The organism is Nonomuraea sp. NPDC003727, assembly GCF_053586935.1.
Genome location: NZ_JBSFNE010000001.1, coordinates 219954 through 274846 on the forward strand (window position 1 = coordinate 219954; position 54893 = coordinate 274846).

General features: G+C 71.2%; 56 protein-coding genes (2 of these 56 cut by a window edge). 24 read left to right on the forward strand and 32 right to left on the reverse strand.

Annotation, left to right across the window (positions count from 1 at the left end):
- On the reverse strand, positions 1 to 548 hold the 5' portion of the coding sequence (locus tag ACWDLG_RS01160) for a sulfite oxidase-like oxidoreductase (protein ID WP_449914623.1). It extends 52 nt beyond the left edge of the window; the window shows 548 of its 600 coding nt (coding positions 1–548); the start codon lies at positions 546 to 548; its stop codon lies beyond the left edge, outside the window.
- Between the two features lie 54 nt (positions 549 to 602).
- Positions 603 to 800: a hypothetical protein gene (locus tag ACWDLG_RS01165; protein WP_449914626.1), complete on the reverse strand. Its 198-nt coding sequence runs from the start codon at positions 798 to 800 to the stop codon at positions 603 to 605.
- Positions 801 to 839: 39 nt separating this feature from the next.
- On the opposite strand from ACWDLG_RS01165, the gene ACWDLG_RS01170 reads away from it, so the two are divergent.
- Complete coding sequence (locus ACWDLG_RS01170) at positions 840 to 1310, forward strand: N-acetyltransferase family protein (RefSeq protein WP_449914628.1); 471 nt, start codon at positions 840 to 842, stop codon at positions 1308 to 1310.
- A 15-nt stretch (positions 1311 to 1325) separates the two neighbouring features.
- Positions 1326 to 2264 (forward strand): ribose-phosphate diphosphokinase, encoded by a 939-nt coding sequence (locus ACWDLG_RS01175; RefSeq protein WP_354919757.1) that lies wholly within the window; start codon positions 1326 to 1328, stop codon positions 2262 to 2264.
- Positions 2265 to 2400: 136 nt separating this feature from the next.
- Here the strand turns inward: ACWDLG_RS01175 and ACWDLG_RS01180 are convergent, their stop codons facing one another.
- Complete coding sequence (locus ACWDLG_RS01180) at positions 2401 to 2943, reverse strand: TetR/AcrR family transcriptional regulator (RefSeq protein WP_449914630.1); 543 nt, start codon at positions 2941 to 2943, stop codon at positions 2401 to 2403.
- 70 nt (positions 2944 to 3013) lie between these two features.
- On the opposite strand from ACWDLG_RS01180, the gene ACWDLG_RS01185 reads away from it, so the two are divergent.
- The 3 genes from ACWDLG_RS01185 (at position 3014) to ACWDLG_RS01195 (ending at position 4772) form a co-directional block, all read left to right on the forward strand.
- On the forward strand, positions 3014 to 3643 hold the full coding sequence (locus ACWDLG_RS01185; protein ID WP_449914632.1) for an FMN-dependent NADH-azoreductase: 630 nt from the start codon (positions 3014 to 3016) through the stop codon (positions 3641 to 3643).
- The gene (locus ACWDLG_RS01190; RefSeq protein ID WP_449914633.1) at positions 3640 to 3954 is read left to right on the forward strand and encodes a DMT family transporter; all 315 of its coding nucleotides are present in this window, start codon (positions 3640 to 3642) and stop codon (positions 3952 to 3954) included. The genes ACWDLG_RS01185 and ACWDLG_RS01190 overlap by 4 nt, the downstream gene beginning before the upstream one ends.
- Before the next feature lie 182 nt (positions 3955 to 4136).
- Positions 4137 to 4772, forward strand: coding sequence for a maleylpyruvate isomerase N-terminal domain-containing protein (locus ACWDLG_RS01195; protein WP_354919745.1), 636 nt, complete (start codon positions 4137 to 4139; stop codon positions 4770 to 4772).
- A gap of 107 nt (positions 4773 to 4879) precedes the next feature.
- Here the strand turns inward: ACWDLG_RS01195 and ACWDLG_RS01200 are convergent, their stop codons facing one another.
- Both ACWDLG_RS01200 and ACWDLG_RS01205 read right to left on the reverse strand, forming a co-directional pair.
- Positions 4880 to 5455: a TetR/AcrR family transcriptional regulator gene (locus ACWDLG_RS01200; protein ID WP_449914636.1), complete on the reverse strand. Its 576-nt coding sequence runs from the start codon at positions 5453 to 5455 to the stop codon at positions 4880 to 4882.
- Between the two features lie 9 nt (positions 5456 to 5464).
- Positions 5465 to 6079 (reverse strand): TetR/AcrR family transcriptional regulator C-terminal domain-containing protein, encoded by a 615-nt coding sequence (locus ACWDLG_RS01205; protein WP_449914639.1) that lies wholly within the window; start codon positions 6077 to 6079, stop codon positions 5465 to 5467.
- Positions 6080 to 6140: 61 nt separating this feature from the next.
- Between ACWDLG_RS01205 and ACWDLG_RS01210 the strand changes: the two genes are divergently transcribed.
- Both ACWDLG_RS01210 and ACWDLG_RS01215 read left to right on the forward strand, forming a co-directional pair.
- A complete protein-coding gene (locus tag ACWDLG_RS01210) occupies positions 6141 to 7553 on the forward strand; it encodes an APC family permease (RefSeq protein WP_449914641.1) in 1413 nt (470 codons plus the stop codon).
- Positions 7546 to 9255 carry an amidohydrolase gene (locus ACWDLG_RS01215; RefSeq protein ID WP_449914643.1) on the forward strand — a complete coding sequence of 570 codons (1710 nt, stop codon included), beginning with the start codon at positions 7546 to 7548 and terminating at the stop codon, positions 9253 to 9255. The genes ACWDLG_RS01210 and ACWDLG_RS01215 overlap by 8 nt, the downstream gene beginning before the upstream one ends.
- Positions 9256 to 9401: 146 nt before the next feature.
- On the opposite strand, the gene ACWDLG_RS01220 is transcribed toward ACWDLG_RS01215, so the two are convergent.
- The 7 genes from ACWDLG_RS01220 to ACWDLG_RS01250 form a co-directional block, all read right to left on the reverse strand.
- On the reverse strand, positions 9402 to 10235 hold the full coding sequence (locus ACWDLG_RS01220; RefSeq protein WP_449914645.1) for a CPBP family intramembrane glutamic endopeptidase: 834 nt from the start codon (positions 10233 to 10235) through the stop codon (positions 9402 to 9404).
- 115 nt (positions 10236 to 10350) lie between these two features.
- On the reverse strand, positions 10351 to 11337 hold the full coding sequence (locus ACWDLG_RS01225; protein WP_449914647.1) for an ABC transporter ATP-binding protein: 987 nt from the start codon (positions 11335 to 11337) through the stop codon (positions 10351 to 10353).
- Entirely contained in the window at positions 11334 to 12488 is a 1155-nt protein-coding gene (locus tag ACWDLG_RS01230) for an ABC transporter ATP-binding protein (protein WP_449914649.1), read from the reverse strand. Before ACWDLG_RS01230 ends, ACWDLG_RS01225 begins: the two co-directional genes overlap by 4 nt.
- Positions 12485 to 13369, reverse strand: coding sequence for an ABC transporter permease (locus ACWDLG_RS01235; protein ID WP_449914652.1), 885 nt, complete (start codon positions 13367 to 13369; stop codon positions 12485 to 12487). The genes ACWDLG_RS01230 and ACWDLG_RS01235 overlap by 4 nt, the downstream gene beginning before the upstream one ends.
- The gene (locus ACWDLG_RS01240) at positions 13366 to 14421 is read right to left on the reverse strand and encodes an ABC transporter permease (protein WP_354919722.1); all 1056 of its coding nucleotides are present in this window, start codon (positions 14419 to 14421) and stop codon (positions 13366 to 13368) included. The genes ACWDLG_RS01235 and ACWDLG_RS01240 overlap by 4 nt, the downstream gene beginning before the upstream one ends.
- Positions 14421 to 16250: an ABC transporter substrate-binding protein gene (locus tag ACWDLG_RS01245; RefSeq protein WP_449914655.1), complete on the reverse strand. Its 1830-nt coding sequence runs from the start codon at positions 16248 to 16250 to the stop codon at positions 14421 to 14423. The genes ACWDLG_RS01240 and ACWDLG_RS01245 overlap by 1 nt, the downstream gene beginning before the upstream one ends.
- Before the next feature lie 122 nt (positions 16251 to 16372).
- Entirely contained in the window at positions 16373 to 18004 is a 1632-nt protein-coding gene (locus tag ACWDLG_RS01250; RefSeq protein ID WP_449914656.1) for an ABC-F family ATP-binding cassette domain-containing protein, read from the reverse strand.
- 21 nt (positions 18005 to 18025) lie between these two features.
- Here ACWDLG_RS01250 and ACWDLG_RS01255 point away from each other — a divergent pair, with 21 nt between their 5' ends.
- Positions 18026 to 18367 (forward strand): ribosomal maturation YjgA family protein, encoded by a 342-nt coding sequence (locus ACWDLG_RS01255; protein WP_354919713.1) that lies wholly within the window; start codon positions 18026 to 18028, stop codon positions 18365 to 18367.
- A 132-nt stretch (positions 18368 to 18499) separates the two neighbouring features.
- On the opposite strand, the gene ACWDLG_RS01260 is transcribed toward ACWDLG_RS01255, so the two are convergent.
- Positions 18500 to 18769 (reverse strand): heavy-metal-associated domain-containing protein, encoded by a 270-nt coding sequence (locus tag ACWDLG_RS01260; RefSeq protein WP_449914658.1) that lies wholly within the window; start codon positions 18767 to 18769, stop codon positions 18500 to 18502.
- Between the two features lie 97 nt (positions 18770 to 18866).
- Between ACWDLG_RS01260 and ACWDLG_RS01265 the strand changes: the two genes are divergently transcribed.
- Complete coding sequence (locus tag ACWDLG_RS01265; protein WP_449914660.1) at positions 18867 to 19400, forward strand: type 1 glutamine amidotransferase domain-containing protein; 534 nt, start codon at positions 18867 to 18869, stop codon at positions 19398 to 19400.
- Between the two features lie 116 nt (positions 19401 to 19516).
- Here ACWDLG_RS01265 and ACWDLG_RS01270 read toward each other — a convergent pair whose 3' ends face one another.
- Positions 19517 to 20719 carry an MFS transporter gene (locus tag ACWDLG_RS01270; RefSeq protein ID WP_449914662.1) on the reverse strand — a complete coding sequence of 401 codons (1203 nt, stop codon included), beginning with the start codon at positions 20717 to 20719 and terminating at the stop codon, positions 19517 to 19519.
- Positions 20720 to 21181: 462 nt separating this feature from the next.
- Positions 21182 to 21703, reverse strand: coding sequence for a TetR/AcrR family transcriptional regulator (locus ACWDLG_RS01275; RefSeq protein WP_449914664.1), 522 nt, complete (start codon positions 21701 to 21703; stop codon positions 21182 to 21184).
- Positions 21704 to 21786: 83 nt separating this feature from the next.
- Here ACWDLG_RS01275 and ACWDLG_RS01280 point away from each other — a divergent pair, with 83 nt between their 5' ends.
- Positions 21787 to 22665, forward strand: a complete 879-nt coding sequence (locus tag ACWDLG_RS01280) for a zinc-binding dehydrogenase (RefSeq protein ID WP_449914666.1) — start codon at positions 21787 to 21789, stop codon at positions 22663 to 22665.
- On the opposite strand, the gene ACWDLG_RS01285 is transcribed toward ACWDLG_RS01280, so the two are convergent.
- On the reverse strand, positions 22634 to 25066 hold the full coding sequence (locus ACWDLG_RS01285; protein WP_449914668.1) for a GcvT family protein: 2433 nt from the start codon (positions 25064 to 25066) through the stop codon (positions 22634 to 22636). The two genes, ACWDLG_RS01280 and ACWDLG_RS01285, sit on opposite strands and share 32 nt — an antisense overlap.
- A gap of 162 nt (positions 25067 to 25228) precedes the next feature.
- Here ACWDLG_RS01285 and ACWDLG_RS01290 point away from each other — a divergent pair, with 162 nt between their 5' ends.
- The 4 genes from ACWDLG_RS01290 (at position 25229) to ACWDLG_RS01305 (ending at position 28345) form a co-directional block, all read left to right on the forward strand.
- Entirely contained in the window at positions 25229 to 26113 is an 885-nt protein-coding gene (locus ACWDLG_RS01290) for a phosphotransferase (RefSeq protein WP_449914670.1), read from the forward strand.
- A 19-nt stretch (positions 26114 to 26132) separates the two neighbouring features.
- The gene (locus tag ACWDLG_RS01295; protein ID WP_449914673.1) at positions 26133 to 27671 is read left to right on the forward strand and encodes an amino acid permease; all 1539 of its coding nucleotides are present in this window, start codon (positions 26133 to 26135) and stop codon (positions 27669 to 27671) included.
- Positions 27672 to 27734: 63 nt separating this feature from the next.
- Positions 27735 to 27962 carry a FitA-like ribbon-helix-helix domain-containing protein gene (locus ACWDLG_RS01300; RefSeq protein ID WP_354919687.1) on the forward strand — a complete coding sequence of 76 codons (228 nt, stop codon included), beginning with the start codon at positions 27735 to 27737 and terminating at the stop codon, positions 27960 to 27962.
- Complete coding sequence (locus ACWDLG_RS01305) at positions 27959 to 28345, forward strand: type II toxin-antitoxin system VapC family toxin (protein ID WP_449914677.1); 387 nt, start codon at positions 27959 to 27961, stop codon at positions 28343 to 28345. Before ACWDLG_RS01300 ends, ACWDLG_RS01305 begins: the two co-directional genes overlap by 4 nt.
- Before the next feature lie 18 nt (positions 28346 to 28363).
- Here ACWDLG_RS01305 and lipB read toward each other — a convergent pair whose 3' ends face one another.
- The 3 genes from lipB to ACWDLG_RS01320 are packed head-to-tail and all read right to left on the reverse strand — an operon-like array spanning position 28364 to position 29770.
- Entirely contained in the window at positions 28364 to 28999 is a 636-nt protein-coding gene (lipB, locus tag ACWDLG_RS01310) for a lipoyl(octanoyl) transferase LipB (protein WP_449914678.1), read from the reverse strand.
- Positions 29000 to 29018: 19 nt separating this feature from the next.
- Positions 29019 to 29201, reverse strand: a complete 183-nt coding sequence (locus ACWDLG_RS01315; RefSeq protein WP_354919678.1) for a PspC domain-containing protein — start codon at positions 29199 to 29201, stop codon at positions 29019 to 29021.
- A gap of 59 nt (positions 29202 to 29260) precedes the next feature.
- On the reverse strand, positions 29261 to 29770 hold the full coding sequence (locus ACWDLG_RS01320) for an HAD domain-containing protein (RefSeq protein WP_449914681.1): 510 nt from the start codon (positions 29768 to 29770) through the stop codon (positions 29261 to 29263).
- Positions 29771 to 30125: 355 nt separating this feature from the next.
- Here ACWDLG_RS01320 and ACWDLG_RS01325 point away from each other — a divergent pair, with 355 nt between their 5' ends.
- Positions 30126 to 30950, forward strand: a complete 825-nt coding sequence (locus tag ACWDLG_RS01325) for an undecaprenyl-diphosphate phosphatase (RefSeq protein WP_449914684.1) — start codon at positions 30126 to 30128, stop codon at positions 30948 to 30950.
- Positions 30951 to 30996: 46 nt separating this feature from the next.
- Here the strand turns inward: ACWDLG_RS01325 and ACWDLG_RS01330 are convergent, their stop codons facing one another.
- Entirely contained in the window at positions 30997 to 31383 is a 387-nt protein-coding gene (locus ACWDLG_RS01330; RefSeq protein WP_449914686.1) for a hypothetical protein, read from the reverse strand.
- A gap of 46 nt (positions 31384 to 31429) precedes the next feature.
- Positions 31430 to 32563 carry an MFS transporter gene (locus ACWDLG_RS01335; RefSeq protein ID WP_449914688.1) on the reverse strand — a complete coding sequence of 378 codons (1134 nt, stop codon included), beginning with the start codon at positions 32561 to 32563 and terminating at the stop codon, positions 31430 to 31432.
- Between the two features lie 65 nt (positions 32564 to 32628).
- On the opposite strand from ACWDLG_RS01335, the gene ACWDLG_RS01340 reads away from it, so the two are divergent.
- The 6 genes from ACWDLG_RS01340 (at position 32629) to ACWDLG_RS01365 (ending at position 37033) form a co-directional block, all read left to right on the forward strand.
- Entirely contained in the window at positions 32629 to 32937 is a 309-nt protein-coding gene (locus ACWDLG_RS01340) for an ArsR/SmtB family transcription factor (RefSeq protein WP_354919663.1), read from the forward strand.
- Entirely contained in the window at positions 32937 to 35399 is a 2463-nt protein-coding gene (locus ACWDLG_RS01345) for an ATP-dependent RNA helicase (protein ID WP_449914691.1), read from the forward strand. Before ACWDLG_RS01340 ends, ACWDLG_RS01345 begins: the two co-directional genes overlap by 1 nt.
- 75 nt (positions 35400 to 35474) lie before the next feature.
- Positions 35475 to 35729, forward strand: coding sequence for a hypothetical protein (locus tag ACWDLG_RS01350; protein ID WP_449914694.1), 255 nt, complete (start codon positions 35475 to 35477; stop codon positions 35727 to 35729).
- A 48-nt stretch (positions 35730 to 35777) separates the two neighbouring features.
- Positions 35778 to 36047 (forward strand): hypothetical protein, encoded by a 270-nt coding sequence (locus ACWDLG_RS01355; RefSeq protein ID WP_449914696.1) that lies wholly within the window; start codon positions 35778 to 35780, stop codon positions 36045 to 36047.
- Between the two features lie 51 nt (positions 36048 to 36098).
- Positions 36099 to 36656 (forward strand): MarR family winged helix-turn-helix transcriptional regulator, encoded by a 558-nt coding sequence (locus tag ACWDLG_RS01360; RefSeq protein ID WP_449914699.1) that lies wholly within the window; start codon positions 36099 to 36101, stop codon positions 36654 to 36656.
- A complete protein-coding gene (locus ACWDLG_RS01365) occupies positions 36653 to 37033 on the forward strand; it encodes a hypothetical protein (protein WP_449914702.1) in 381 nt (126 codons plus the stop codon). The genes ACWDLG_RS01360 and ACWDLG_RS01365 overlap by 4 nt, the downstream gene beginning before the upstream one ends.
- Positions 37034 to 37142: 109 nt before the next feature.
- Here ACWDLG_RS01365 and ACWDLG_RS01370 read toward each other — a convergent pair whose 3' ends face one another.
- From ACWDLG_RS01370 to ACWDLG_RS01390, 5 genes are all read right to left on the reverse strand, one after another.
- Positions 37143 to 37991, reverse strand: coding sequence for an aldehyde dehydrogenase family protein (locus ACWDLG_RS01370; protein ID WP_449914704.1), 849 nt, complete (start codon positions 37989 to 37991; stop codon positions 37143 to 37145).
- Positions 37988 to 38164: a hypothetical protein gene (locus ACWDLG_RS01375; RefSeq protein ID WP_354919646.1), complete on the reverse strand. Its 177-nt coding sequence runs from the start codon at positions 38162 to 38164 to the stop codon at positions 37988 to 37990. The genes ACWDLG_RS01370 and ACWDLG_RS01375 overlap by 4 nt, the downstream gene beginning before the upstream one ends.
- A complete protein-coding gene (locus ACWDLG_RS01380) occupies positions 38154 to 39575 on the reverse strand; it encodes an aldehyde dehydrogenase family protein (RefSeq protein ID WP_354919643.1) in 1422 nt (473 codons plus the stop codon). Before ACWDLG_RS01380 ends, ACWDLG_RS01375 begins: the two co-directional genes overlap by 11 nt.
- A 5-nt stretch (positions 39576 to 39580) precedes the next feature.
- Positions 39581 to 40510, reverse strand: a complete 930-nt coding sequence (deoC, locus tag ACWDLG_RS01385; protein ID WP_449914708.1) for a deoxyribose-phosphate aldolase — start codon at positions 40508 to 40510, stop codon at positions 39581 to 39583.
- Between the two features lie 64 nt (positions 40511 to 40574).
- On the reverse strand, positions 40575 to 41627 hold the full coding sequence (locus tag ACWDLG_RS01390) for a hypothetical protein (protein ID WP_449914710.1): 1053 nt from the start codon (positions 41625 to 41627) through the stop codon (positions 40575 to 40577).
- Positions 41628 to 41780: 153 nt separating this feature from the next.
- On the opposite strand from ACWDLG_RS01390, the gene ACWDLG_RS01395 reads away from it, so the two are divergent.
- Both ACWDLG_RS01395 and ACWDLG_RS01400 read left to right on the forward strand, forming a co-directional pair.
- Positions 41781 to 41933, forward strand: a complete 153-nt coding sequence (locus tag ACWDLG_RS01395; protein ID WP_449914712.1) for a hypothetical protein — start codon at positions 41781 to 41783, stop codon at positions 41931 to 41933.
- Positions 41934 to 42023: 90 nt separating this feature from the next.
- Positions 42024 to 44888: an ATP-binding protein gene (locus ACWDLG_RS01400; protein WP_449914715.1), complete on the forward strand. Its 2865-nt coding sequence runs from the start codon at positions 42024 to 42026 to the stop codon at positions 44886 to 44888.
- Positions 44889 to 44931: 43 nt separating this feature from the next.
- Here the strand turns inward: ACWDLG_RS01400 and ACWDLG_RS01405 are convergent, their stop codons facing one another.
- Positions 44932 to 45498 carry a TMEM165/GDT1 family protein gene (locus ACWDLG_RS01405; RefSeq protein ID WP_449914717.1) on the reverse strand — a complete coding sequence of 189 codons (567 nt, stop codon included), beginning with the start codon at positions 45496 to 45498 and terminating at the stop codon, positions 44932 to 44934.
- A 187-nt stretch (positions 45499 to 45685) separates the two neighbouring features.
- On the opposite strand from ACWDLG_RS01405, the gene ACWDLG_RS01410 reads away from it, so the two are divergent.
- The gene (locus ACWDLG_RS01410; protein WP_354919626.1) at positions 45686 to 46057 is read left to right on the forward strand and encodes an ester cyclase; all 372 of its coding nucleotides are present in this window, start codon (positions 45686 to 45688) and stop codon (positions 46055 to 46057) included.
- Positions 46058 to 46077: 20 nt separating this feature from the next.
- Here ACWDLG_RS01410 and ACWDLG_RS01415 read toward each other — a convergent pair whose 3' ends face one another.
- The 5 genes from ACWDLG_RS01415 to ACWDLG_RS01435 form a co-directional block, all read right to left on the reverse strand.
- Positions 46078 to 47097, reverse strand: a complete 1020-nt coding sequence (locus ACWDLG_RS01415; protein ID WP_449914720.1) for a UDP-N-acetylmuramate dehydrogenase — start codon at positions 47095 to 47097, stop codon at positions 46078 to 46080.
- A gap of 11 nt (positions 47098 to 47108) precedes the next feature.
- Positions 47109 to 48212: a hypothetical protein gene (locus tag ACWDLG_RS01420; RefSeq protein ID WP_354919621.1), complete on the reverse strand. Its 1104-nt coding sequence runs from the start codon at positions 48210 to 48212 to the stop codon at positions 47109 to 47111.
- A 163-nt stretch (positions 48213 to 48375) separates the two neighbouring features.
- Positions 48376 to 54318 (reverse strand): hypothetical protein, encoded by a 5943-nt coding sequence (locus ACWDLG_RS01425; protein ID WP_449914722.1) that lies wholly within the window; start codon positions 54316 to 54318, stop codon positions 48376 to 48378.
- Between the two features lie 41 nt (positions 54319 to 54359).
- Complete coding sequence (locus tag ACWDLG_RS01430) at positions 54360 to 54677, reverse strand: trypco2 family protein (protein ID WP_449914724.1); 318 nt, start codon at positions 54675 to 54677, stop codon at positions 54360 to 54362.
- A gap of 185 nt (positions 54678 to 54862) precedes the next feature.
- Positions 54863 to 54893, reverse strand: partial view of an ATP-binding protein gene (locus tag ACWDLG_RS01435; protein ID WP_449914727.1) — the final stretch only. 2057 nt of this gene lie beyond the right edge of the window; 31 of the gene's 2088 nt are visible here — the last part of the coding sequence; its start codon lies off the right edge, out of view; its stop codon occupies positions 54863 to 54865.

Sequence of the window (54893 nt, forward strand, 5' to 3'; positions counted from 1 at the left end):
CCGGCCGTCTCCCAGAAGCCCGGCCAGTCCTCGTTCATGAGCCTGATGCCGCGCACCCACTTGGCCGACTTCCAGAAGTACAGGTGCGGGACGAGCAGCCGGGCGGGGCCGCCGTGCCGGGGCTCCAGGTCCTCGTCGTCGAAGCGGTGAACGATCCACGCCTTGCCGTCGAGCAGGTCCTCCAGCGGCAGGTTGGTGGTGTAGCCGCCGTAGGAGTAGATCAGCGCGTACTCCGCCACCGTCTCCACGTCCTCGAACAGCACGTCGAGGGAGACCCCCTGCCAGCCGGTGTCGAACTTCGACCACTTGGTGACGCAGTGGATGTCGACGGTGGGCCTCTCCTGGGGCAGCGCCATCAGCTCCTGCCATGTCCACCGGTGGGTCCGCTCGGCCTCGGTGTCGATCGCGAACTCCCACTGGTCGAGCGGGATCCGCGGTGTCGGACCGGCGGACAGCACCGGAAAGTCGTGCACCTGGTACTGGCCGGGCGGCAGCCGGCCGTGGTCGTCCCGGGGCCGGCCGCGGAAGCCGCGCGAAATGATACCCATAGCCCGATATCTACCCCTATGGGCGGTCAACGACATCGCATGAATGTGTGAGGTTCACGTGACGGCGTAGCCGGCGACCGAAGGCCAGCGGACCGTCATGACCACCGACTCCTCCTCCGCCACCCAGGAGTGGTCGACCCCGACGTCCTCGCTGTGCCGTACCTCGCCCTCGGGTTTGAAGTGCCCCAGCAGCCAGCCGCGGTCACCGAGGGCGTCGGCGGCGGCGTTGCCGACATGGATGCGCTCCGTCACGAGCGGCGACGCTAACACGGCTGCGGGTAGGCTGCGCGCGTGATACGCAGAGCCACCATTCAGGACGTCCCCGCCATCATCGACATGATTCGCGAACTGGCCGACTACGAGAAGTCGCTCCACGAAGTGCGCGTCACCCCCGAGCAGCTCGAAAGCGCTCTCTTCGCGCCCGACCCGGCGCTGCACGCGCACGTGGCCGAACAGGACGGCCGGCTGGTCGGCTACGCGCTGTGGTTCCTGAACTTCTCCACCTGGCGCGGCACCCACGGCATCTACCTGGAGGACCTGTACGTCCGGCCCGAGGCCAGAGGCGGCGGCCACGGCAAGGCGCTGATGGCCGAGCTGTCCAGGATCTGCGTGGAGCGCGGCTACCACCGCCTGGAGTGGTCGGTCCTCGACTGGAACGAGCCGTCGATCGCCTTCTACAAGTCGATGGGGGCGATCCCCATGGACGAGTGGACCGTGTACCGGCTGACCGACGAGCCGCTGAGGAGGACCGCCGGCAGCTGAGTAAGCTGGCCTGACGTGCGAGACATCACTGTTTTCAGCGGCAGCGCCCACCCCGAGCTGGCCGCGGAGATCTGCGCCCACCTCGGCGCCCCCCTGCACCCCGTCCGCCTCCACCGCTTCGCCAACGACTGTCTCGAGGTGCAGCTCCAGGCCAACTGCCGCGAGCGAGACGTCTTCATCATCCAGCCCCTCGTGCCGCCCGTGCAGGAGCACCTCGTCGAGCTGCTCCTCATGCTCGACGCCGCCCGCGGCGCGTCGGCGGCCCGTACCACCGTCGTGATGCCGCACTACGCCTACGCCCGTTCCGACAAGAAGGACGCGCCCCGCATCTCCATCGGCGGCCGCCTGGTCGCCGACCTGATGGTCACGGCGGGCGCCGACAGGGTGCTCGCCATGACCCTGCACTCGCCGCAGGTGCACGGCTTCTTCAGCGTGCCCGTCGACCACCTCCACGCGCTGCGCGAGCTGGCCGCGCACTTCCAGCAGTACGACCTGACCAACACCGTCGTCGTCTCCCCCGACCTCGGCAACGCCAAGGAGGCCGCCGCCTTCGCCCGGCTGCTGGGCGTCGAGGTGGCCATGGGCGCCAAGCAGCGTTTCAGCGACGACAAGGTGTCGATCAGCTCGGTGATCGGCGACGTGCGCGGCAAGGACGTCATCGTCCTCGACGACGAGATCGCCCGCGGCACCACCGTGGTCGAGCTGCTCGACCGGCTGCGCGAGCGCGAGGTCAACTCGGTCAGGATCGCCTGCACGCACGGCCTGTTCGCGGCGGGCGCCGTCGAGCGTCTCAGCGACCAGCCGGAGGTGCTGGAGATCGTGTGCACCAACACCGTGCCGGTCCCGGACGTGAAGCCGGAGGGCAAGCTCCGCGTGCTGTCGATCGCCCCCGCCCTCGCGGAGGCGATGCGCCGCATCCACGAGGGCGAATCCGTCTCCGCCCTGTTCGGGTGATCTTCCGGTACGGCAAGCCGGCTCAAGGCCACCGGGGTCACCGGTGGCCGCCCGTCCATCACGCGTACTCCAGCAGGACTTCGCCTCCCGCCGTCACGCCGTATCGCGCGCCCGTGGACTGTGCGCCCCTGCCGGCTCAGCCCAGTGTCCGGGCCAGCCTGGTGAGCCCCGCGACGATCCGCGCCGGAGTGAGGCCCCTGACCTCCCGCTGGTAGGCGTAGACGTCGGGGGCCAGCGGCGCGAGCAACGCGTCGACCAGCGCGTCCGCCTCCGGCAGGTCGCCCAGCAGTGACCGCACGTGGACGCGCCAGAACCCGTAGGCACCGGTCTCGAACCGGGAGCGTCCCACCTCCGCGCCCAGTACCAGGGGCGCGTGCTCCTCCAGCAGATCGACCATCGCGGCGTAGAACGCCGCCAGCCGTTCGGCGGCCGGAGCGCCGGGACCGAGCGGGGGGTCCCCGCGGATCAGCTTCTCCTGCAGGGCCCGCTCGTGTTCGTCGAGCAGCGCCGTCGCGATCGACGCCCGGTCCGGATAGCGCCGGTAGAGCGTGCCCCTTCCCACTCCTGCGGCCTTCGCGATGTCGTCCATCGTGACGTTCGCCGCGCCCTTGGTCCTGAACAGGCCGGCGGCTGCCTCCAGGATCCTCGCGCGGTTGCGGGCGGCGTCTGCTCGTTCCATGTGGACAGTCTGTCCGCTTATGCGGTACGGTCGCAACCGGACACGCTGTCCACTTATTGAGGAGCTCATCATGAACCTGTTGCACCTGGACGCGAGCGCCAGACGGGCCTCCTTCTCCCGCGAGCTGTCGAAGATCTACGCCGACACCTGGCGTACGGCCCACCCCGACGGCGGCTACGTCTACCGGGACCTGGCCGCCTCACCCGTCCCGCACATCGACGAGGCCTGGACCGAGCTGTGCGACTACGTGCTCGCCAACGAGATCACCGACATCGGGCGGTACCGCGAGGCCGTCCGGACGCCCGCGCAGCAGCGGGCATGGGACACCCTGGAACCGCTGCTGGACGAGGTCGTGGCGGCGGACGTGATCCTCATCGGCACGCCGATGTACAACTACTCGATCCCGTCGGCGTTGAAGGCGTGGCTGGACCAGATCACGTTCCCGAAGATGTCGCTCAAGGGACGGTCGTTCGTGGTGACCACCGCACGCGGCGGCGCGTACGGCCCCGGAACGCCCCGCGAGCCCGTCGACCACCAGGAGCGCTACCTGCGGCACTTCTTCGAGGGCCACTTCGCGGTCACCGACGTGCGGTTCATCAACGCCGAACTGGTCAACTCGCTGATCGACCCCCGGCTCGCGTCCCTGCGCGCCGCGCACGAGGAGTCGGTGGAAAAGGCACGGAAGGAGGCGGCCCGATGAACTGGGCCATCCTGGCACTGGCAGGGCTCGTCGAGGTCGCGTGGTCGCAGAGCATCAAGCCGACCCAGAACTTCACCCGTCCGGTGCCGACCGTGATCTCCCTGGTGCTGATGGCGGCGGCGGTGTGGCTGCTGTCGAAGGCGATGGACACGCTTCCGGTGGGCACGGCTTACGCGGTGTTCACCGGCATCGGCGCGGTGGGGGCGATCACGCTGGGGATCGTGCTGAACGACGACCCGGTGAGCGTGGGACGGCTGGCCGCCCTGGGCCTGATCGTCGGCGGCATCGTCCTCGCCCGCGTCACCAGCTGACCTCTTCCTGGTTCTCCCCGTGGCAGGTCCACGGCGCGAAGCCGCTCGACCCGCACCCTCGGACAGCCTGGAAGGTTCAGCACGTCCCGCGAAACCAGGGGCCGGCACAACCTCGCGAATCCGGCGGGCCCGGCGAAAACCCCCTCCGGGGATTTGTCGGGGCCCCTGAGTAGGATCGCGACGTGGCTGATATCAGGGAGCTGTATCTGACGGCTGCGGCCTCGGCGGTCGCGTTGCTGCGAGACCCGGTGGTCGCGGCGGCCTGGGGCAAGCCGAGCGCCCTCACCGAGTTCAGCGTGGCCGGCCTGGCAGGCCATCTCGCCCAGCAGATCTTCAGGGTCGAGGCGGCGCTCGGCGCTGACGTGGCCCATCCGGTCATCCCCCTCAAGGAGCACTACGCCCGCTCCGCGTGGGTCACGGCCGGCCTCGGGCACGAGTCCAACGTCAGCATCAGGCGCGGCGGCGAGGACGCGGCAGCCGAGGGGCCCGACGCGCTGGTCGCGCGTGCCCAGGCGAGCCTCGACCAGCTCTCGGCGGCCCTGCGTGACGAGTCAGGAGACCGGACACTCGGGCTGCCGTGGGCGCAGTGGTCCCTGACGCTCGACGACTTCCTGCTCACCAGGCTCATGGAGATCGTCGTCCACTCCGACGACCTGGCGGCGAGCGTCGGCGTCCCGACCCCCGAACTGCCCGAGGACGTCATCGATCCGGTGGTCGACCTGCTGGCACGGCTGGCCGTACACCGGCACGGCCCGACGGCCGTGATCCGCGCGCTGAGCAGGGCCGAGCGGGCACCGGCCACGATAAGCGCCTTCTGACCACGAGCCGCCGCCGGTCAGGGCCCGCCGCTCATCAACCGCCGGCCCAGGATCACGAGGCATCGCCGGCCGAAGCGGAAGCCAGGAAGACCCCGGACTCTCGCCGGTCAGGAGCCGTTGTTGATCAGGCTCATCGCCTCGGCCACGTCACGGGCGCTGGGGGCCGTGTCCGGGTCGACCAGCCACTGCATCAGCAGTCCCGACAGCATCGCCTGGTAGAAGGAGCCGAGCACGCGCGCCCGTTCAGGCTCGACCGCCGGGTCGATCCGGCTGAAGACCTCGGCCAGCCCGAGCCTCGCGGCGTGCAGTCCGGCCGAGAGGTGTTGGCGCATGTCGGGCAGGTGGTCGATCTGTCCGACGATCTCGAACTGGGTGACCCACAGCGGCCTGAGCTCCTCGAAGGAGTCGATGACGCGCCGCCACGCCGTCTCGAAGCGTTGCATCGGGGTGGCGTCGGGGTCGGTCTCGCCGGTCAGGGCGGCCTCCAGCGAGTCGCCCCACTCCTTCATCGACTCGAACAGCGCCTCGTTGAGCAGCGCCTCCTTCGACCCGAAGTGGTAGCCGATCGCGGCCAGGCTCACCCCGGCCGCGTTGGCGATGTCGCGTGCGGTGGTGCGGGTGTAGCCCTTCTCGATCAGACAGCGCTTCGCCCCGGCCAGCAGGTCCTCGCGATTCTTTCCCATTCGGCGAATTTAGCACAATCGTCTTAGACGTTCATCCAAACCATGGATGATCGCCTCGAGTCCCAGCTCGAACGCCGCCATGGCCCGGCCGGGATGGGCGTCCTTCAGTGCCACCGACAGCAGGGGCACCGGCTGCTCCGACGGATCGATCATGACATTCGGAGCGGCCAGGTCAAGCGCCGAGCCGATCGCGAACGACTCGATCGCGGTGAACACCGCCACCACCTGGTCGCTCGGCCAGCCCGCGCGCTCGAGGAGGGTGACCGCCTTCTCGTACATCTCCAGCGTCCGCGCCGACCTGATCGTGGTCGTGGACAGCAGCTTGGCGGTGTTGGGGTGGCGGGCGAAGGCGGCCAGATAGGACTTCGCCCAGACGGACAGCGCCTCCTGCCAGGGCTGGCCGTCCAGGGCGGAGACGTCCATCTCGGCCACGACGAGGTCGCGGATGCCCTCGACGATCTCCTCCCTGCCGGCCACGTGGTTGTAGAGCGAAGCCGCCTGCACGCCCAGCCGCCGGGCCAGCCGCGTGACGGTCAGCGCCTCGGAGCCTTCCTCGTCCACGAGCGCCAGCGCCTCGGCGACGATGCCGTCCCTGCTGAGGATCGGCCGCCTCGGTCTTCCCATTTCGCATCCCTTCGAGTACCGTCCCACCAACAAACTAACGCCTTTAGTTTCGGAGGTGGCCATGCCTCTGTCCCGTGACGCCATCGGCACCGCTGACCTGGTCTTCTTCGTCGTCGCGGCGGCCGCGCCGCTCACCGTCATGGCCGGCGTCGCCCCGCTCGCCATCGGCATCGGCGGCGTCGCCGCCCCGCTCGGCTACCTGCTGTCCGGTGTCGTCGTCGGCCTGTTCGCGGCCGGGTTCACGGCCATGAGCGGGCACGTGCGCAACGCGGGCGCCTTCTACGCCTACATCGGCAGAGGCCTCGGCAAGGCGACGGGCCTCGGCTCGGCGTACGTCGCCGTCATCTCCTACAACCTCATCGGCATCGGCCTGATGGCCGCCTTCGGCGTCTTCGCCGCCTCGACCATGGCCGACGTCTTCGGCATGAACGTGCCATGGCAGATCTGGACCCTGCTGTGCGTCGCCGCGGTCGGCGTGCTCGGCTACCTGAAGATCACGTTGAGCGCCAAGGTGCTGGGCGTCGCCCTCGCGCTGGAGGTGCTGATCCTGCTGGTGTTCGAGGCGGCGGTGCTGGTCGACGGCGGAGGGCTCTCGCTGCGGCCCTTCAACCCCGGCGAGCTGCTGAACGGCGGCGCGGGCGGCATGTTCGTGCTGTCCATCGGCGCCTTCATCGGTTTCGAGGCGACCGCGATCTACGCCGAGGAGGCCCGCGACCCGCAGCGGACCGTGCCCCGCGCGACCTACGCCGCCGTCGCCTTCCTCGCGCTCTTCTACACCTTCACCGTCTGGATGATCATCAACGCGTTCGGCGCGGACAAGGCCGTCGCCGTGGCCAACGGCGAGGGCGGCGCCGACATGGTCTTCACCGCCACGGCCTCCTTCGCGGGGAAGTGGGCGGCGGACGCGATGCACCTGCTGATCGTGACGAGCTGCTTCGCCGCCGCACTGGCCTTCCACAACGCCTCCACCCGCTACTTCTTCGCGCTCGGCCGGGAGGGCGTGCTGCCCAAGCCGCTGGCCAGGATCTCGGAGCACAACGGCTCGCCGTACGTGGCGGTGATCACGCAGGTCGTCCTCTCGGCGGTCGTCATCCTGGCGGGCATTCTCGCGGGCTCCGACCCCTACACCGTGATCTTCCTCTGGACGAACGGGACCGGCATCATCGGGGTGATGGTGCTGCAGGCGCTCGCCGCGCTCTCCGTCGTCGCGTTCTTCTGGAAGGACCGGCGTGGCTACGGCGCGGGCCGGGTGCTGGCCGCGCCGCTGTCGGCGTTCGTCCTGCTCGCGGTGATCATCGTGCTCGTGGTGACCAACTTCGAGCTCATCACCGGCGCGACCGGCACCGTGAACGCCCTGCTCATCCTGCCCGTCCCGCTCGTCTTCGCGCTGGGGGCGCTGCTCGCGCTGCGCATCCGCCGCCGCGATCCCGCCCGCTACGTCGTGCTCACCACGGAGGAAGCCACTCGTGCCTGACCTGCTCTTCACTAACGGCACCATCTGGACCGGTTCCGGCTACGTCGAGGAGCTGGCCGTGTCCGGCGGGCGGATCGCGGACCCGGCCCCGGACGGCGCGGCGGCGGATGTGACGGTGATCGACCTGGAGGGCGGCTTCCTCATGCCGTCCTTCGGCGACGGGCACGCCCATCCGCTGTTCGGCGGGCTGGAGGCGCAGGGGCCGCAGATCAAGGACAAGGCCACCGTGGAGGAGATCGTCGCCGAGGTCGCCCGCTACGCGGCCGAGAACCCCGCGCTGGAGTGGATCGTCGGCGGCAGCTACGACCCCTCCATCGTGAAGGGCGGCGAGTTCGACGCCCGCTGGCTGGACGCGGCGGTGCCCGACCGGCCCGTGGTGCTGCGCGCCTACGACTACCACACGGTGTGGTGCAACACCGCGGCGCTGGAGCGCGCGGGCATCGGCCCCTCGACGCCCGACCCGCGGCTCGGCTGGATCGTGCGCCGCCACGACGGCAGCCCGCTCGGGACGCTCAGGGAGTGGCACGCCTGCGACCTGGTGCTCGACCTCGTGCCCGCCAAGTCGCTCGACGAGCTGGTCGAGGGCCTGGCCGAGGCGAGCGGGGCGATGGCCGCCGCGGGGATCACCTGGGTGCAGGACGCGTGGGTCGAGCCGTACATGGTGGAGGCCTACCTGGAGGCCGCGCGGCGCGGACGGCTCGGCTTCCGCGCCAACCTGGGCTTCCGCGCCGACCCCGACACCTGGACCGCCCAGCGCGCGCGCTTCTCCGCGCTGCGCGCCGAGGTCGACGCTCGATCCGTGGCCGCGGGCGAGCAGCCCTCCCCCGTACGGCACGCCGGGTCGAGCCCCCCGCGGTCACCGCTGACCGCCCGTCCGGACACGCCACTCCAGCAGGACTCCGGTCCCCGCCGTCACGCCGCCCCGGCGAAACTCGTGACCGCGAACACCGTCAAGTTCTTCGCCGACGGCGTCATCGAGGGCGGCACCGCGGCGATGCTGGAGCCGTACGTCGACGCGCCGCACTCCTGCGGCATGCCCGTCTGGGAGCCGGCCGCGCTGGCCGAGGCGGTGGCCGCCTTCGACGCCGACGGCTTCCAGGTGCACATCCACGCGATCGGCGACAGCGGCGTCAGGGCCGCGCTCGACGCGATCGAGCGGGCCGTACGGGACAACCCCGCGTGGGACCGCCGCCCCGTCATCGCCCACACGCAGCTCGTCGCCCCCGACGACCTGCCGCGCTTCGCCGAGCTGGGCGTCATCGCCAACTTCGAGCCGCTGTGGGCCCAGCTCGACCCGCTGCAGACCGAGCTGACGGTGCCCAGGCTCGGCCCCGACCGGGCGGACCTGCAGTACCCGATGGAGACGTTGCGCGCCCTGGGCACGGCGCTGTCGTTCGGCAGCGACTGGCCGGTCAGCTCGCAGGAGCCCCTGCTCGGCGTCCAGATCGCGACGACACGGCAGACCGTGGACGGCACGCCGGCCTGGACGCCCGGCGAGCGGCTCTCCCTGGAGGACGCGCTGCACGCCTACACCGCGGGGGTGGCCTACCAGGCGTTCGCCGAGGCCGACCGCGGCACGCTGGAGCCGGGGAAGGCGGCCGACCTGGTGTGGCTGTCGGCCGACCCGCGCCGGGTGGACCCGCTGGAGCTGCGCCGCATCGAGGTCCGCGGCACCTGGCTGGAGGGCACGCCCACCTTCTGACCGCCCGCCGCGAGCCGGCGCGGGTTCCGGAAGCGCCAGGCCCCGAGGGATACGGCCGCCCGGCCGGCGCGGGTTCCGGGAGGGCCGGGGTCCCGAGGGATACGGCCGCCCGGCCGGCGCGGGTTCCGGGAGGGAGGGCTGGGGTCCTAGAGCAGCATGTCGACGTAGACGAGGTTGACGATGACGTGGATGAGGATGATCACCCAGATGTTGCGGTAGCGCGCCCACAGGTAGCCCTGCATCAGGCCGAACATCCCCTGCGCCGCCACGATGGAGGCGACCCCGACGCCGACGGCCGCCGGGTCGATGTGGCTGACGTGCATCGCGGCGAACAGCAGCGCGGTGGCGAGCACGGCGGGCGGCGTGCCGTACAGGGCCTCGAGTCTGGTCTGCAGCCACGCCCGGTAGAAGATCTCCTCCAGCACGCTCGCCGTCAGCAGGGTGATGAGCGAGCCGACGGCGAGCGTGACGGGGTCCGGCAGCTGCTGCGTCAGCGGCGGCGACAGCGGGCTGACCTCCGCCAGCAGGAACCACGCGGCGAACGCGGGCAGCGGCGCCAGCCAGGTCACGGGCGCCGGGATCGACCTCGCGACCGGCCCTCGGCCCCTGATCAGCCGGAAGCCGACCAGTGGCACCACCAGCAGAAGGAGGATCTTGGCGACGGGGTACAGCAGGCCGCGGCCGGCGAGCGCGACCGCGACGGGGAAGGCGAGCGCCGCCGCCAGCAGCAGCCAGGTCTCCTTCACCAGCCGGGGCCGCGGCAGTCCGGCCAGCGGCCGCGGTACGGCCGTGCGCGGCGCGACGAGCGCGGCCAGGACGATCGCGGCCAGGGGTGGCAGCAGCGCCGCCCACAGCGAGACGCCCGTGGCGCCGGGGTCGGCCGACTGGCGGATCACGGTGGTGCCGGTGAGGATCAGCGACGCGTAGGCCACGACGAACACCGCCAGGCCCGCCCCCGTCAGGAAGCCGGTTCTCGACATGGGTTTCATGATTGACCCGTTGCCGGCCCTTTTCCTCCTGCGGGGGAATCAGTCCGATGTCATCCTTTGTATTGACAGTCGGGCGCCATCGAGCGATCCCGGGCCCTCGTCGGGGTCACCCGAGGGCGACCTCGTCCGACACCGGCCTGTTGGCGAAGTGGCAGGCGGCCTGCGCCTCCGGTACGGCCGGCAGCACCCGCAGCGCTTCCGACCTGCACCTGCCGTCCACCCCCGCCGAGGCCGCCGCGCCCGACGCCAGCACCTGGCAGCGGGCGTGGAAGCGGCACCCGCCGGGGATGCGCGTGGGGTCCGGTGGCTCGCCCGTCAGCACCACCCGTTCGGGCGACTCGGGCAGCACCGACAGCAGCGCCTGCGTGTAGGGGTGCTTCGGCTCCTTCAGCACCTCCTCGACGGGGCCGGACTCGACGATCCTGCCGAGGTACATCACCGCGACGCGGTCGGCGATGTTCCACGCCAGGCCGAGGTCGTGGGTGACGACCAGCGCGGAGAGGCCGAGGTCGGCGCGCAGCTTGAGGAGCAGCGCGAGGATCTCGCCGCGGACGCTGGCGTCGAGCGAGGCGACCGGCTCGTCGGCGACCAGCAGGCGGGGGTTCAGCGCGAGCGCCCCGGCGATGACCACGCGCTGGCGCTGGCCGCCCGACAGCTCGTGCGGGTAGCGGAGGAAGAACCGCTCGGGGGGCCGCAGGCCCGCTCTGGCCAGCGCCTCGGCGACGACCTGCGACTCGTCGGGCAGCCCGTGGATGCGCGGGCCCTCGGCGACCGCCTCGTAGACGGTGTGGCGGGGGTTCAGCGAGCCGGTGGGGTCCTGGAGGACGAGCTGGGCCTCGCGGCGGTAGGCCTTGAGCGCCTTGGTGGTGTAGGTGAGGGGCCGCCCGCCGTACAGGACGGTGCCTTCGGTGGGGCGCTCGAGGCCGAGCAGGGTGCGGGCGAGCGTGGTCTTGCCGCAGCCCGACTCGCCGACCAGGGCGACGATCTCGCCCTCGCCGACGGCCAGGTTGACGCCGTCGACGGCGCGGGCGCGCCGGCCCCGCGAGGTGAACTCCACGCGCAGGTCCCGCGCTTCGAGGAGCGTCGTGGTCATGAGATCTCCTTGCCGCCGCTGGAGGCGACTTTCTCCTCGGTACCGTCCTCGCCGGAGGCTGACGCGTCCTCCCCAGAGGGGGACGGGTCCTCGCCGGAGGGGGACGGGTCCTCCCCGGCAGCCGCCGCCTCCGCTGAAGCGGACGCCGCCGCCCCGGAGGGGGACGCGCTCGCGGTCAGGTCGGGGCGGACTCGGACGCAGGCGGCGGTGTGCGGGGCCGCCTCGGTGCCGTCCGCCGGCCACAGCTCGACGTCCAGCGTCGAGCAGATGTCCAGCGCGACCGGGCAGCGCGGATGGAACGCGCACCCCGAGGGCAGGTCCATCGGGTCGGGCGGATCGCCGCCGAGCCCCTTGGGCGCCATGCGGGAGGCGGGGTCGCCGACGGTCGGGAACGCCGCGGCCAGCGCCTTGCTGTAGGGGTGCCGGGCCGCGTGGAACACCTCGTGCGCGGGGCCGTTCTCGACCAGCCGTCCCGCGTACATGACGGCCAGCCGGTCGCACATGTCGGCCAGGACCGACAGGTCGTGGGAGATCATCACCAGGGAGATGCCGTGCGTGGCGATGAGGTCCTTGATCAGTGTGAGGACCTGGGCCTGGACCATCACGTCCAGCGCCGTCGTCGGCTCGTCAGCGATGATCAGGCGCGGCGAGCACGCCAGCGCCATCGCGATCATCACCCGCTGCCGCTGTCCTCCCGACAGCTCGTGCGGGTAGCTGCGGGCCCGCCACGCGGGCAGCCCCACCTGCTCCAGCAGCTCGGCCACCCGCGTACGCGCCTGGGACGGCTGGGCCACGCCGTGCACCAGCAGCGGCTCGGCGATCTGCTCGCCGATGCGCCGCACGGGGTTGAGCCCGTGCTGCGCGCCCTGGAACACGATGGAGGCCTCGGCCCAGCGCATCGCGCGCAGCCGTCCCCACTTCATGGACAGCACGTCCTCGCCGTCGAGCAGGATCCTGCCGTCGACGCGGGCGTCGCGCGGCAGCAGCCGCAGCAGCGCCATGGCCAGCGTCGACTTGCCGGACCCCGACTCGCCCGCGATCCCCAGCGCCTCGCCGGGCGCCAGCGACAGCGTCACGCCGCGGACGGCGGGCACCTGCCCAGAGGCGATGGAGTACGTCACCGAGACGTCCTCGAGTGACAACACGTTCATCGGCTGACCCCCCGGAGGCGTGGGTTGAGCACGGCCTCCATCGCCCGCCCGCACAGCGTGAACGCCAGCACGACCGCGACGATGCAGAGGCCGGGAGCGAGGATGTACCACCAGGCGCCCGCCGTGGCCGCGCCCCAGTCGTAGGATCCGCGCAGCAGCTGGCCCCACGACGCCTTGCCGGAGTCGGCGCCGAGGAAGGCGAGCGTCGACTCGGCGACGATCGCGCTGGCCACCTGCAGGGTGGTGTTGGCCAGGACGAGCGGGGCGACGTTCGGCAGCACGTGGCGGCTCATCACGTGCCAGTGTCCTGCGCCGAGCGCGCGCGACCTCTCGATGTACGGCCTGGCCTCGACGGCCAGCGTCTGGGCCCTGATCAGCCGGGCCGTGGAGGCCCACGAGGTGACGCCGATCGCCAGGATGATCGTGGAGGTGCTGCCGCCGAGGATGGCCGAGAGCACCAGCGCGAGCACCAGCGAGGGCAGCACGAGGAACCAGTCGGTGATCCGCATCAGCGCCGCGGAGGCCCAGCCCCTGAAGTGGCCCGCCGCGATGCCGACGATCGTGCCGATCACCATGCTGAGCAGCGCGGACATGAATCCGATGAGCAGCGAGACGCGCGAGCCCCACAGGACCATCAGCAGGATCGAGCGTCCCGACTCGTCGGTGCCGAGCGGGAAGTCGAGGCTCGGCGGGGCCATCTTGGCGCCGGTCGCCTTCGTGACGTCCATGCCGGTGGGGTCGGTGACCAGGGGTGTGACCAGCGCGAGCACGACGAAGACCGCCAGGACGACGGCCCCGACCACGCCCGCCCGCTGCCGGCGGTACTGCTGCCAGAACCGGGTCAGCGACGCGCGCCTGCGCGCCCACGTCACGGCGCTCATGCCGACCTCACCCTCGGGTCAAGAACGTGGTAGGCCACGTCGGCCAGCGTGTTCATGATGATCACGGCGACGCAGACGACCATGAACGTGCCCTGCATGACCGCGAAGTCGGGCCCCTTGATCGCCTCGTAGAACAGCAGGCCGAGGCCGGGCCAGGAGTAGACGGTCTCGACGGAGACGGCGCCGCCGACCACGAACCCGATGTGGATGAAGACGAGCGTCACCGTCGGCAGCAGCGCGTTCGGTACGGCGTGCCGCCGCCGTACCAGGTCGTCGCGCAGCCCCTTGGCGCGCGCGGTGGTCACGTAGTCCTGGCCGATCTCGTCGAGCAGCGACGAGCGCATGACCAGCAGGTACTGCGCGTAGACGACGGCGACCAGCGTGAGGCACGGCAGCACCATGTGGTGGGCGACGTCGAGCACGTAGCCGAAGCCGTCGGGAGCGTCGACGCTCTCCATGCCGCGCGTGGGGAACAGGCCGGGGATCGGGCCGATGCCCGCGCCGAGGACCATGAGCAGCAGCAGGCCGAGCCAGAAGGTCGGCACCGACCACAGCACGAGCGAGGCGCCCGTGGAGAAGCGGTCGAGGCGGCCACCGTGGTTCCACGCGGCGCGGGTGCCCTGCCACAGGCCGAGGCCCACCGCGATGAGCAGGCCGACGCCGGTCAGCAGCAGCGTGGGGCCGAACCGCTCGCCGATGAGGTCCGTCACCGGCCGCTTGTACTCGTAGGAGGTGCCGAGGTCGAACTGCAGGGTGCGCAGCACGAAGTCGGCGAACTGCTGCATGAGCGGCTTGTCCAGGCCCATCTGCCGGCGCAGCAGCTCGATCTGGTCGGGGCTGAGCGGTACGTCGCGCGTGTAGGCGATGACCGGGTCGCCGGGGATCAGGCGGAACAGGAAGAACGTCGCGACGATCACCATCGCGATGCTGAGCAGCGCCCCGCCGAGCTTGGTCAGGGCGTATCTGAGCGTGCCCCGGGAGGTGGGGCGGTCCTCGCCGGGACCCGCCGCCGCCTGGACGGCGGCGGGTTCGGTTTCGAGCGGGGTGGCCATTACTCGCGGTCGTCCGACGTGGTCTTGCGCCGCCTGGACAGCAGGAAGCCGCCGGCGCCGAGGACCACCACGGCCGCCGCCGCGATGCCGATGATCAGGCCGGTGTTGGAGCCGCCGCCGGCGCCGCCCGAGCCGCCGGCGGGCGCGGCCTTGGCGTCGAGGGTGACCATCGGGTAGCCGCTGACACCGCCGTACAGGATGCCCTCACCCTGCTTGTCGGCCGGGACCGGGGTGATGCTGGTGATCCTGTCCTTGCGGTACAGCTCGAGGTTGTTCGGGTAGTAGAGCGCGATGACCGGCGCGTCGGTGTAGAGGCGACGCTGCATCTGCTTGATCATGTCGGCCCGCTTGGCGGTGTCGAGCTCCTTGAGCTGCGACTGGTACAGCCCCTCGTACTCCTTGTCGCAGTAGAAGGACTCGGTGCCGCCGCCCTCGCCCGAGGGGGTGGGCCGCCTGCTGCACAGGTGCGTGGCCAGGACCTCTTCGGGGTCGGGGTTGACCGACCAGCCGCTGATCGCGATGTCGAACAGGGCGGTGCTGCCGGTCTCCTCGGTGAACTTGTTGGAGTCGAGCTTGCGGGTGGTCAGCGTGATGCCGATCTCCTTGAACCACCCGGTGAGGAACTGGGCGAGCTTGTCCTCGGTCGGGGTGTCGGTGTGGATGCTGAAGCGCATCTCCAGCTTCCGCTTGCCGTCGGGCATCGTGCGGACGCCGTCGGCGCCCTTCTTGTACCCGGCCTCGTCGAGGATCTGGTTGGCCTTGGCCAGGTCGAAGGTGACCTTCTCCTCGCCCTCGGCCTGCCAGAAGAAGTTGGTGTACATCGGGGGCACGATCGAACCGTCGGCCGGCACCGCCAGGCCGTTCTGGACCTGGTCGACGAGGGTCTTCTTGTCGATCGCGTAGTGGATGGCCTGGCGGACCTTCGGGTCCTTCAGCGCCGGGTGGCCGTCACCGACCGGCTTGTCGTCGGAGGTGGTGGCGCCGTGGTTGATCTGCAGGTACGCGGCGCGGCGGCCGGGGGTGTTCCACTGCATGATGTTCGGGTCACCGGCGCCCGCCTCGAACTGCGGCGCGGCCAGGCGGCCGATCAGGTCGATGTCGCCCTTCTTGAGGCCCGCGATGGCGGCCTCGGGGTTCTCGTAGAAGATGACCTGCAGCTCGTCGATCTTGGGCTTGCCCTGCCAGTAGTTCGGGTTCGCCTTGAGCTTGACGTAGCTGTCCTTCTTGTGCTCGATCGGGATGTACGCGCCGTTGGTGACCGCGGGGTAGACCTCGTTCTCGAACGTGGCCATGTCGCCGACCTTCTCCCAGACGTGCTTGGGCACGATCGGGATCGGGTTCGACAGCATCGACGCCTGCGGCGCCTTGGTCTTGATGACCAGGGTCCGGTCGTCGGTCGCGGTGACGGAGGCGAAGTTCTCCACGGCCGGGCCGTTGCCGGTCTTGGCCGCGTCATCCGTCATGATCTTGTTGAAGGTCCACGCCGCGTCGTGGGCGGTGACCGGCTGGCCGTCCGACCACTTGGTGTCGCGGATCTTGAAGGTCCAGGTGAGCCCGTCGTCGGAGGACTCCCACGACTCCGCCAGGTCGGGGCTGGGCTGCAGGGTCTTGGGGTCGGGCGTGGTGAGGAACAGGTACGTCCACCGCTGGAGCTGGCCCGCGATCAGCCGTACCGCGAGGAAGGGGTTCATCGAGTCGACCGACTGGATGGAACCGATCCTGACCGTCTTCTTGCCCGTCGTAGCCGGATCTGCCTGGGCGGCGGTGACCGGCGCCGCCAGTGCTAGAGCCACCCCGAGCGCCGCCAGGCGCGCGAGCCATTTACCCATTGGTGCCTCACTCTCAGGCAGGGGGGAGACCTGTTGTAGAGAAAGGCACACCATCCCAACATCACGTGTCAACGAGAGTCGGAAAATTGTTTCACTCTCGTTTCCATTCGCGGTGTTATTTTTCACCCGGTCTCGGTGACCTGACCCCCGTCCACCCGCAGCCGCCGGTCCACCCGTACGGCGTCGAGCATCCTGCGGTCGTGGGTGACCAGCAGCAGCGTGCCGGGGTAGCCGGCGAGCGCCGACTCCAGCTGCTCGATCGCCGGCAGGTCGAGATGGTTGGTCGGCTCGTCGAGCACCAGCAGGTTGACCCCTCTGGCCTGCAGCAGGGCCAGCGCGGCACGGGTCCGCTCACCCGGTGACAGCGTGTCGGCGGGCCGGAGCACGTGGTCGGCCTTCAGCCCGAACTTGGCCAGCAGCGTGCGCACCTCGCCGGGCGGCATCTCGTCGGAGAACGACTCGACCAGCGGCGCCGACCCCTCGAAGAGCCTGCGGGCCTGGTCGACCTCGCCGACCACGACGCCGGGGCCGAGCGCCGCGTGGCCGGCGTCGAGCGCCAGCCTGCCGAGCATGGCACCGAGCAGGGTCGTCTTGCCCGAGCCGTTCGCGCCGGTGATCGCCACCCGTTCGGCCCAGCCGATCTCCAGATCGATCGGGCCGAGCGTGAAGGCGCCCCGCCTGACCACGGCACCGCGCATCGTGGCCACCACCGCGCCCGCGCGCGGAGCCGCCGCGATCTCCATCCGGAGCTCCCACTCCTTGCGCGGCTCCTCGACGACCTCCAGCCGCTCGATCATCTTGTCGGTCTGCCGGGCCTTGGCGGCCTGCTTCTCCGTGGTCTCGACGCGGGCGTTGCGGCCGATCTTGTCGTTGTCCCGCTGCTTCCTGCGGGCGTTCTTGACGCCCTTCTCCATCCAGGCACGCTGGGTGCGGGCGCGCAGCTCCAGCTCGGAGCGCGTCTCGGCGTACTCCTCGTAGCGCTCGCGGGCGTGCCTGCGGGCGACCTCGCGCTCGTCCAGGTAGGCCTGGTAGCCGCCGCCGTACAGGTGGACCTGCTGCTGGGCCAGGTCGAGCTCCAGCACCGAGGTGACCGTCCTGGCCAGGAACTCGCGGTCGTGGCTGACCACCACGGTGCCCGCCCGCAGCCCCTTCACGAACGCCTCGAGCCGGTCGAGCCCGTCGAGGTCGAGGTCGTTGGTCGGCTCGTCGAGCAGGAACAGGTCGTAGCGGCTGAGCAGCAGCGAAGCCAGCCCCGCGCGGGCGGCCTGGCCGCCGGACAGCGACGTCATCGGCTGTTCGAGGTCGATCGCGAGCCCGAGGTCGGCCGCCACCTCGTCCGCGCGCTCCTCCAGGTCCGCGCCGCCGAGCGACAGCCAGCGCTCCAGCGCGACGCTGTAGGCGTCGTCGGCGCCGGGGCGCGACTCCACCAGGGCCTGCGTGGCGGCGTCGAGATCGGCCTGCGCCTTCGTGACCCCGGTACGGCGGGCGAGGAAGCGCCGCACCGTCTCGTCCTGGCGCCGCTCCGGCTCCTGGGGAAGGTGGCCGACCACCGCCGTGGGCGGACTGAGCCGGATCGAACCGCTCTCCGGCTGGTCGATCGCGGCGAGGAGACGGAGCAGCGTCGACTTGCCCGCGCCGTTGGCTCCCACGAGCCCGATGACGTCGCCGGGGGCGACCACGAGATCCAGCCCGGAGAACAGGACCCGATCGCCGTGGCCGGCGGCGAGACCTTTCGCGACAAGTGTTGCGCTCATAAGACCCGTTAGCGTAATCGCATGCCGCGCACCCGCATAACGCTGCTCGCCGTCGTCACGATCATTCTCGGCCTCGTGACCAGGCCTTTCTCGAAGTACGCGGGTGACGCGTTCTACACGGTGCTGCTGTACTGGATCGTGGTGTTCGCCGTCCCGCGGGTGCGGCCCGTGGTGGCGGCGGGGGTGGCGCTGGCGGCGAGCTGGGCGATCGAGTTCGCGCAGCTGCTGAACCTGCCGCGGGTGCTGGCGCCGGTGCTGGGCAGCACGTTCAACCCGCCCGACCTGTTCTGGTACGCCGTGGGCGCGGCGGCCGCCTGCGCCTTCCACCACCTGGTCCGCCACCGTCCGGCCACCCGGGAGTGACCTTCTCGGCTCCTGCTGTCGAATGCCGCGGCCGAGAAGGAACTCGCGGCGGAACCCCTGACCACAAGGCCGCGCGCCGGGCTTCACATCGTGATCCACCCGGCGTGCAGGTCTCCGAGCCGTAGCCGACCCTTAGTGGCAGCCGCCCGAGCCGCAGCACGACCCGCCCGCCTGGGCCAGCATGATCGTGTCCTGGCGACCGGCCAGCTCGTAGCCCGCCTCCGTGACGGCGGCCTCCACCAGCGCGTCGTCCAGCGGCGCCGCGCTGGTCACGGTGACGGCCCTGTTCGCCAGGTCCACCTGCACCTCGCTCACCCCGGCCACCTTGCCCACCTCGGCGGTCACCGAGCTGACGCAGTGTCCGCAGGTCATACCCTCGACCTGATACGTGGTAACGGTCATCGATCTCTCCTCACTGCTGGGAAGCCCGTGCGCATCACTATATACCCCCCAGGGGTTTATTCGCATAGATCCGCTTCCTCAGGGCACGGCGACGAGCATGAGAAACATCGCCTTCCTCGTCGCCCCCGAAGGCGTCGAGCAGATCGAACTGACCGAACCGTGGAAGGCCATCACCCAGGCCGGCGGCACGCCGCAGCTCATCTCCACGCGATCCGGCCAGATCCAGGCCTTCAACCACCTCGACAAAGCCGACGAATTCCCGGTGGACGCCACCGTGTCGGAGGTCTCGGCCGCCGACTTCGACGGACTCGTCCTGCCCGGCGGCGTCGCGAACCCGGACTTCCTGCGCATGCAACCGGATGCCGTCCGCTTCGTGCGCGACTTCTTCGACGCGGGCAAGCCCGTCGCCGCCATCTGCCACGCGCCGTGGACGCTCATCGAGGCCGACGTGGTCCGCGGGCGCACGCTCACCTCGTGGCCCAGCCTCAGGACCGACCTGCGCAACGCGGGCGCGACCTGGGAGGACAAGGAGGTCGTCGTCTGCACGGCCGGCCCCAGCACGCTGGTCACCAGCCGCAAACCGGACGACCTGAAAGCCTTCGACCAGGCCACCGTCGACGCCTTCAGCTGACCGCGACCACCGGGCGAGCGCGCCGAGCGAGCACGCCGTAAACCACACGGCGGGGTGCGCCGGGCCACACGGCGGGGTGCGCCGGGCCGCACGGCGGGGTGCGCCGGGTCGGCCGGTCAGCCGGTGAGGGCGTGGCCGGCCGCCACGCGCGGGCCTCTGAGCAGGGCCAGCGCGGCGATCGCGCCTGCCGTACCGAAGATCGCGATGGCGCCGCCCGCGCCCGTGAACTCGGCCACGATCCCCGCCACCACCATCGCCAGCCCCTGCGCCGCCGTCATCGCGGCCGCGATGACACCGACCGCGCCGCCGCGCCGCTCGTCGGGCACCAGCGCCACGAACTCGGCGTTGGCCACCACCTGGTAGGCGGTCAGCGCCCCGCAGGCCACCAGCAGCACCAGCATCACCGCCAGCGGCGGCAGCGCGGCGGCGCCGAGCAGCGGCACGAAGCTCGCCAGCGCGAGCGGCCCGAGCAGGCGCGCCCGCCGTTCCGGCCGCACCCTCGTGGTCAGCACGAACGTCCCCGCCACGTACCCGGCGGGGATGGCGGCCATGAGGAGGCTCGCCAGGTCCTCGTCCAGCCCGATCTGCCTGCCGTACGGCACGGCGAGCGCGAGCGGCGTCATCGAGAAGGCGGCCAGCAGCGCCAGCATGGCCAGCCACCGGAGCCGGGGATGCCCGGTGATCGTCTCGACGCGGTCGCGCAGCCGCGCCTTCTCGGCCCGCGCCGGCTCCGAGGGCGGGTACGCCGCCAGGCCGGCGAGAAGCGTCGCCGAGAGCGCGAACGTGCCGGCGTCGATCACGAACGCGGCCCCCGGCCCCGTCGCGGCGACGACGAGACCGCCGACCAGGAAGCCGGCGACGTAGGTGACCTGGTTGGTCACGTGGTAGGCGGCCACGCCGACGGTGTAGCGGTCACCGTCGAGCATCTGGGGCAGGATGGCGGCCCTCGCGGCGCGCGCGGGCGACTCCAGCGCCTGCACGGCGAAGAGCAACACGTAAAGCCCGACCAGCGGCATTCCGGGGATGGCAACCAGGATGACGAGAATCGCTCGGGCGAGATCCGCGGAAACCATCACATTTCTGCGCGGATATCGGTCGGCGAGAACCGCGAGCAGCGAGCCGCCCATAATCGCCGGAAGATAGGTGAGCGCGTAGGACAGCGCGGTCAGCCATGCCGACGACGTCCGCTGGTAGACCAGGACGACCACCGCCACCCGGGCCAGTTGGTCACCCAGTTCGGAGATGACGGTCGCGCCCCAGAGACGGCGGAATTCCGCGACGGAGAAGACCTCGCGGAAGCCCACGGACCGCTTTCCCATGGATCATCGCCACCCGTATCCAGAGATCGCAAACGGTTGCAACCTAACAAGATCGAGTGAAGAGATCAAGGACTTGAAATACCCCGGGCAATTGTCGATCATTACGAACGCAGCCTGGATCGCTTTATCACCATAACGAGCGAAAAATCACGATTCATGCTGTGGGCATCCCGAGGGGAAGGGGGTGGCACCGTGCAGCGCGGAGTCTCCTGGACCTGACCGGCGGCCAACCACCTCGTACGGCTGGCCTCGCCAGCCGTACACCCCCGCCCCGCACGTCAGCCGGACCTCGGGACCCGGCGAAGCCCGAGCCAGCGCGCCCGCCCCGCACGCCATCTCGGGACCCGGCGAAGAGCCGGACCGCCCCAGCGTGCCCGCCCCGCGTGTCAGCCGGACCTCGGGACCCGGCGAACGGTGAGCCATCCCAGCGCGCCCGCCCCCGCCGGCAGTGCTGGAGGGAGATCAGGCCGTCAAGGCCGTGGCCAGCTCGCGCACCGAGCGCTTGAGCCGTTCGACGCCCAGCAGGCGCACCAGCTCACCGTCGAACGAGGCCAGCACCGTGTGGGCGAGGAAAGCGGCGTCCCTGCCCGGCCGGGCCTCGGCGATCAGCGCCGTGACATGCGTGTGCCAGCGCAGGTAGGTCGGATCGGCGTACTTGTCCTCCGCGCAGGCCCGCTCGTGCGCCGCGAACAGCGCGATGTTGCGCCCCGCCAGGTCGGCCAGCTCGTCGAGGAACCCGAGCAGCCGCTCCCTGGCCGGGACGGCCCGGTCCTCCGCGGCGATCCGCGCGGCCAGCCGTTCGGCCCGCTCGGCCAGCAGTTCCTGGAACAGCCCCGTCCGGCTGCCGAACCTGCGGAACACCGTGCCCTTGCCCACGCCCGCCGCCTCGGCGACGCGGTCGAGCGAGACGCTCTCGCCCGCGGCGAGCAGTTCCTCGGCGGCCCGCAGGATCGCCTCGCGGTTCCTGGTCGCGTCCGATCGCACGCCCCACGCCCCTCTTGTAAACGGACTGACGGTCCCCATACTATCAACCGGACCGACAGTCCGTTTCGTCTCGAAGGAGCGTCATGCGTGCGCTGAAGGAGCTGAAGCCGGTCCAGGCGCCCGAGCCCGTACCCGGGCCGGGAGAGGTGCTGGTCGAGGTCCGCCACGTCTCGGCCAACCACGGCGAGCTCAAGTACCCGCACATCGGCGGCCACGACGCCGCCGGCATCGTGCTGGACGGCCCGCGCAAGGGCGACAGGGTCGTGGCGTTCGGCGCCGGCGCGTGGGCGGAGCGGGCCGTCTTCCCCGAGTCGTCCGTGGCCACCGTCCCCGACGGCGTCGACCTCGCCGACGCCGCCGCCCTGCCGATGGCGGGCCTCACCGCGTTGCGCGCGCTCCGCGCGGCCGGGCCGCTGCTCGGCCGGCGCGTGCTGGTCACCGGCGCCTCGGGCGGCGTGGGCAGGATCGCCGTCCAGCTCGCCCACCGCGCGGGCGCGCACGTGATCGCCGTCGCCCGCCGCGGCGAAGGGCTGCGCGAGCTGGGCGCCGACCAGGTGGTCTCCTCACTCGAGGCACTCGAGGCGCTCGACGCGCTCGACGCGCTCGACGCGATCGACGCGATCGACCCGGTCGACGTCGTGCTCGAACTGCTCGGCGGCCCTCATCTGGTCAGGTCATGGGAGCTGCTCGCGCCCGGCGGCAACCTGCAGAGCATCGGCTGGGCCTCGGGCGAGCCGGCCGCGTTCACCTCGCTGTTCGCGCTCGGCGCCGCCCGATCGATCCACTCGTTCGGCGACGTCTCTCACCCCGGCCCCGACCTGGCGATCCTCGTCGACCTCGTGGCCCGCGGCCTGCTGTCGCCCGAGATCGGCTGGCGCGGCTCGTGGGAGCGCGTCGGCGAGGCCGCCGACGCGCTCTTCGGCGGCCGGATCAGCGGGAAGATCGTGCTGGACGTGACCTGATCCGCTCGTGCCCCGGGTCGTACGGCGGGCGCTGCTCGACCGTGGCCGCCACCCAGGTGCCGTCCACACCGACGGTCACGTTCTCCGGACGCCCGCTCAGGTACACGTAGGCGATCGAGGCGTCCACCCGATGCCCGTACCCGCCGCTGGTCACCCTGCCGGCGGGCGCGCCGTCGACCCGCACGGGCTCACCGCCCAGGCACACCCGCCGCGGGTCGGCCAGCAGCAGGCACCGCAGCGTCCGCTCCGGCGCGGGATCCAGCGCGTCCTTGCCGAGGAAGTCCTTGCCCGCCTGGACGGCGAAGCCCAGCCCCGCCTCGTACGGCGTCGTCTCGGGAGTGATGTCCAGGCCCCAGATCCGGTAGCCCTTCTCCAGGCGCATCGAGTCGATGGCCCGGTAGCCCCCGGGACGCATGCCGTACGGCAGGCCCGCCGCCACGAGCGCGTCCCACAGGGTCAGGCCGTACTCGGCCGGGCAGTACAGCTCCCAGCCGTACTCGCCCACGAACGTCACCCGCTGCGCCAGCACCGGCACGTGCGCCACGCTGATCCGCCGGGCCTGCAGGTACGGGAAGCCGAGGTCGTCGTCACACAGTTGCTCCAGGACGGCGCCCGCCTGCGGGCCCCACAGGCAGTAGCAGGCGTAGGCGGAGGTCACGTCCGTGACGTCGAGGCCGTGGCGGCGCAGCCAGGCGGCGTCGTGCGTGCCGTACGCGGTGCCGGTGACCAGGCGGAACTTGTCCTCGCCGAGCCGGGTGACGGTCAGGTCGGCCTCGATGCCGCCCCGCCGGTTGAGCAGCTGGGTGTAGACGACCGCGCCGACGTTCCTGTCGATCTCGTTGGCGCACAGCCACTGGAGCCGGTCGAGCACGCCCGGCCCCGACACCTCCAGCTTCGCGAACGACGTCTGGTCGAACAGGCCCGCCGCGTCCCTCGTGGCCAGGCACTCCTCCCGTACGGCAGGCGACCACACCCGGCCCGCCCAGCCCAGCGGTCGCGGCCCGTCGCCGGTGGCGTTGGAGCCGTACCAGTTGACCCGCTCCCATCCGGCCTTCTCCCCGAACTCGGCGTCGAGCCCGGCCTGCCGCGCCCAGGCCGGCGAGCGGCGCAGCGGCCTGGCGGCGACGCGCTCCTCGCCCGGATAGACGATGTCGTAGTACTTCGAGTAGGAATCGAGTGCCTTGGCGCGAGCCCACCGCCCCGACCCCGCGTAGCTTCCGAACCGCCGGACGTCCATCCCGAACAGGTCGTACTCGGGCACCCCTTCGACGATCCACTCCGCCATCACCTTGCCCACGCCGCCGGCGGCCGCCAGCCCGTGGACGCAGAAGCCCGCGGCGACCCAGAACCCGCGCACCGCCGTCTCCCCCAGCAGGAACTCGCCGTCGGGGGTGAACGCCTCTGGCCCGTGCACGATCCGCGCCACCTGCGACGGGTCGAAGTCGTCGGTGGTGCGTTCGGCGACGACCGGCAGCCGGTGCCTGGCCGCCGCCCACGACTCCCTGAACTTCGGCAGGTTCGGCTCGAACAGCATCCTCGACTCGGCCAGCGGGTCGGCCGCGTCCCAGATCTCGGGAGTGCGGATGTAGCCGCCGACCAGGATCCCGCCCTCGTGCTCCCGGAAGTAGACGATGTTGTCGGGGTCGCGCACCGTCGGCGTGGCCGCGGGGATGCCGGCGGGGTGCGTCACGACGTACTGGTGCTTGATGGGCACGATCGGGACGTCCACCCCCGCCAGTGCCCCCACCTTTCCCGCCGCCGCGCCCGCGCAGTTCACGACCGTCCCGGTGGTGACCGTCCAGGTCTCCTCGCCTCCCGCGGCGGACGCCAGGCGGACCGCGCGGACCGCGCCCGCGGCCACGTCGATCCCGGTGACGCGCACGCCCGTGACGATCCGGACGCCGAGCTTCGCCGCCCCCTCCGCCAGGGCACGCGCCAGCGCGGCAGGGTCCAGCCACCCGTCGCCCGGCAGCCACAGCGAGGCGAGGACGTCCTCGTCGTTCAGCATGGGCATCAGGTCATGGGTCTGCCTGCCGGACAGCAGCGACATCTCCAGGCCGTAGGTCTCGGCGGCGCCGGCCTGCCGTACCAGCTCCTCCACCCGCTCGTGCGTGGTCGCCAGCCGCAGCCCGCCGACGCCGTGCCAGCCGGGATCGAGCCCGGTGAGCTCGGCCAGCTCGGGGTAGAGCCCGGCCGAATACATGATCATGCGTGTCTGCGTGACTGTGGAGCGCAGCTGCCCGACGAACCCGGCCGAGTGCCAGGTGGTGCCCTCGGTCAGCTCGTGCCGCTCGACGAGCACGACATCACGCCAGCCGAGGCGGGCCAGGTGGTAGGCCACGCTGCAACCGGCCACACCCCCGCCGATCACGATCGCCTGTGCCGAATCGGGTATGTCCATGATCGAAACCGCCCTGTACGTATGAGAAACGCGCTAGGTGGACCGCCACCAGAACCCGGATCTGGCGCGGAGGGGTGGCGGAGGTCTGATGGGCGCATTTCTCATGAGTCACCTTGCCCACAGCAGCGGAATGGTCTAAATGTAGGCCAAAGGGAGTCGCGTATGCCAGACGTGATCGAGTTGGTCTCCGACTGGGCCGGGCGGCCGGTCAGGCAGACCCCCATCAAGGGCGGCCTCAGTCACCTGATCGCCAAGGTCGAGACGGGGGACGGCGAGCGATGGCTGCTGCGCGTGCTGGATCCCGCGGTGTGCGCGGCCGGCCTGGGCATTCCGATCGAGCAGGAGATCGAGAACACGATCAGGGCCGCCGAGACCGGCGTCGGGCCCACGGTGCTGCGCCATTTTCCCGAGGTGCACGCGTTGTTGATCGAATACCTGGACGGCATCACCCTTAACGCCGGACAAATCAACAAAAATCTCGAAAAGGTGGCGCTGGCCTGCCGGCGCCTCCACGCCGGACCCCGCTTCGTCAACGATTTCTCGATCTTCGCCAAGCTGCGCGAGTTCCGCGCCCGCTGCCAGGCTCATGACCTGGCGATTCCGCCCGGTTACGACGACATCCTTCCCGCGGTGGCGGACATCGAGCGGGCGATCCCCGCGTTCCCCACCGTTCCGTGCCACAACGACCTGCTGGCCGAGAACTTCATCGCCCAGGACGACGAGATCCGCATCGTCGACTACCAGCTCTCGGGCAACAACGACCCCGCCTTCGAGCTCGGCGACATAGCGGCCGAGGCGGACCTCGACCCCGACCAGACCGCACGCCTGGCCAGGGCCTACTTCAACAGCGGCGACCACGACTCCCGCGTCCAGCTCTTCAAGATCATGTCGAACGTGACGTGGACCCTGTGGTTCTCCGTCCACCACGGCCTGCTCGTACGGCAGGCCGACTTCGACTACGAGGCCGAAGCGGCGGGCAAGTTCGCGCGAGCCGTACGAGACCTGGACGGCGTCGGCCGCCTGATCGACGACGTCCGGAGGCACTAGCACAACCCGAGGAGATCCCATGACATTAGACGAGGATTCCAGGCGGCTCGCCGAGCTCGGCTACAAGCAGGAACTGTCGAGGACCTGGAGCGGTTTCTCCAACTTCGCCATCTCTTTCTCGATCATCTCGATCCTGGCCGGCTGCTTCACCACCTTCGGCCAGGCATGGAACAACGGCGGTCCGATCGCCATCTCCTGGGGCTGGCCGCTGATCTCGATGTTCATCCTGATCATCGGCTTCTGCATGTCGGAGCTGGTGTCGGCGTATCCGACGGCGGGCGGCATCTACTGGTGGGCGGCGAGGATGGGCAAGCCGATCCACGGCTGGTTCACCGGCTGGCTCAACCTCATCGGGCTGGTCGCCGTCACCGCGTCCGTCGACTACGGCTGCGCGACGTTCCTCAACATCACGCTCAACCGCCTGACCGGCGGCGCCTGGGAGGCCACGCTCTCCCAGGCGTTCCTGCTGTTCGTGATCGTGCTGGTGCTGCACGCCCTGATCAACATCTTCAGCCACCGGCTCATCTCGCTGCTGCAGAACATCTCGGTCTGGTGGCACGTGGCAGGCGCGGCGATCGTGGTCGCCATCCTGGTCTTCGCGCCGAGCGAGCACCAGACGCTCGGCTTCGTGTTCACCGAGACGATCAACAACTCGGGCTTCTCCGACTCCACGTTCTGGTGGTTCGTGCTGCCGCTGGGCTTCCTGCTCACGCAGTACACGATCACCGGGTTCGACGCGTGCGCGCACGTCTCGGAGGAGACCCAGGGGGCGTCGATGTCGGCGGCCAAGGGACTGTGGCAGTCGATCTTCTACTCGGCGGTCGGCGGCTGGGTCCTGCTGTTATCGTTCCTGTTCGCCGCCACGAACGTCGACGAGATCAACAAGCAGTTCGGCTTCGTCGGCGCCATCTTCGACACGGCGCTGCCGGCGAACCTGGCCACGGCGGTCTTCGCCATCTCCACCATCGGCCAGTTCTTCTGCGGGATGAGCTGCGTGACCTCGATGTCGCGCATGACCTACGCCTTCTCCCGCGACGGGGCCGTCCCCGGCTGGCGGCTGTGGTCGAAGGTGGACGGCAACCGCACGCCGGTGAACGCGATCATCGCCGGCTGCGTCGCCGCCGGGCTGATCACGCTGCCCGCCCTCTACGCGCCCGCCGGCCTCGGCACGCCGATCGCCTTCTACGCCGTCGTCTCGATGGCGGTGATCGGCCTCTACCTGGCCTTCCTGATCCCGATCTACCTGCGGCTGCGCATGGGCGACAGTTTCGTGCCCGGCCCGTGGACGCTGGGCCCGAAGTACAAGGTGCTCGGCTGGATCGCCGTCGCCGAGATCGTGATCATCTCGATCTACTTCATCATGCCGCTCTCGCCCGCGGGCGTGCCCTGGAGCCCGGACTTCACCTGGACGGCGGTGAACTACTCGCCCATCGCCGTGGGCGGGGTCCTGATCGGCATCGCGCTGTGGTGGCGGCTGTCGGCCAGGAAGTGGTTCACCGGCCCTCGCCGCACCATCGAGGAAACCGTCGACGGCGCCATCGACGAGACCGTCGGCTGAGCCACCGGGGGTACGGCGGCGCCCGCCGTACCCCCGATGCTTGCAAATTGCTAGCATGACTCCATGGCCACCCTCTACATTCGAGATGTGCCCGAAGCCGTTGCGGAAGCGCTCAAGGAGCGGGCGGCAGAAGCAGGAATGTCCCTGTCCGCGTATGTCGCCAGGGAGCTTGCCGATCTCGCCGCCCGGCCGACCAATGCCGAGATCGTCAACCGTCTGAAGTCGCGGGATCGCAGCGGCGGTCCCTCAACCGCCGACATCCTCGAGGCCGTCTCGGAGAGCAGGCGATGATTGTCATTGACTCGTCGGCGATGGTGGAGGCCCTCACCGGTCGCGATGCCGACTGCGAACTCCTCGACGCCCTCCGGGGCAGCATCCACGCGCCTCATCTGCTGGACGTCGAGGTTCTCTCCACGCTCCGTGGGCTCGCACTGGCCGGAAAACTGTCCCGGGAGGCGGCCGAGCAGGCCCGCATCGACTACTTCGCCCTCCGCATCTCCCGCTACGAACTCCAAGGACTCGCGGAACGGGTGTGGGAGTTGCGACACAACTACACGGCTTATGACGCCTGCTACCTCACCCTCGCCGAGGCCCTCGAAGCGCCACTGATCACATGCGACGGCAAGCTGGTAGGCAACGCCCACGACGCCGAGGTGCGGGTCTTTCCCCGTTGAGGTCGAGCGCGAAGGCGCTCAGGAGGCGTCGAAGGCGCCGGCCACGGCGGTGCGGACCTGGGCCATGTCGGCGGAGCCCCGCTCGCGCAGGAGGGAGGTCATGTCGGCCTCGGGCATGCCGCACGGGACCGCCCACGTCCACGGCTCGAGGTCGCCGTCGACGTTGAGGGCGAAGCCGTGGCTGGTGACGCCGCGCGACTGGCGCATGCCGATGGAGACGATCTTGCGGCGGGTCTCGGTGGTCCAGACGCCGGTGAGCAGTTCGGAGCCGGGCGGGGTGTCGCGGCGTTCGGCCGACAGCCCCAGCTCGGCCAGGGCGGCGACCAGGCGCAGCTCGACCTCGCGCACGTAGTCGACGATCCCCTCGTCGTCGCCGAGCTTGACGATGAGGTAGCCGACCAGCTGGCCGGGCCCGTGGTAGGTGAGCTGGCCGCCCCTGCCCGTCTCCACCACGGGGATGCCCCGGGCGGGGTCGGGCAGGTGGTGCAGCGGGGTGCGCCTGCCGACGGTGAAGACCGAGGGGTGGCTGAGCAGCCACAGCGTGTCGGGACGCGCATCGCGCTGGCGTTCGTCGACCAGCTCCGCCATGCGTTCCATGGCCTTGTCGTAGTCGACGAGTTCGTCCTGGATGAGCGTCAGCGACCGTTCCCTCATGCTTCGAGCATAGGCGGGGTCAGTGGCGCTCAGGTCCGTTGGGCATGAGGATCCAGAGGATGACGTAGAGGACCCACAGCGGTCCGGGGATCAGGGAGAGCAGCAGCCACAGGATCCTGACGAGGGTGGGCGGCAGGCCCAGACGGTCGGCGATCCCGCCGCAGACGCCGGCGATGATGCGGTGTTCTCTCGAGCGGTGCATCGAGTCCTCCGTGTGGTGTCGTTTCACCCGTTCAACGGAGCTGCCCACGATCGACGTTCCTAGCCGCGACCCTGATTGAACCCTGACAGGGTCAGCCACCGCTCGGCCATGGCCAGATGTCGCAAGGTCAGGCCGTGGCGCGGGTCGACCGGCACGAGCAGGAAGTCGTCGACACCCTGATGCCTGCGGAGATACTCCTCGTCGGCGTGCCACAGGTGGTCGTCGAACCAGACGAACGGCCTGCCCCGGACGTAGTCGGCGACACAGGGGGTCTTGAACGACTCGCCCCGCTCGCTCGGCCGCCGGTGCTCCATCGAGACGACCGGCAGCTGGGGCAGGCCGATCCTCGGGGCGATCCACTCGTTGGCGCTGTGCTCCCAGGTGGTCGCCCACACCAGCTCGGCGCGGGTCCTGATGGCCAGCTCCATGAGCCTGGCGCCATGGCGGGCGTTGAGGTGGACGGTGTAGGAGTCTGCACCGATTGTGCAGGTATATCGCCTGAAGTCCGCATTGGGGCGGCCGAACGGGTTGAGCACGCCGTCGACGTCCACGAGCAGCAGGGGCCTCACCCGATTCACCCTAGGGCGCCCTTCATCGATCCGCACGTTCTGCGGGCACGACCCCGGCTCCCGGTGCGTGGGCCGGCCATGCGGCCCCCTCACGGGCCCGGACACCTCGACCAGCCCGGCCCACCGCCGAGCCGCTGACCGGCACGATCGTCTCCGACGCCCTGTTCCCGGCCATAGACTCCAGCGGCAAGAGCCGCTCGGCCTCCTCCCCCACCAGCCGGCCGTTCCGCGCGAGCGGTTGTGGGCCCGCGCAAGGCGCCACCGTGCTCTGCCGGCCCATGACACGAGTTCGGCGATCACATGCCACACTCAGGAGTCGTTCGGCCTGCACGACTGTCTACGGAAGGTGTGTCTCGTGATCGGCTGGTTCGAAGCGGTGGTCCTCGGGCTGCTCCAGGGACTCACGGAATTCCTGCCGATCTCCTCGAGCGCGCACATCAGGGTCGTCTCGGCGTTCTTCGGATGGGAGGACCCGGGGGCGGCCTTCACCGCGGTCATCCAGCTCGGCACCGAGGCCGCCGTGCTCATCTACTTCCGCAAGGAACTCTGGGAGATCATCTCCACCTGGACGCGCTCGTTGTGGCGACCCGAGCTGCGCCGGCTGTTCCCCGCGCGGATGGGCTGGTACGTCATCCTCGGCACGATCCCCATCGCCGTCCTGGGCGTGACGCTGAAGGACCAGATCGAGACCGTCTTCCGCGACCTGCGCCTGATCGGCACGACCCTGATCGTCTTCGGGATCATCCTCTGGTTCGCCGACCGCACCGCGCGCGCCAAGCTGACGCTGGAGAAGCACCTGTCGACCACCCACGCCCTGGTCTACGGCTTCGCGGAGGCGCTCGCGCTGATCCCCGGCGTGTCCAGGTCGGGCGGCACGATCACGGCGGGCCTGCTGCTCGACTACCGCAGGGAGGAGGCGGCCAAGTACTCCTTCCTGCTGGCCATCCCCGCGGTGCTGGCGTCGGGCCTGCTGGAGCTCTTCGAGATCGGTGGCGGGCAGGCGCCCGACTGGGGGCCGACGATCCTGGCCACGCTCATCTCTTTCGTGGTGGGCTATGCGGCGGTGGCCTGGTTCCTGAAGTACATCAGCACCCACCGCTTCACCGGTTTCGTCATCTACCGGATCCTGCTGGGCATCTTCGTCATCGCCGCCGTGTCACTCGACTGGATCCCCGCCTGACCCCTCGGGGCCGGCCCGGCCGGTCCCCCGCCCGGATCCACCCATCTCAGTCGACCGGGTCCTGGCCCGGACCCGCCGGGCCCGCCCGCCGTTCCTCCAGGCCGCCCAGCGGGATCCGGCTGGCCAGGCAGAAGACCACCGCGAACAGCGCCCACGCCGCGACGTACGCCAGGGGCTCGGCCACCATCTGGCGGCCCTCGAAGTAGAGGACCAGGCCCGCGAGGGCGCCGGGGACGGCGCCCCACCAGCGTCGCCACCACACCTCGTGGACGACGACCTCGAAGGCCACCAGCGCGATCGGGCCGACCAGCAGCAGCTTGAGGTTGAGCCGCTCGGCCACGAAGTACTGGAGGGCGGCCACCGCCACCGCCGACAGGGTCGTCAGCAGCACGATCGTGCCGAACGGGGCGGGCTCGTCACGTGGATCGGTCACGATCCCAGTCTGGCGAGCCGCCCCGGCCCGCGCATCGGCCTTTGGTCTATGCCGCCACGGCCTGCCTGGCCGGGCGGTAGGTCGCCAGCGTGAACAGCAGCGTCAGCGCGCCCAGCGCGGTGGCCAGCACGACCACGCCGGTCCTGCCGTACCAGTCGAGGGCGACACCGCCCGCGATGCCCGCCACGAACAGCCCGAGGTACTGGCTGGAGGCCAGCAGGCCGAGCCCGACGGGCACGTTGTCCGGGACGGCGGCCACCGTCCTGAACTGCTGCGAGGGGCCGATCAGCCAGCCCAGCGCCCCCCACGCGAACGCCCACACCAGGGCCACTCCGAGGCTGAGGTTCGCCACGGGGATGAGGCCGAGCAGCACGGTCGCCCCCGCGATGCCGAGGAAGACCATCCTGCGCGGGCCGTAGGCGTCGGTCAGCCGGCCGCCGACCGCGTTCCCGACCACCCCGCCGATGCCCCACGCCCACAGCACGGCCGCCAGCGGCAGGTCGAGCAGCGAGCCGATGTAGGTGTAGGCGGTGAAGGCCGCCGCGAAGATCAGCAACTGTGTCAGCAGGACGGCCAGCACGCCCCTGTCGGCAAGCGGGGTGAAGCGGTCGCGGATCCTGGTCGAGGCGGGCATGCGCACGTCCGGCACGACCAGCGCGACGGCGGCGAAGCCGATCACGGCGAGCACCACCACCAGCCACACCGCCGCGCGCCAGCCCGCCGCGCCGCCCATCCACGTCCCGAGCGGCACGCCGACCGCCGACGCCACCGTCAGGCCGCCCATCACCACCGACAGCGCGCGGCCCCGCCGTTCGGGCTCGGTCAACGCGGTCGCCACGGCGGAGGCCACGGGCGTCACCATGGCCGCTCCCGCGGCCGCGATCACCCGCGTGCCCAGCATGAGGCCGAACGTGGGCGCCAGTGCCGTCAACGCGTTGCCCGCCGCCAGCACGCCCAAGCCGATGAGCAGCACCCGCTTCTTGGACAACCGGGCGGTCAGCGCGGCCAGTATCGGCGACAGGATCGCGTACGCCAGCGCGAACACGGTCATGAGCTGGCCCGCCGCGGAGGGGGAGATGGCGAGGTCATGGCTGATGGGGAGCACGAGCCCGGCGGTGACGAACATGCCGGTGCCCACGGAGAAGTTCCCCAGGGCCAGGGCGTACAGCTTGTGGGTCATGGGGACCAAGCTCGCGTATAGTTGGATTGTTGTCAAACCTTCCAACGAAGCGGCAGGGTGACGGTATGCGCCTGCTACCTCAACCGGCGATCGAGGACATCCAGCTCACCGAGGTGCTGCACGCACTCGCCGACCCCGCGCGGCTCGAGGTCGTCGTCAAGCTGGCGACCGAGGTCGAGCTGACGTGCCGGGGCGTCGGCGAGGCGATCGGGCTGCACAAGTCGACGCTGTCCCACCACTACCGGGTCCTGCGCGACGCGGGAGTCGTCTCGACCCGGCAGGAGGGCCGGCAGAAGTTCATGACGCTGCGCAAGGGCGATCTCGACGACCGCTTCCCCGGCCTGCTCGACTCGGTCATCGGCGCGGCGGGCTGATGGCTCCGGCCGGTCACCCGCTGCCGATCCACGGCGCGCTGCCCGCGCTGCTGCGGGCGCTCGACGACTGCGGGCGCGCCGTCCTGACCGCGCCGCCGGGCACCGGCAAGACCACGGTCGTGCCGCTCGCGCTGGCGGAGGCCGGCATGAACGTGCTGGTCGCCGAGCCGCGCAGGCTCGCCGTACGGGCGGCGGCGCGCCGGATGGACGTCGCCTACACCATCCGCGGCGAGCACCGCGAGGGCCGCAGGCCCGGCGTCGAGGTCGTGACCACCGGCGTGCTGCTGCAGCGCCTCCAGCGCGACCAGGAGCTTCCGGGCGTCGACGCCGTCATGATCGACGAGTGTCACGAACGCCACCTCGACGCCGACACCGCGCTGGCGTTCCTGCTCGACGTCCGCGAGGCGCTCCGGCCCGACCTGCGCCTGGTCGCCGCGTCCGCGACCGCCGACACGGGGCCGTGGTCGCGGCTGCTCGGCGACGCGCCGGTGGTCTCCGCCTCCGGCGTCCCCCATCCCCTGGAGATCGTGTGGGCGCCGCCGCCACGGCCCGTCGCGCCCCCGCACGGGCTGCGCGTCGACCCGGCGCTGCTGGCGCACGTGGCCGACGTCGTACGGCGCGCGCTGGCCGAGCGCGAGGGGGACGTGCTGTGCTTCCTGCCGGGAGTCGGCGAGATCTCCCGGGTGGCCGCGATGCTCGGCACCGCCGTGGACGTCCTCCAGGTGCACGGCCAGGCCCCGGCCCACGTCCAGGACGCGGTGCTCAGGCCGTCGGCCACCCGGCGGGTCGTGCTGGCCACCGCGGTCGCGGAGTCCAGCCTGACGGTGCCCGGCGTCCGTGTGGTGGTGGACTCGGGGCTGGCCAGGGAGCCGCGCACCGACCACGCCCGCGGGCTCGGCTCGCTGACCACCGTCCACGTCTCCCGCGCCGCGGCCGACCAGCGGGCCGGCCGGGCGGGCAGGGAAGGCCCGGGAACCGCCTACCGGTGCTGGACCTCGGCCACCCACGCGAGGCTGGCCCCGCAGGCCCAGCCGGAGATCCTGCTGGCCGACCTGACGGAGTTCGCGTTGCAGGCGGCGTGCTGGGGCGCCCCCGACGCGGCCGGCCTCGCGCTGCTCGACCGACCGCCCGCGGCGGCGATGTCGGTCGCCGTCCGCACCCTCCGCGCCCTCGGCGCGGTCGAACCGCTCGACGGGGCCGGTCTTCCGGGTGACGGCATCGCCGCGCCCCCGGCCGGCGACGCGCCGGGTGACGACGGTCCCGCCCTCCCCCACGCCGCCGGAGGGGATCCCGCGCGCGGGCGGATGCGGGTGACGGACAGGGGACGGCGGATGGCCATGGCGGGCCTGCACCCGCGCCTGGCCAGGGCCCTGCTCGACGCGGGCCCGCGCGCCGCGGGGGTGGTGGCGCTGCTGTCCGAGCAGCTCCCCAAGGACGCCGGCGACGACCTCGTGGACGTCTGGCGGAAGGCCGCCCGCGACCGCGACCCGCGCTGGCTGCGCGAGGTCAGGCGGCTCACCGGCGCCCGTATCGAGGGCCCCGACGACGAGGTCGCGGGCCTGGCGGTCGCCCTGGCCTTCCCCGAGCGGGTGGCCCGCAGGAGCGGCGGCGGCTTCCTCATGGCCTCGGGCACCAGGGCACAGCTGCCCGAGGGCTCCCGGCTCGGCACCGCCGAATGGCTGGCCATCGCCGTGGCCGACCGCCCCACCGGTGCCGCGTCCGCCAGGATCAGGCAGGCGGTCGTCATCGACGAGGTCCTCGCCCGGCGGGTCGTGCCGGTGACCGTCCAGGAGGAGGTCGCCTGGCGTCGCGGCGACGTCAGCGCCCGCGTCGTCGAACGGCTGGGCGCCATCGAGCTGTCGTCGGGCCCGCTGAAGGACGCCGACGTCCGGCCCGCCCTCCTGCACGGCCTGCGCACGGACAACGTGCTCACCTGGACCAGGGAGGCCGTCGCCGTCCGGGACCGGATGGCCTTCTGCCGTCGCGCCGTCGGCGACCCGTGGCCGCCGATGGACGACCTGATCGGCCTCGCCGACCAGTGGCTCGAACCCGAGCTGTCCCGCGCCCGCCGCCGCGCCGACCTCGAACGCCTCGACGTGGCCGGCGCGCTGCGCCGGCTCGTCCCGTGGAACCGCCGCCTCGACGACGACGCGCCCTCGCACATCGAGGTGCCCAGCGGCTCGCGGATCCGCGTCGACTACTCGGGCGAGCAGCCGGTGCTGGCGGTCAAACTGCAGGAGCTGTTCGGCTGGCAGGAGGCGCCCCGCGTATCAGGGGTGCCGCTGCTGATCCACCTGCTGTCCCCCGCAGGGCGACCCGCCGCCGTCACCTCCGACCTGGCCTCCTTCTGGCGTGACGGCTACCGCGCCGTCCGCGCCGAGCTGCGCGGGCGCTACCCCAGGCACCCGTGGCCCGAGGACCCGCTCACCGCCCAGCCCACCCGCCGCGCCAAACCCCGCTAGCGCCCTGCCCCCGCCCGCGCGGGCGGGGCAGCCGGTTTTGCCGGTTCTTGCCCACGCCGCTGGCAGGCTGGCCTCATGACCGACGACGTGGCCATCGTCAAGGCGATGCTGGCGCGCTTCACCGCCAACGCCGCCGCCATGGCCTGGCCCGACCAGCCCATCCGGCCCGGCGAGGAGACCACGGTCAGCATCATGGGCGAGTTCGGCGACAAGGACTTCGTCTTCCAGGTCGTCGTCCACCGCGGCGACGAGATCATCCGCCACATCGCCTACACCGGATGGGACGCCGCGGCTTTCCTGCTCCGCTGGTCGGACACGCCGATCGAATAGCGGTGAGCCCCGCCCGCGCGTGCGTGTGCCCCGAAGGGAAGTGAGCGCATGGCCGAGTCCGAGAGAGGGCGACGGATGGCCGCCGCGAAGGTGTGGCGGGACCTGCTGTCCGACATGCAGGGAAGCCCGCAGCGCGTGACGGTCCACCTGCTCGGCGGCCAGTCACTCAAGGGCGTCGTCGTCGAGTTCGACCGCGTCAACGAGGTCCTCGTCCTGGACGAGTACGCGCACGGCGCCGCTGTGACCCGGCACGAATCTCCCGTGCACACGATCGTGTTGTGGGCCATCCAGGCCGTCACGGTCCACAAGCATGACTGACACCCCGGGACTGGCCAGATCTGGAAGTAGGTACTAATCTCCCTTCTTACTATGAAGGACGTACATACTTACCAGTCCGACTCCGCCGGTTATCTCTACGACCCCCGCGTCAGAGCGGCGATGACCCAGTTCACCGACCACGAGGACGGCCTGCCGCCGCTGGAGGCGGCCGCGGCCGTCCGCACCGCCTATCACGCGGTCGAGCGCATGCGCGCCCACGGCTCCGAGGGAAGAGGGGTCAGCGCGGGCGCCCTCGACCTGCTCGTCCGGCTGAGCGCCGCCGAGCGGGGGATCAGCATCGGCGACCTCGCCCGAGCCGCGGGCGTCAGTTCGCGCAACGTCACCGGCCTGGTCGACACGCTCGAACGCGACGGGCTCGTCCGCCGGGTCCCCGACCCGGGAGACCGGCGCGCCGTCCTGGCCGAGATCACGCCTGCCGGGCGCGCCTGGGTCGAGGCGTTCCGCAGGCCGGCGCAGCTCGCCATGCGGGCGATGTTCGACGGGTTCACGCCCGAGGAGCTGGTCGTCTTCCGTGACATGTGCCTGCGGTTGGCCGCCAACCAGCATCGCCTGGCCGACCACCTGGCCCAGAGCGGATCCCGGCCATGACCATGACCGCGCAGGAGCGGACTCGCCGCGCCGTCCGTGGCTACCACGAAGCCCGCTTCCGCGGCGACGTGCCCGCGGCCGCGGCGCACCTGGGTGAGCCGTTCCGCTTCCACAGCCCGTTCATCAGCTCAGACGACCGGACCGGCCACCTGGCGACGCTGCCGGGGTTCGTGTCGATCGTGACCGGCGTCGAGCTCATCAGCGAGCTGTACGGCGAAGCCGAGGCGACGCTCGTGTACGACGTGCACACCGCGACACCGGCCGGCATCCAGCGCACGGCCGAGCACTTCCGCCTGGCCGACGGCAAGATCGTCTCGATCATGCTGGTGTTCGACGCCGCACCCTGGCAGTCGATGAAGGCCCAGATCGAGCCATGAGACGAGACGCGCGCCTGCCTGGCGCGCGTCTCCCGTGGCCGCCTACCGCCGGTCCGCCCGGCAGCCCGCCCACCGAACCGCGTGGTCGGCGGGCGGGAGCCGTCGACGGTCAGACCCCCGCCGGGTGCCAGACCGTCTTGGTCTCCAGGAACGCGGTCATCCGGCCGATCCCCGGGTCCGCGCTCCAGTCCACCGCCGCGGGCCGTACCACCCGCTTGAGGTTCTCCGCCGCGTCCTGCTCGCACCGCAGCGCCAGGTCGGCGTCCGCCACCCCGGTGAGGTCCAGCCCGTTGACGTCCATGTGCGCCGCCAGCCAGGGCGCGATCTCCGCCTGGTGCCCGGTGAGGATGTTGACCACCCCGCCGGGCAGGTCCGAGGTCGCCAGGACCTCGGCCAGCGTGATCGCGGCCAGCGGCGAGCTCTCCGACGCCACGACCACGCACGTGTTGCCGGTGACGATGACCGGCGCCACGACGGAGACGAGCCCGAGCAGCGGGTCGGCGGGCGCGATCACCGCGACCACGCCGGTCGGTTCGGGCGACGACAGGTTGAAGTACGGCCCCGCGACGGGGTTGGCCGACCCGCGCACCGACGCGATCTTGTCGGACCAGCCCGCGTACCAGACGAGGCGGTCGATGGCGGCGTCCACCTGCTCGAGGGCGGCCTTCTTGCCCAGGCCGACGATCTCGTCGGCGAACTGGCCGCGGCGGCCCTCCAGCATCTCGGCGACGCGGTAGAGGATCTGCCCCCTGTTGTACGGCGTGGCCGCCGACCACCCAGGGAACGCCTTGCGCGCGGCCGACACGGCGTCGCGCGCGTCCTTGCGTGAGGCGCGGGAAGCGTTGGCCAGGAAGTCTCCCTTGGGGGACGCCACGACGTACGACCTTCCGCTCTCGGAACGCGGGAACGCCCCGCCGATGAACAGCTTGTAGGTCTTGCGGACGGTCAACCTGGTCATCGCTTCTCCTCCGCCGGCCGTACGGGAACGAAGATCTGGCCGCAGCGGCTGACCCCGCAGCGGTGGGCGAACCAGCCGGTCCGCACGGGGCGGCCCGCGCGGGCGTAGGCGTGACCGCGGGTGGCGTAGGCGCGCCGGGCCCGCCTGCGCCGCAGGCGATGATCACACGTCAAGGTAGGCCTCCAGCCCCGCGATGCCGCCCTCACGGCCGTAGCCCGATTCCTTGTAGCCGCCGAAGGGCGAGGTCGGGTCGAACTTGTTGAAGGTGTTGGCCCAGACGACTCCGGCGCGGAGCCGGTCGGCCATCCACAGGATGCGCGAGCCCTTCTCCGTCCACACGCCCGCGGACAGGCCGTAGGGGGTGTTGTTCGCCTTCTCGACCGCTTCGGCGGGGGTGCGGAAGGTCAGCACGGAAAGGACCGGGCCGAAGATCTCCTCCCGGGCGATGCGGTGCGACTGCGCCACGCCGGTGAAGATCGTGGGAGGGAACCAGAAGCCCTTGTCGGGCAGCGGGCACGCCGGCGACCAGCGCTCGGCGCCCTCGGACTCCCCGGCCTGCGACAGTTCCCTGATCCTGGCGAGCTGCGCGGCGGAGTTGATCGCGCCGATGTCGGTGTTCTTGTCCAGCGGGTCGCCGAGACGGAGGGTGGACAGCCGCCGCTTGAGCGAGTCGAGCAGCTCGTCCTGCACCGACTCCTGCACCAGCAGGCGGGAGCCCGCGCAGCAGACGTGTCCCTGGTTGAAGAAGATGCCGTTGACGATGCCCTCGACCGCCTGGTCGATGGCGGCGTCGTCGAAGACGATGTTGGCGGCCTTGCCGCCGAGCTCGAGCGTGAGCTTCTTCGACGTGCCGGCCACCGTACGGGCGATGATCCTGCCGACCTCGGTGGAGCCGGTGAAGGCGACCTTGTTGACGTCGGGGTGCGCGACGACGGCGGCGCCGGTCTCGCCCGCGCCCGTGACGATGTTGACGACGCCCGGCGGCAGCTCGGCCTGCCGGCAGATCTCGGCGAACAGCAGCGCGGTCAGCGGCGTGGTCTCGGCGGGCTTGAGCACGACCGTGTTGCCGCAGGCCAGCGCGGGGGCGATCTTCCAGGCCAGCATCAGCAGCGGGAAGTTCCACGGGATGACCTGGCCGGCCACGCCCAGCGGCCGGTCGCCGAAGCCGGCGTAGGCGAGCTTGTCGGCCCAGCCGGCGTAGTAGAAGAAGTGCGCGGCGACGAGCGGCACGTCGACGTCCCGCGACTCGCGGATGGGCTTGCCGTTGTCCAGCGACTCCAGGACGGCCAGCTCGCGGGCCCGCTCCTGGATGATCCTGGCGATCCTGAACAGGTACTTGGCCCGCTCGGCGCCGGGCAGCGACGACCAGACGCCGAAGGCCTTGCGGGCGGCCTGCACGGCGCGGTCCACATCGTCGGAGGTGGCGGTGGCGACCTCGGCCAGCGTCTCCTCGGTGGCCGGGTTGACCGTCTTGAACGTAGGCCCTGAGCCGTCCACGAACTCGCCGTTGATGAACAGCCCGTACGACGGCTGGATGTCGACGACGTCGCGCGACTCGGGTGCGGGGGCGTACTCGAACACCATCGTGATCAGTCCAGGGTGAAGTAGTCGGGACCGGCGTACCGGCCGGTGGCGAGCTTCTGCCGCTGCATCAGCAGGTCGTTCAGCAGCGAGGAGGCGCCGAGCCTGAACCAGTCGGGGGCGAGCCAGTCGTCGCCGGCGGTCTCGTTGACCAGCACGAGGTTCTTGATCGCGTCCTTGGTCGTGCGGATCCCGCCCGCGGGCTTCACGCCGACCTGGCGGCCCGTCCGGTCGCGGAAGTCGCGCACCGCCTCCAGCATGACCAGCGTCACCGGGAGCGTGGCCGCGGGGGCGACCTTGCCGGTGGAGGTCTTGATGAAGTCGGCCCCCGCGATCATGGCCAGCCACGAGGCGCGCCGTACGTTGTCGTAGGTCGCCAGCTCGCCCGTCTCCAGGATCACCTTCAGGTGGGCCTCGCCGCAGGCCGCCTTCACCGCGACGATCTCCTCGAACACCTTCAGGTAGCCGCCGGACAGGAACGCGCCCCTGTCGATCACCATGTCGATCTCGTCCGCGCCGGCGGCGACGGCCAGCGCGGTGTCGCTCACCTTGACCTCGAGCGAGGATCGGCCGCTGGGGAACGCGGTGGCCACCGAGGCCACCTTCACGCCCGACCCCCGCAGCGCCTCGACCGCCACCGGCACCAGGTCGGGGTAGACGCAGACGGCGGCCACCTGCGGCGCGCCCGCGCCCGGGTACATCGCCTTGGTGCACATCGCCCGGACCTTGCCGGCGGTGTCGGCGCCCTCCAGGGTGGTCAGATCGACCATCGAGATGGCCAGGTCGATGGCCTGGGCCTTGGCGGTCGTCTTGATGGAGCGGGTGGAGAGCATGGCAGCCCGCTGGTCCGCGCCCACCCGGTCGACACCGGGCAGGCCGTGCAGGAAGGCGCGCAGCGTGGCGTCCGAGGAGGCCACGTCCGCGAGCGAGGTAGTCACAGTTGACACCATCACAGCATCGCCGACCCGGACGGGTAGTTCCAAACCGGACCTGCCGGAATGTTCATTGATAGGTCAGCACCAATTGCCGTACCCCCGTGGGGGCGCTCTCCTCCACCGTCGCCCACATCCGCGTGGTGCCCGGCACGTTGGCCAGACCCCTGATCTCGGCGCGTGCCGTGCCCGGCGGGCTCACGACGATCTCCGTCCAGGCGCCGTCCACGAAGCGGACGAGCGCGTCGGGCCTGCCCGGCCGGGCCGCGGCCAGCCACAGCCCGCTGCCTCCGTCCGTGGCCACGCGGGTGTAGGCGGTGGCGGGCGCCCGGTGGCGGAGGAACCGCCACGCCCTGCCGTTCCAGCGCAGCAGCACCGCCTCGCGCGGCAGGCCGCCCACCGTGATCGCCCCCACCGCGTACCCCAGCTCCGGGTACGGCATGACGATGTCGTTGAGCTCGAGGTAGCCGCCCTCGGGCAGGTCGACGCGCGGGAGCGGCGTGCGCGCCCACTCCGTGCCGGTCCACCGCATGATCGAGGCGACACGCTCGCCGTCGTAGCCGAGCTTGTCCTCGCCGGGGCTGCTCAGCGCCCACACCCGCCGCGCAGGCACCGCCGCGAAGTCGCTGATCGGCAGCGGTGCGGGCACCGTCCGCCAGGCCGTACCCGTCCAGTGCCAGAGCTCGTCGGTCATGCCGTAGGGGCCGAACCGCAGCCCGGCCGCCCAGCAGTCGTCGGCGCCGGTGGCGGCGGCCGCCGTCACGTGCGCGGACTCCACCGCGATCGGCAGGCTGGTCCACCCGCCCGCCGCGTGGCGGCGGACCTCGATGTGGTCGGGGTGCTCCTCGAACCTCCAGCTCACCCCCGGTCCGGCCGGCGTCACCAGGTACGGCACGGGCTGGTCGATCTCGTCCTGCCAGGCCGTGCCGTCCCAGCGCAGGACCGGCAGGCCCGCGCGTACCACCCAGGCGTCGTCGGGCCCGCCGGCGCCGACCTCGCCGAGACCGCCCCACATGTTCGCCTCAGCCGTGACCGAGACACGCCACTCATGGTCCTGAGCTGCGACGGGAAAGCCCGCGACGAGCAACGCGCCGACCACCGCGGTGATCATCCATAGCCTCACGGCGCACCATCGTGGCCTGTCTAAGGCGATGCCCAGGCGTGTCCTAGGTAGTCCTAAGCCGATGGTTCGGCAGAGATAAGGCATCCGACCGATGTGACGGGGTGGGCCTTAGCCCGAACCTAAACATGTCGGCAAAGACAGGAGAAAGTAGCCATGAACCCCGAGATCGAATACCAGCTCATGCAGACCCACGCCCAGGAGCTCCGCCAGGCCGCCGCGGCACACCGCCGAGTACGCGAGGCCCAGCGGTCCGGTGAGTCCGAGCGTCGCCACCGCTCGGTCTTCGGCAAGCTCCGCAAGTCATGACCATGTCACGAGAGCCCGGCCGCATCCTCCCTCGCGGCCGGGCCTCTCAACCCCCCTAACCGGTAAGGGTCATATGTCATGCTTGAGGACGTGTTGGGGCGTTCCGTAAGTCCCGTCTTCGTAGGACGGGAAGCAGAGCTGTCAGTCCTGACCGAGTCCTTCGACGAAGCCCGCAAGGGCGCGGCCACCGCCGTGCTCCTGGGCGGGGAAGCGGGAGTCGGCAAGACCAGACTGGTGCAGAGCTTCGCCGAGCGCGCCGCGAACGACGGCGCGCAGGTTCTGTTCGGTGGCTGCGTCGAGCTGTCCACCGACGGGCTGGCCTACGCCCCTTTCACCGCCGCCCTCCGCCAGCTCGTCAGGGAGATGGGCACGGCCAGGATCGGCGCGCTGCTGCCCGACGGCGCGGAGCGCGACCTGGCCAGGCTGCTTCCCGAGTTCGGCGAGCCGTCCGCCGACGGCGATACCGACACCGGCCGGGCCAGGCTCTTCGAGCAGTTCCTCACCCTCCTCGAACGGCTCGCCGAGTCGCGGCCCGTCGTGCTGGTCATCGAGGACATCCACTGGGCCGACCGGTCCAGCCGCGACCTGATCGCCTTCCTCAGCCGCAACCTGCGCGAGTCGCAGCTGCTCATGGTCCTGACCTACCGCTCGGACGACCTGCACCGCCAGCACCCCCTCCGGCCGGTCCTGGCCGAGCTCGGGCGGGTCGCGGGCGTGATCCGGCTCGACCTGCCGCGCCTGTCGCGCGACGAGGTCGCCGAGCAGATGGCCGGGATCCTCGGCGCTCCCCCTCTGTACTCCCGCATCGAGACGGTCTACCAGCGCAGCCAGGGCATCCCGCTGTTCGTCGAGGCCCTGATGGACTGCGACGACGGCGCCGGGGAGGTGCCCGACTCCCTCACCGACCTCATCCTCGGCTCGGTCGAACGGCTGCCCGAGGAGACCCAGCGCGTCCTGCGCATCGCCGCCGCGGGCGGCATCCGCGTCGGCCACGCCCTGCTCTCGGCCGTCAGCGGGCTGTCGGACATCGACCTGGAGGCGGCGTTGCGTCCCGCCATCGCGGGCAACGTGCTCCAGATCGCCGACAACCGGGCCTACGTCTTCCGGCACGCGCTCATCCGCGAGGCCGTACACGACGAGTTGCTGCCCGGCGAGCACCAGCGCCTGCACGGGCGCTACGCCGAGGAGATCTCCCGCGACCGCGGCCTCGTGCCGCCCGGCAGGGCGGCCGTCGAGATCGCCCACCACTGGTACGGCGCGCGCAACGACCAGTGGGCGCTCATCTCGGCCTGGGAGGCGGCGCAGAAGTCGTTCGGCGCCTTCGCCTACACCGAGGCCATCCCCCTGCTCGAACGCGTCCTCATGCTGTGGGACAAGGTGCCGGGCGCCTGCGGCGACATCGGCGTGGACCACACCGCCGTGCTCGAACGCGCCTCCGAGGCCAGCCACGCCTGCGGCGACATCGACAAGGGCGTCAAGTTCGTCAAGGCCGCGCTCGACCAGCTCGACGAGCACGCCGAACCCGAGCGGGTGGCCGCACTGCTGGTCCGCTGGGGCAACTTCCAGCTGGCCAAGGCCAAGCCCGGCGCGCAGGAGAAGTTCAGGCACGCGCTCAGCCTGGTGCCCGAGCCCGGTCCGGCCCGCGCCGACGTGCTGGTGAAGCTCAGCCGCCACCTCATGCTCAAGGGCGAGCTCGCCGAGGGCACCGCGCTCGCCGAGGAGGGCCTGGAGCTGGCCAGGACGCTCGGACTCCAGGTCATCGAAGCCGATCTGATCATGAACCTGGCCCTCGGCTACTCCCTCGACGGCGACATCGAGCGCACCTTCGAGAGCAACCGGCGGGCCATGCGCATCGGCGAGGAGGTGGGCTCCGGCCAGGTCATCCTGCGCGCGCTGGCCAACAACGTCGACGCGCTGAACGACCTCGGCCGCTCCGCCGAGGCCATCGAGCTGGCCCACGAGGGCGAGCTGCTGGCCAAGAAGTACGGCAGGATCAGGACCTCCGGCACCTTCATCCTCAACAACCTGGCCGAGTGCCTGGAGGCGCTGGGCCGGTGGGACGAGGCGGTCCAGGTCATCGAGTACGCGCTCACCCTCGGCCCCACCATCAGGGTCCGCCACCACGTCCTGCGCGCCCGCGCCGACATCGCGATGGCCCGCGGCGAGCTGGACCTGGTGGAGAGCATCCTGTCCGAACTCGGGGTGCTCACCGAGCGCCCCGAGACCTTCGTGCAGGACATCACCAACAGCACCCGCCTGCACATCGGCTGGCACCTGCTCAGGGGCGAACCCGACCACGCGCTCGCGGTCGCCGAACGGATGCTCAGCAGGCCCAGCCAGGCGAGCAAGGCAGGGCTGGTCTGGCGGCTGCTGGCCCTCATCGGCGCCGTCTGCGACGCCGCGGCACCCGCCGTGCCCGAGCGGGCCGCCGCCGTCCGCGCCATGGCCGCCGAGGTGGCCGCGTCGCTCGTGGTCATCGGCCCTGTCTCCGAGGCCTACCGCCTCACCTTCACCGGCGACTTCGACGCCGCCGCCGTCGCGTGGGAACGGCTCGACCGGCCCCACGCGCACGCCAAGTCACTCCTGCGGGCCGCCACGGCACTCGCCAAGACCGGCGACAAGGACGGCGCCGCCGCGCGGCTGCGCACCGCCTATCCCCTGGCCGGCGGCCTGTCCGCGGCGCCGCTGGTGATCGAGATCGAGAACCTGGCCCGCCGCCTCGGCGTCGGGCTCGTGGAGGAGAGCGGGCCCGCGCCCGACCTGCTGACGCCGCGCGAGCTGGAGGTGCTGCGGCTGGTCGCCCTCGGGCGGACCAACAGGGACATCGCGACGGAACTGTTCATCTCGGCGAAGACGGTCAGCGTGCACGTGTCGAACATCCTCGGCAAGCTGGGCGTCTCGACCCGCGGCGAGGCGACGGCCGCGGCCCACCGCCTGGCCCTGTTAACCGTCTGAACCCGGGGCCGACAGCTCGGCCCCGGATCGACGGCTCGGGCCGTCAGAGGAGCGGCTCCACCAGTAGCAGCACACCGAACAGGGCGAAAGCGGCGGCCGCGCCGTACCGGATGGCCTTCTCGGGCAGGTGCCGGCCGAGCAGCCGACCGACCACGATCGCCAGCGCGTCGGCGGCGACCATGCCGACGGTCGACCCGATCCACGTGCCGAGCCACCCGTGCTGCGTCGCCAGCGTGATCGTGGCCAGCATCGTCTTGTCGCCCAGCTCGCTCAGGAAGAACGCCACGGTCACCGCGATCAGCACGTGGCGCGTGGCGCGCTTGGCCTTCTGCGACTCCTCCTCGGTCAGCTCGTCGCCGCGGAGTGTCCAGAGCGCGAACCCGAGGAACGCGACGCCCGCGGCGATGGAAATCGCCGTGGTCGGCAGCGCGTCGCCGATCAGTCCGCCGACGGCGACGCTCACCAGGTGGACCACCGTCGTCGCGATCGTGATGCCCGCCAGCACGGGCCAGGGCTTGAATCGGGTGGCGAACGTCATCGCCATCAACTGGCTCTTGTCGCCCAGCTCGGCGACGAAGATCACCGCAAGGCTGATCCAGAAAGCTTCCACAGGTCCTCTTCCAAACGGCCGGACCGGAAGCGACTCAACGAGGGCAGCACGACTTCGGCCCGGCAGGGTTGCCAGGCCGAAGGTCTCGTCCGCCTGTTACAGGCCCGCGCGACCGGGCAGATGCCAGCATGTCGACCGCGCGAATTGAGGACTACTCCCCTTCGGAATACGGAAACGAGCTTACCCGATGGACGAGCTTTACCGTCGCTGGCTGCTGGAGATGTGGAACGGCGACTTCGATCTCGCCGACGAGCTGGTCTCGCCCGACTTCGTGGGGCACTGGCCGGGCATGGACGTGCACGGCCCCGAGGGGCTGAAAGGCGCGCTGGCGCAGGGGTTCGAGCCGTTCGCGAACGTGGCGGTCACGCTGGACGTGGGGCCGATCGTCGACGGTGACACCGTGGCCGCCCGCTGGACGTTCACCGGCGACCACACGGGCGTCATCCCGGGCGTGGGCGTGACCAGGATCACCTTCAGCGGGCACGACATCCTCCGCGCGGAGAACGGCAGGTTCGTCGAGTACTGGGTGATCTCCGACACCCGCTGGATACACGGCTAGGACGGCGGGCCTCCCGGCGCTCAGAGCGCGCAGCCGACCATCACGGGTTCGTTGACGAGCGTGACGCCGAACTTCTCCCGCACCCCTTCCCGCACCTCCCGCGCCAGGGCGAGCAGGTCGGCGGTGGTGCCCTCGCCGTTGGGGTTGGTCAGGGCGAGGGTGTGCTTGGTGGAGATGCGGACGGGGCCGCGCGCGTAGCCCTTGGGGAACCCGGCCTGCTCGATCAGCCAGGCCGCGGACACCTTGACGGTGCCGCCGGGCATCTCCCACCGAGGGGTGCCGGCGCCGAGCGCGGCGGCCTGCTCGGCGGAGATGATCGGGTTGGTGAAGAACGAGCCCGCGCTGCGGGTGTCGGGGTCGGCGGGGTCGAGCACCATGCCCTTGCCCCTGCGCAGGCCGAGGACGGCCGAGCGCACCTCGGCGAGCGGCGCCCGCTCGCCGACCCTGGTGACGAGTTCCCGATAGGTCAACGCGCCCGACATTTCCGAAATGTCCAGCAAGAACGTCACAGCGAGCACCACGTACCGGCCGAGGTCCTGCTTGAACGCGCTCGTCCGGTAGGCGAAGCCGCACCGCCGCGCCTCGACGTCGCGCACCTCGCGCGTGCGCCGGTCATAGACCCGCACGCAGCGCACCGTCTGCGACACTTCCTGCCCGTACGCGCCCACGTTCTGGATGGGCGTCGACCCGGCCTGACCAGGAATGCCCGACATGCACTCCAGGCCCGCCCAGCCCTCCGCCACCGCGCGGGCCACCAGCGGATCCCAGTCCTCCCCGGCCTGCACCTCGACCGCCACCTGGTCGCCGTCGCGCGAGACGCTCACCCCGCGCGTGGCCACCTTGATCACCAGGCCGTCGAAGCCGTCGTCGGACACCACCAGGTTGCTGCCGCCGCCCAGCAGCAGCGTCGGTTCCTCCCGCCGGTCCGCGTCGGCCACCAGGGACACCAGCTCCTCCGCCGAGGTCGCCGCCGCGTAGGCCCGCGCGGGCCCGCCCAGCCGGAGTGTCGTGTACGGCGCAAGCAGCCTCTGGTCTCGCATAAGCCCCAAGCCTACGAGGAACGCAGCATGCGCAGCACCCTGTCGTAGGTCCGGCGCGATTCCCTGTCCCGGTAGTCGTGGGAAACGTCGTGGTAGGTGTGGTGGCGGCCCTGCCGTACCGGCAGGCGCTTGCCGGGGACGACCAGCGGGCCCTCCAGCGCGAGCGACAGCTCCAGGTCGGCGTTGCGGTAGTAGCGCGCCTGCTCGGGGAACGCGCCGAGCGCGGCGCCCCGCCGTACCGCCATGAGATACCCCAGCAGCCCCCGCACCCGGCCGGGACCCGCCTCGTGCCACTCCATGCCGCCCTCCGCGGGTTCGACCCCCTTCCAGCCCGCCGCCACGGCCCCGTCGTTGATCGCCGCGACCAGCGGCGTCAGCGCGTCGCCCTCCAGGACGGTCGAGGTCTCCATCAGGACGTGCACGTCGGAGGTGTCCAGCCGCATCAGCGTCATACGGCACGCGCCCCACTCGGCCGTGCCCCCTCGCCAGTGCGGCGTCTCGGCGACGTGCCACACGGTGAGGCGCTCGTGATGGCCCTCCGCGAGCTCGTGGAGCGCCGTGCCCGCGCCCTCCAGGTCGCCGAGGTCCAGCGCGAGGATCTTGGCGGTGGTGTGCTCGAGCAGCGCGCTCACGCACTCGCGAACGTCCTCCCCCCAGCCGTCCACCACCAGTCCGACGCCGACCTTCACCTCATGGGTCTCGATCCGCTGCCGCTCCAGGTCGATGCCCGCCTCGTCGAGCCGGTTGACGGCCAGCGTGGAGTCCCAGATCTGCTGCGCGTGGACCATGGCGTCCGCCACCGGATGCGGCTCCCAGGTATGCGCGCCCTCGCTCTCCTCCTCGCCGGCGCCCCACTCGAGGGAATGATCGATCGGCGGCAGCCGGCCCTCCACGCGGTCGTCCGTCACCGCGCTGATGGGGATCGACCGCACCGACGGCCACACCTCGAACAGCGGCTTCTCCCTCAGCTCGAACCCCGCCGCCGTGTCGCGCACCAGCCAGCCGGCCTGCTCGATCTCACGCCTGAGCGCGTCGGCGGCCCCGTACTGCCGTTCCGCCCTGGCCTTGGCCCGCCGCTCGGCGAGCTCGACGACGTGTCGCGGCGCATCACTCATGCTCCACGCTTACCCACTGGATCCGGCGAAACGCCGTTTTCCGCCGGTGTCTCGATGTCAATCTCGGCAGGCACCGCCGTACCTGCGCGGGGCGGCGCTTCTACGCTCTCACCGGGCGTTCACCGATCACCGGGAGGTTCCGTGTCCGCGTACGGCCCGGCGCTCACCGGCGCCCGCGACCCTCGAACTCCTCGCCGGGTTCGGCCCGGAGCGCCAGGGCTCTCCCGCGTTGGTCCGCGCGCAGGTCGTCGCGGGCCAGGAGGAGGTCGCGCAGCACGGCCACAGGAGGGGTTCCCCGGTGTTCGTCCGCCCAGGTCAGGGCCAGGGCCGCGGCACGTCTCGCGTGACCCGTGCCCAGGTGCTCCTGGCGGAGCAGCGCGCCCAGCACCCGGTGGGCCGCGTAGTTCGTGACGTGCTCGTCGAGCCATGCCAGGCCATGCCCGACCAGTGCGCTGACACTCTCCTGAGCGAGGTCGGAGCGCGCCAGGTAGGCGGGGAGCAGCGAGCCGGCCGAAGGTTCCAGGCCGTGGACGGCGAGCCAGTCGTCCGCATACTGCCGTACGCGGACGGCCTGGTCGTGGGCGAGGTCGTCGCGGCTCAGCAGCGCCCGGACGACGTCGGGCACGGCGGCCTCCCCGGCGTGCCCGCCCAGCCAGGCCAGCACCGCGCCGCAGATCTCGCGGAGCTGGTCAGCGGGCAGCGCGGAGCACCCCAGGCAGGAGATCAGCACGGTGCTCACCGAGGGCCGGCTCTGGTGGGCCCGCACCCAGCCCAGGGCGTGCCTGATGACCTGGTCGCGCTGCGCCGAGGTCAGCCCCGCGTGCCGCAGCAGGCTGTCGAGCAGGTAGGACGACCGGGGACGGAGCCCGTGCCGCTCCAGCCAGTCGAGCGCCTGGCGGATGGTGATCGCCTCGTCCTGCGGGGAGCGCTCCGGACGGCGGAGCAGCGGGGTCAGGACGAACGTCGCGGCGTACTCGCCGGCGTGGGCCTCCAGCCAGACGACCGCGTGCCGGATCGCCGCCGCAGATGTCCCGGCGGCGGACGGGCCGAGGAGATGCTGGAGCAGAACGGCGCTCCTCGCATCGGCCGGGTGCGCGTCCAGCCAGTCGAGCGCGAACCGCGTCACCGCGTCGTGCTCGTCCGCGAGAGGCCTGAGGAACCTGAAGACCGCTGTGCAGACCGTCACGGCTTCCGGCCTGCGGCTGTGCTCGCCGAGCCAGCGCAGGGAGAGGCTGATGAGCTCCGGCCTGTGGTCCTTGAGTTCGCGCGCGCCCAGCAGGCTCGCGATCGCGTCGCCGGCCTCGGCGAGATGCGCGGCCGGCTCGATGCTGTCGAGCGCGAAGTCCGGCAGGGAGGCGGGTCCAGGTAGTTCCCAGTCGAAGGCGGGTTGCAGGCCGGGAAGGAGCCGGGTGTCCAGCGCCGCGCCCGCCACCCTGGCGAGCTGTCCCGGCGGAAGGTCGGCCCGCACGAGCAACCGCTGCAGCACGTAACGCGGGTCAGGACGCTCCACGCTCGGATTGCGCAACTGCCCTTTCCTGTTGAGGTCCTCGAGCCGGTCCACCATCAGCGACGACCACTCCAGAATCCGGTCGGTCAGGAGCCGTACCTGGTCCTGGCTGAGGTGGTCGAGCTCCGCCAGTGGCCGGAGCACGAAGGACGCCCGCTTCTTCGTCCCGTGTTCCCTCAGCCATGCGAAGGCGTACCGCGCCGACTCCTGCCGTTCCTGCGGGGTGAGCCCTGGATGGTCGACGCAATGCCGCAACACCTGCAACGCGCCGAAGACCGCATGGTGCCGGGCGAGCCAGCGCAGGGCGAGGCCCAGCAGCCGGCGCTCGTGCTCCGCGAAACGTTCCTGGTGGTCGAGGAGGACGGGGAGCACGTGGTGGCTCGTGAACTCCTCCGAGTACTCCTCCAGCCAGGTCAGCGCGAAGCCCAGAGCGCGCTGCACCGCCACGTCGTCGATGTGCGGGGCGCGCAGCAGGCGGGACATCAGCGCACCGATGACGCCCCCGGCCTCACTCCTGGCGTGGTTGGCCTCCAGCCAGGCGAACGCCTGCTCCTCGAGAGTCCACCCCGGCTCGTCCGGCTCGCTGTCCTGCTCGGGTCTCGGCCCGCCGACGCGGCCGAGCAGGACGATGTCCTTGCCGCGCCAGTGCAGGGCACGCAGGAGCACGTCGGCCATGAGCCGGGGCGGCAGCTCCGGCCGGCCCAGGAGCGCGCCCAGCAGCGTCGGGTTGAGCCCCGATCTCCTTCTGAACCAGGAGGACATCCACTCGAGCGCCAGCGCCGCCGCGTCGGCCAACCGCGCCCCGGTGAGTTCGGCGCGCCGGAGCAGGCCCGTGATCACCAGGGCCGGGCCGTCGTGGACCGCCTTGGCCTGGCCGGCGTCGTTCCAGCGATGCAGCCAGGAGAAGGCGAAGTCGATGACCCGCCGCGCCTCGGGAGTGCGCAGGCCGTTCCACCTCAGGACGCTGCGGAGGACGAAGTCGGACCGCTGATGCTCCGCGTGCAGTTCGAGCCAGTCGAGGACGGCCGGGACGACCTGCGCCGTCTGTTCCTCGGTGAGATTCGGAACGCCCGCCAGGAAGCATGCTTCGTCCAGGCTGAGCCGGATGGGCGGCCGGATGGAGGGCGGGGTGGGAGGCCGGATGGGGGCAGGCGAGATGGGACGCGGGATGGACGGCCCGATGGGAGGCCGGATGGGGGCAGGCGGCGGTGCGGAGCCGTCGTCCGGAGGTCTCCGGTCGCGGTGCCGGGCGGCGAGAACGGCGTCGATGAGGGCGGAGCTGTGCTCGGCCCTGCCCGGCTCGCGCGGCAGGCGCTTCTTCAGGAGCTTGAGGACTCCCGCGTAGAAGGTCTCGCCGGGCGGGTGCTCGGCCTCGCGAAGCCACTGCGCCGCCCGGTCGATCGCCCTTCCCGCCTGCGCGTCCGTGAGCTGACCGCGGCGCATCAGCTCCCCGAGGACCGCACCGTAACGGCGGTCGTTCTTGTGGGTGTCGAGCCAGTCGAGGGCGTGGGCGGAGATGCGCTGCCCCTGCTCGGGCCCACAGTGCCAGAAGCCGAGCATCGAGCTCACCAACTGGGCGGACATCCGCTCGACTCCGTGGGAGTCCATCCAGTCCGCGGCGTAGCGCGCGATCCGGTCCGGCTGCGTCGAGCTGAACTCCATCCGGTCGACGACCCGGGGGTTGTCCTCGGAAGGCTTTCGACGGCCCCGTCCGGCCAGCGCGTGGATGACCTCCTTGGCATCGAAGACCTTCTGGTTCTCCGGACGGGAGCAGGCCTCCAGCCAGATCAGCGCGTGAGCGATGGCGCGCCGGGCCTGTGCCCGGCTGATGTCCTTCTCCTTGAGCCTGACCACCTCCTTGACCAGGTGAAGGCTCTCCAGGCGGGTGTTATGGGCGTCGAGCCAGTCCAGCACGGCGTCGGTCGCCGACAGGCCGTCCCTGAGCTCGAACAGGACATCCGCCAGTTGGTAGGCGGCGTTGGACTGGCCGTGCGCCGCGAACCAGTTCAGGGTGTGTGACACGGCCTGATGGAAGTGCCGGGCCTCGATGCCCGGGGCCGCCAGCAGCGCCCTGAGGACGAAGTGCGCATCGGCACGCGTGTCATGGTGTCGGAGCCAGGCCAGGGCCCGCTCGGCGGACCGGACACGAAGCCGGCCATCTGGTGCCCGGCGCTCCAGGAGCGGGCGAAGCACGAAGCTGCCCAGGGGCTTCTCGCCGTGCTTGTCCAGCCACCGCAGGGCGGCGGCGACCACCTGCCCTGCTTCCTCGTCCGTCAGCGTGGTGCTTCTCAACAGCGGGTCGAGCACGCGGGAGGCGGTCGACCAGGTGCTGTTCTCCGACAGCCACTCCAGGGCCTGAGCCAGGCACGACTGCGCGCCGGCGGCCCCTGGTTCGAGGCGGCGCACCAGCACGCCGAGCAGTTTCGGCGCGCCCGTGTGGCCGGGGAACCGCCGCAACCAGTCGAGCGCCGACTCGACCAACGGCAGGGGAACGAGCCCCTCGGGGCACCGGTCCAGGAGGTTCGTGAGGACGAGAGGTTCGCGTTGCCCTGCCTCCGCCGCCTGGAGACAGGGGCCGGCGACGGTGGACCAGTTTCGCGTCAGCGCGGCGTGCCAGGGCGGCCCTGCGACCATGGCCAGCAGCCCCCGCTCACCCTCCTGAGTGTTGTCGTCGTCCCGGAGGAGCATGCCTGCCTCGCGCGCGTGCAGATCCAGCCACCCGCCGCAGAGCCGCTCCAGGAGAGGCGGCAGCGCGCTCTCCGGATAGCCGTCGGACATCAGCCGGAGCCGGTGCGCGAAGCGGGCGAACGTGGCCGTGCCCGTGAGCGCGGCGTCCAGCAGCGCGGCCGACTGTGCCCCGTGCAGGGTCTCGCCGGACGGCGTGACGAGGCAGTAACGCAGCAGTTCCTCGGTGACCAGGTCGTGCAGGCCGTGCAGGCGTCCCTCCCGCTCCTCCAGCCAGCCACGGCCGACCAGCGTGTCCACCACGGACACGGCCTCCAGCCCGCTTGCTGGCGATCCGGCCAGCAGCCTGCGCACGGCGGCCTCGACCGCGGGACGCGGCTGCGGGCAGGCGGCCAGGGCCGCCGCGGCGGCGAGCGGGTACGGCTCGCGCCCGGCCGCGACGCCAGGACCAGGGAACAGTTCGTCGGCGCTCAGGTGCGTCAGGAGCCAGTTCGACAGCTCACCGCCTGGCAGCCGGGACCTGCGCGGCACCGCGGGCTCCCCGGCGACCCGCCCCTTGAGCTCCGCGGCGATCAGTACGGCGAGGCCGGGCCGCAGCCCGCACAGTCCGGCCAGTTCCTCGGCGCTCCACCCGGATGCCTTGCCCGGCTGGGGCCCGACTCCCCCCAGGATCGCCTCCTGCACGCGGCGCAGGTACGGCTCGGTGTCGGGCACGGCGGCGTGTGCGAAGCGCTGGGCCACGCGGCGTTCGCGGAGCGTGGCGAACGTGGTGGGGCCGGCCGAGGCGAGGACGGCGACCCGGCGCAGCCGGTGGCCCGCTCCCTCCCGCATGGCGCCCGGGTCGAAAGAGATGTCCGGCCGGACGTCGTCGAGGACGATGAGGAGCTTGCCGCGACCGGAGCGCACGGCCATGTCGACGGCGCGCTCGATGGCCGGATCGGTGGCCGGCCGCTGGTGCACCACCTGCCAGCCGTTCCGCTGGGCCAGCGCGGCGGTCTCCAGGCAGATGCGGCTCTTACCCGCCCCTGCGGCCCCGGTGAGGAGCACGCCGGGGCTCTCGAACTCCAGCCGGGCCAGCAGGTTCTCGGGGCGGGCCGGGTGGTGGTGTTCCGGCCTGGCGAAAGGTATCCGCTTCTCGCAGAGACAACTGCCCGAGTTCGCCAGCTCCGTGACGACGTTGTCGTGCGGCACGAGTTCCCGAAGGTCAGAGGAAGGCGTTTGCCCGGTGTACTCCTCCAGGCGGATGCCACGTGGCTCCAGCAGGCTCCGCAGCGATGGGTCCTCCCCCAGGTGCGCGATGCTGACGGCACGCAGCGAGGGGGACAGATGGCCGGTGCAGACGCCGACGACCACGCCTTTCCCGTCGGCGAGGACGGCGGCGCCGGAGACCCCTGCCCAAGGTTTCTCCAGCGGTTTGACGCCCCGCACCTTGTCGATGATGGCGCGGAGCTCGGGCCGGCCGGAGTCGACGGTCAGCTCCAGCCGGTACGGGTCGGCGAAGGAGCCGAGCGCGATCGTGCCGAAGAACTGCCGCCGGCCCGAGCCGTCTTCCTCGACGCCGTAGTCGGGAAAGCCGATCGCGTCGTAGCGGACCTGGTCGGCGTTCTTCCTCAGCTTCGCGATCCGGGCATTCCATATGTCCGGCCGTACCGCGCTTTCCAGTACCGCCAGCGCGATGTCGTACGTTCCGTCGTCGTCGCGGACGTAGCACGAGTGTTGCTCGAACCTGCCGATCCCCAACGGCCGGTCGATGCCCGCCAGCCGGACGAAGCCGCGTTCGCCGTCACGTGCGTCCTCGAAGAGGTGGGCACAGGTCAGAACCAGATCCGGCGCGATCACATAGCCGGAGCCGCGGAACTCCCCTTCACCGTTGAAGATCTCGACGACTCGGTCAAGTACCGTGTCCCCAGCCAAGGGTGCCGATGCTCCTTTCGACGAGCGGCCGTCAACGGCTGTCAGCGGCTGTCGCGAGTGAGCGGGATCGCCGGCCTCCGGCCTGCCCCGGTCCGCACGTAGTCGCCGTCCGCGGTCTCGGCTGCCAGCTCCAGCGTGAGCGTGTGGGTGGACACGGTCTGCTTGGACGTCTTGCCGTCTCCCGAGAACAGCCAGATCTTGACGCCCACGCCCCCCTCACGGCCGGCCGTCACGGCGACCTGGGCTTCAAGGTTGATCTTCTCGATCCGGAACCGGACCGCTTCGCCCTCACTCTCCTCGATGGACCTGGAGAGCTCCTGGCGCAGAGCCTTGAGTGCGTCGGCGAGTTGGATCTCCATGCGCTCCCTCACTGTTCGGGCCGCGCCGCGTCTCTGGCGGCGCGGGCCCATCGAGTGTCGGGGGCGGGTACATCCGGCACCAGAGCACTTCGCATAGGAAGCGGATTCGCTGCGGAAGTGCGGAACCGGCCGGCGCTCGACCAGCGCGTCCAGGGCCTGCGTCAGCCGTACAGAACCGGTCGCGGCTACGGCCGGCGCTCGACCAGCGCGTCCAGG

What these genes read in the sequence shown, in the direction of transcription:
- ACWDLG_RS01180 (WP_449914630.1), bottom strand. Translation starts at nt 2,943, where the DNA reads ATGGAACGAGCAGACGCCGCCCGCAACCGCGCGAGGATCCTGGAGGCA.
- ACWDLG_RS01185 (WP_449914632.1), top strand. Translation starts at nt 3,014, where the DNA reads ATGAACCTGTTGCACCTGGACGCGAGCGCCAGACGGGCCTCCTTCTCC.
- ACWDLG_RS01190 (WP_449914633.1), top strand. Translation starts at nt 3,640, where the DNA reads ATGAACTGGGCCATCCTGGCACTGGCAGGGCTCGTCGAGGTCGCGTGG.
- ACWDLG_RS01200 (WP_449914636.1), bottom strand. Translation starts at nt 5,455, where the DNA reads ATGGGAAAGAATCGCGAGGACCTGCTGGCCGGGGCGAAGCGCTGTCTG.
- ACWDLG_RS01205 (WP_449914639.1), bottom strand. Translation starts at nt 6,079, where the DNA reads ATGGGAAGACCGAGGCGGCCGATCCTCAGCAGGGACGGCATCGTCGCC.
- ACWDLG_RS01210 (WP_449914641.1), top strand. Translation starts at nt 6,141, where the DNA reads ATGCCTCTGTCCCGTGACGCCATCGGCACCGCTGACCTGGTCTTCTTC.
- ACWDLG_RS01220 (WP_449914645.1), bottom strand. Translation starts at nt 10,235, where the DNA reads ATGTCGAGAACCGGCTTCCTGACGGGGGCGGGCCTGGCGGTGTTCGTC.
- ACWDLG_RS01225 (WP_449914647.1), bottom strand. Translation starts at nt 11,337, where the DNA reads ATGACCACGACGCTCCTCGAAGCGCGGGACCTGCGCGTGGAGTTCACC.
- ACWDLG_RS01230 (WP_449914649.1), bottom strand. Translation starts at nt 12,488, where the DNA reads ATGAACGTGTTGTCACTCGAGGACGTCTCGGTGACGTACTCCATCGCC.
- ACWDLG_RS01235 (WP_449914652.1), bottom strand. Translation starts at nt 13,369, where the DNA reads ATGAGCGCCGTGACGTGGGCGCGCAGGCGCGCGTCGCTGACCCGGTTC.
- ACWDLG_RS01240 (WP_354919722.1), bottom strand. Translation starts at nt 14,421, where the DNA reads ATGGCCACCCCGCTCGAAACCGAACCCGCCGCCGTCCAGGCGGCGGCG.
- ACWDLG_RS01245 (WP_449914655.1), bottom strand. Translation starts at nt 16,250, where the DNA reads ATGGGTAAATGGCTCGCGCGCCTGGCGGCGCTCGGGGTGGCTCTAGCA.
- ACWDLG_RS01250 (WP_449914656.1), bottom strand. Translation starts at nt 18,004, where the DNA reads ATGAGCGCAACACTTGTCGCGAAAGGTCTCGCCGCCGGCCACGGCGAT.
- ACWDLG_RS01255 (WP_354919713.1), top strand. Translation starts at nt 18,026, where the DNA reads ATGCCGCGCACCCGCATAACGCTGCTCGCCGTCGTCACGATCATTCTC.
- ACWDLG_RS01260 (WP_449914658.1), bottom strand. Translation starts at nt 18,769, where the DNA reads ATGACCGTTACCACGTATCAGGTCGAGGGTATGACCTGCGGACACTGC.
- ACWDLG_RS01265 (WP_449914660.1), top strand. Translation starts at nt 18,867, where the DNA reads ATGAGAAACATCGCCTTCCTCGTCGCCCCCGAAGGCGTCGAGCAGATC.
- ACWDLG_RS01270 (WP_449914662.1), bottom strand. Translation starts at nt 20,719, where the DNA reads ATGGGAAAGCGGTCCGTGGGCTTCCGCGAGGTCTTCTCCGTCGCGGAA.
- ACWDLG_RS01280 (WP_449914666.1), top strand. Translation starts at nt 21,787, where the DNA reads ATGCGTGCGCTGAAGGAGCTGAAGCCGGTCCAGGCGCCCGAGCCCGTA.
- ACWDLG_RS01285 (WP_449914668.1), bottom strand. Translation starts at nt 25,066, where the DNA reads ATGGACATACCCGATTCGGCACAGGCGATCGTGATCGGCGGGGGTGTG.
- ACWDLG_RS01290 (WP_449914670.1), top strand. Translation starts at nt 25,229, where the DNA reads ATGCCAGACGTGATCGAGTTGGTCTCCGACTGGGCCGGGCGGCCGGTC.
- ACWDLG_RS01295 (WP_449914673.1), top strand. Translation starts at nt 26,133, where the DNA reads ATGACATTAGACGAGGATTCCAGGCGGCTCGCCGAGCTCGGCTACAAG.
- ACWDLG_RS01300 (WP_354919687.1), top strand. Translation starts at nt 27,735, where the DNA reads ATGGCCACCCTCTACATTCGAGATGTGCCCGAAGCCGTTGCGGAAGCG.
- ACWDLG_RS01305 (WP_449914677.1), top strand. Translation starts at nt 27,959, where the DNA reads ATGATTGTCATTGACTCGTCGGCGATGGTGGAGGCCCTCACCGGTCGC.
- lipB (WP_449914678.1), bottom strand. Translation starts at nt 28,999, where the DNA reads ATGAGGGAACGGTCGCTGACGCTCATCCAGGACGAACTCGTCGACTAC.
- ACWDLG_RS01315 (WP_354919678.1), bottom strand. Translation starts at nt 29,201, where the DNA reads ATGCACCGCTCGAGAGAACACCGCATCATCGCCGGCGTCTGCGGCGGG.
- ACWDLG_RS01335 (WP_449914688.1), bottom strand. Translation starts at nt 32,563, where the DNA reads ATGACCCACAAGCTGTACGCCCTGGCCCTGGGGAACTTCTCCGTGGGC.
- ACWDLG_RS01340 (WP_354919663.1), top strand. Translation starts at nt 32,629, where the DNA reads ATGCGCCTGCTACCTCAACCGGCGATCGAGGACATCCAGCTCACCGAG.
- ACWDLG_RS01345 (WP_449914691.1), top strand. Translation starts at nt 32,937, where the DNA reads ATGGCTCCGGCCGGTCACCCGCTGCCGATCCACGGCGCGCTGCCCGCG.
- ACWDLG_RS01350 (WP_449914694.1), top strand. Translation starts at nt 35,475, where the DNA reads ATGACCGACGACGTGGCCATCGTCAAGGCGATGCTGGCGCGCTTCACC.
- ACWDLG_RS01355 (WP_449914696.1), top strand. Translation starts at nt 35,778, where the DNA reads ATGGCCGAGTCCGAGAGAGGGCGACGGATGGCCGCCGCGAAGGTGTGG.
- ACWDLG_RS01360 (WP_449914699.1), top strand. Translation starts at nt 36,099, where the DNA reads ATGAAGGACGTACATACTTACCAGTCCGACTCCGCCGGTTATCTCTAC.
- ACWDLG_RS01365 (WP_449914702.1), top strand. Translation starts at nt 36,653, where the DNA reads ATGACCATGACCGCGCAGGAGCGGACTCGCCGCGCCGTCCGTGGCTAC.
- ACWDLG_RS01370 (WP_449914704.1), bottom strand. Translation starts at nt 37,991, where the DNA reads ATGACCAGGTTGACCGTCCGCAAGACCTACAAGCTGTTCATCGGCGGG.
- ACWDLG_RS01380 (WP_354919643.1), bottom strand. Translation starts at nt 39,575, where the DNA reads ATGGTGTTCGAGTACGCCCCCGCACCCGAGTCGCGCGACGTCGTCGAC.
- ACWDLG_RS01395 (WP_449914712.1), top strand. Translation starts at nt 41,781, where the DNA reads ATGAACCCCGAGATCGAATACCAGCTCATGCAGACCCACGCCCAGGAG.
- ACWDLG_RS01410 (WP_354919626.1), top strand. Translation starts at nt 45,686, where the DNA reads ATGGACGAGCTTTACCGTCGCTGGCTGCTGGAGATGTGGAACGGCGAC.
- ACWDLG_RS01415 (WP_449914720.1), bottom strand. Translation starts at nt 47,097, where the DNA reads ATGCGAGACCAGAGGCTGCTTGCGCCGTACACGACACTCCGGCTGGGC.
- ACWDLG_RS01420 (WP_354919621.1), bottom strand. Translation starts at nt 48,212, where the DNA reads ATGAGTGATGCGCCGCGACACGTCGTCGAGCTCGCCGAGCGGCGGGCC.
- ACWDLG_RS01430 (WP_449914724.1), bottom strand. Translation starts at nt 54,677, where the DNA reads ATGGAGATCCAACTCGCCGACGCACTCAAGGCTCTGCGCCAGGAGCTC.